The organism is Burkholderia sp. MR1-5-21, assembly GCF_053427715.1.
On record NZ_JBSAXD010000051.1, the window covers coordinates 1 to 44647 of the forward strand.

Genomic DNA, 44647 nt, shown 5'->3' on the forward strand with positions numbered 1-44647 from the left:
CCGCTTCGGCGGGGCTTTTTGTTTTTCCGGGATTCGATCAGCCGAACAGCCGCTGTGCGTGAATGCCGAGACCGGTCGCAACGCTCGCGAGGCGATCGCCGAACACCGGCTGCGCATCCGCGAACGCCGCCGCGAGCGCGCCCGACAGGAACGCGAGCCCGGTCGAGCCGCCCGTGAAATACAGCGCGCCGACGTCACGCGGCGCAATACCGGCAAGACGCACCGTCTCGCGCGCAGCATCGACGATGCGCGCGGTATCGTCGCGGCTCGCGTCGACCAGGCGGTCCGCGTCGAACGCGATCTGCAGGTCTTCCTCGACGTCGTTCAGGTCGATCATCGTCTCCCCGCCCGCCGCGACGCCGATCTTCGCCTCTTCCGCGCGCGCCATCAGTGCATGGCCGAGCCGCAGCTCGACCACCCGTACGAGCCGCTCGAACTGACGGACATCACGATACAGGTGCTTCATCAGCTTCAGCTCGCCGAGCCGCTTCGGCGTGTAGACCGTGTTGATCAGGTGCCAGGTCGCGAGATCGAAATAGGTCCGGTTCGGCAGCTCGCGCCCTTCGGGGTCGAGCGAACGGTAGCCGAACGCGGGCAGGATCGCCGACAGCTCGACGCGCCGGTCGTAATCCGTGCCGGCGACGTGCACGCCGTGGTGCGCCAGCACGTCGTCCTTGCGCTCGAGGCGCGTCATGCGGTCGGGGCCGACCCGCACCAGCGAGAAGTCGGACGTGCCGCCGCCAATGTCGGCGACGAGCACGAGCCGCTCCGCGCGCTGGCGCGACTCGTAGTCGAACGCGGCGGCGATCGGTTCGTACTGGAACTGCACGTCGGCGAAGCCGACCGCATGCGCGGCGGCTTCGAGCTGGTTCTGCGCGAGCTGGTCGGCGCGCGGATCGTCGTCGACGAAGAACACCGGGCGGCCGAGCACCGCGCGGCCGATCGGCGCGCCCGCGCAGGCTTCCGCCTTGCGCTTCAGGTGCGTGAGGAAGCGCGCGATGATGTCCGTGTACGCGATCGCGGAGCCGTCGCCGAGATCGGTCGTGGTTTCCGCGAGCGGCGAACCGAGGATGCTCTTCATCGAGCGCATCAGGCGGCCGTCGTAGCCGTCGATGTACGACGCGAGCGCCGTGCGGCCGTATTCGACCGTTTCCTCGTCGTTGTTGAAGAAGATGGCGGTCGGCAGCGTCAGGTGATCGCCCTCGACGGGCGCAAGCCGCATGCCGTCGCCGCCGTTGTCGGGCAGCGCCACAGCGGAATTGGACGTGCCGAAGTCGATCGCGCAGTAAGTCATGGGAAGGGGCCGCCGCATGGCCGGCGCGAAAACGGAAAGGACGGGCTTTTTAACATGAAGCCCGCGGGATCACAACCGGCGGCCGGCGATCCGCGCCGGAGAAGCGAGAGCGGCGATACCGGCTTGCGTCGCCCGCGGGTGCCTGTCAGTCGGCAGGCATCAGGCGGAGGTTACCACGGCATCCCGACGTCGGCCGGCCAGCTTCCCCGTCGCTGCAAAACAGGTTTCGATCGCGATACGGGCGGCCGGACCCGCCAGCCAGCGGACCCCGCCCGGGGCCGCTTCGTCCGGCCGGGCCGGTGCAACCCGGCCGCTGCCATCAGGCTGCCGACGCGAAACTCTTCTTCCATGCCCCCGCATACACGATCTCGCCCAGCGAATGACGCGTACGCGGCGCCTTCTCGCGGTCGCGCAGCACCGGATCGAGCTTGTCGGCGTCACCGTAATGGCCGAGTGCGATCATCGCCGGAATCGCGACATCCGCGGGGATCGCGAACGCGTTGCGGAATGCGTTCGCGTCGAAGCCGCTCATCTGGTGCGCGGCGAGCCCGAGCGCATGCGCCTGCAGCACCAGCGCCATCGCCGCGGCGCCCGCGTCGTACAGCGCGGTCGGCGCCGGTTCGCCCTTCGACGTGAGCGTGTGCGCCGTCACTGCGATCAGGACCTGGGCCGGCGCGTTCCAGCCCTGGTTGAACGGCACCAGCGTCGCGAACGCCCGCTTGAACGCCGCTTCGTCCTGCGTGCGGTCGAACACGATGAAGCGCCACGGCTGCGCGTTGTACGCGGACGGCGCCCAGCGCGCCGCCTCCAGCACCGCATGCAGATCGCCGGCGCTGACCGGCGCGTTCGAATAGGCGCGCGGGCTCCAGCGGCCCGCGATCAGTTCGTGAATCGAAACAGTGGTGGGAGCAGGTTTGACGGACATGCGGTTCCTCGCTGACATCGATGAAGGGGCGCGAACGCCGGGCGAACCGCAAGCATAACCGCTTGCGCGCGTGCGTGCCCGGCTGTCCCGATCAATGCCAATCGCCGCGCCTGCGATAACCGGGCCGCGCGCCGCGGCGGGCCCGGGCATTCCGCGCCCGAACGCGTCAGACCGCCTGCGCAGCCGTACGCGACGCGCCCCGGTTGATGCGCAGCACGATCAGCGCGCCGACGATGCACAGCCCGCCGGAGATCATCGACGCGATCGTGTAGGTGCCGAGGCTTGCGCGCAGCATGCCCGCGCCGAGCGCCGCGAACGCCGCGCCGAGCTGGTGGCCGGCGACGATCCAGCCGAACACGACCGGCGCGGCCGCCTTGCCGAACACGTCGGTCGCCAGCCGCACGGTCGGCGGCACGGTCGCGATCCAGTCGAGCCCGTAGAACATCGCGAACAGCGGCAGCCCGAAGAAGTCGATGCCGAACGCATGCGGCAGGTAGATCAGCGACAGCCCGCGCAGCCCGTAGTACCAGAACAGCAGCACGCGATTGTCGTAGCGGTCGGACAGCCAGCCCGACAGCGTCGTGCCGAACAGGTCGAACACGCCCATCGCGGCAAGCAGCGACGCGCCCTGCACTTCGGTCATCCCGTAATCGCTGCACATCGCGATCAGGTGCGTGCCGACGTAGCCGTTGGTGCTCGCGCCGCAGATGAAGAAGCTGAAGAACAGCAGCCAGAAGTCGCGCGAGCGGCTCGCGGTCAGCAGCGTGCGGAACGCGACTGCAAGCGGGTTTTCCTTCGTCGCGTCGGGTGCGCCCGGCGCATCGGCCGGCTCGCCGTAAGGCCGCAGCGCGACGTCGGCCGGCCGCTCCGGCAGCAGGAACGCGACGAGCGGAATCACGATCGCCGCCGCCACCGCGACGACCAGCACGACCGGCCGCCAGCCGTGGTGCTGCGCGATCGCCGCGAGCATCGGCAGGAACACGAGCTGGCCGGTCGCGGTGCTTGCGGTCAGGATGCCCATCACGAGCCCGCGCCGCGCGTGGAACCAGCGCGTGACGAAGGTCGCCGACAGCGTCAGCGCGACGACGCCCGTCGAGCAGCCAACCATCAGGCCCCAGATCAGCACCATCTGCCAGCTCTGGGTCATCATCGACGACAGCGCGACGCCCGCGCTCATCGTCACGAGCGCGGTCAGGATCGTCGGCCGCAGCCCGAAGCGCTGCATCGCCGCGGCTGCAAACGGGCCGGTCAGCCCGTACAGCGCGATGTTCACCGAAATCGCGAGCGAGATCGCCGCGCGGCTCCAGCCGAGCTCCCGCTCGAGCGGCACCATCAGCACGCTCGGCGTCGCGCGCGTGCCGGCCGCCGCCAGCAGGATCAGGAATACCACCGCCGCCGCGAGCCATCCGTAATGGAACCGCCCGCCAATTCGTCTTGCTGCCCAGTTCATGTCTGCGTTCTCTGTCGAGGGCCGCCTCCGCCGCACACTGCGTGCGCCGGCCCGGGCACACGCATGGCTTTCCGTATCCTGGTTCCGATCGCATTGTTACCGATCGGTCACAACTGTGTTGCGATCGTAGTGACCAGTCGGTAACATGTCAAGCAATTCATTACGTAGTCGAGGGGCATCATGTCGGGCATCGAGGCCGCCAAACCGGAATCGCGGCGCACGCGCCGGCCGATCGCAGGGGCCACCGCGCACGAGCATCTGCTGCGCGCCGCCGAAGAGCTGTTCTACAAGGAAGGGGTGCGTGCGGTCGGCGTCGAAGCCGTCGTGGAGCTCGCGGGCGTCAACAAGATGAGCCTGTATCGCCAGTTCTCGTCGAAGGACGACCTGATCCTCGCTTACCTCGACCGGATGGACGCGTGCTTCTTCGAGCGCTTCGACACGAGCGTCGCGAAGCATCCCGGCCAGCCGAAGGCGCAGCTGATCCAGTATTTCGTCGACCTCGCCGAGCGCGCGTCGCACAAGGATTACCGCGGCTGCCCGTTCGTGAACGTCGCGGCGGAGTTTCCGGACGCGTCGCATCCGGCGCGCGAGCGCGTCGCGCAGAACAAGGAACGGCTGATGGCGCGGCTCGTCGAGCTGTGCGAAAGCGCCGGCGCGCGGCAGCCGAAGCTGCTCGCCGATTCGCTCGCGCTCGTGATCGAAGGGATCTACGCGGCGAGCCAGACGTACCGACACGGCGAAACGCCGATCGGCACCGCGCCCGCGCTGGTCACGCAGTTGATCGAAGCGGCGTGCGCATGATGTGCGGCGCACCGTCCCCGGGACAGTGCGCCGTCCCCGCTACAATGCGGCTCCCCGCCCACAGCACATCGCCATGACCGACACCCGCCCCGCCTCGCACGACGACATTCTGGCCGCCACCCGGCACTGGCTCGCGCGCGCGGTGATCGGGCTCAATCTGTGCCCGTTCGCGAAAGGCGTGTATGTGAAGGACCAGGTGCGCTACGCGATCAGCGAAGCGACGACGCTCGACGACGCGCTCGCCGATCTCGAAACCGAACTCCGCCGGCTCGAAGCCGCCGACCCGCAGCAGATCGACACGACGCTCGTGATCTATCCGCATGCGTTCGCGGATTTCCTCGATTACAACGACGCGCTGTTCTTCGCGGACCGGCTCGTGACCCAGCTGAAGCTCGGCGGCGTGCTGCAGATCGCGAGTTTCCATCCGCACTACCAGTTCGACGGCAGCGCGCCGGACGACATCGAGAACTACACGAACCGCGCGCCGTACCCGATGCTGCACCTGCTGCGCGAGGACAGCATCGCGCGCGCGGTCGACGCGTTTCCGGACGCGTCCGCGATCTACGAGAAGAACCAGGAGACGCTGCGCCGCCTCGGCCACGATGGCTGGCGCGACTGGATGAGCCGCCCCGGCGACGACGTCTGAGCGTCGATCGCGCCGGCCGCATGCGCCGGCTCGGCCCGCGCGCGACATCGCCGATGACCGCGACGCCGCTGCGCCGCATCAGCGCGCCGCAAGCCGTGCCCGCGCAGCGCGCGGGCAGCGTGAGAATCAGTCGGCAGCCGGCGCCGTTTCCTCGCCGGCGGGCTGCTCGCCCTGCGGCACGAAGAAGCGCTCGCGCAGTTCCGCGAGGCCGAACATGTCGAGAATCTCGTTCAGCCGCTCGCTCGGCCGCCGGCGCGGCAGGTTCTTGTATTGCGCGATGATCAGCTCGTTCTTCATCGAGTGCTCCCAGCCGACCAGCTCGGTCACGCTGACCTGGTAGCCGTGCGCTTCAAGCTGCAGGCAGCGCAGCACGTTGGTGATCTGGCTGCCGAATTCGCGCGTGTGCAGCGGATGCCGCCATACCTCGGTCAGCGCGTTCGCGAGCGACTTGCCCTTGTTCTTGCGCAGCACGCCCGCGATTTCCGCCTGGCAGCACGGCACGAGCACGATGTGCCGCGCCTTTTTCGCGAGCGCGAAGCGGATCGCATCGTCGGTCGCCGTATCGCACGCGTGCAGCGCGGTGACGACGTCGATCGTATCGGGCAGCGCCGGCGACGTGATCGAATCGGCGACCGACAGGTTCAGGAACGACATCCCGCCGAACCCGAGCCGCGCGGCGAGATCGGTCGAACGCGTGACGAGCTCCTCGCGCGTCTCGATCCCGTAGATGTGCGACGCGAACGTCGGCGTGCCGTGGCCCGGCTGCTGCTTGAAGAACAGGTCGTACAGGATGAAGCCGAGATACGACTTGCCGGCGCCGTGATCGACGAGCGTCACGCAGCCGTTGTCGGCCTGCACGCTCGCGAGCAGCGGCTCGATGAACTGGAACAGGTGGTAGACCTGCTTCAGCTTGCGGCGGCTGTCCTGGTTCAGCTTGCCGTCGCGGGTCAGGATGTGCAGTTCCTTCAGCAGCTCGACGGACTGCTCCGGACGGATTTCGTGGGTTTTGTTCGACATCGTGAAACGGCGCCGGGCCGCGGTCGATACGCGCGGCCCGGCGACGGGAAATCGTGAGGAATGGCGTCAGTTTACCGAAAACGGCAGCGAAAACACGCGCTCAGCTCCGCGCACCGAGCCGCCACAGCGATGTCACCTCGGCGCGGCGCGCGGCGTGCAGCGGATCGTCGGCGTCGGCCGCCTTCGGATGGGCCGGACGGATGTCGTCGCGGCCGAGCACGACGAGGCCCGCTTCGTCGATCCACTTCAGCAGCGTGTCGCGCGGCCGCAGGCCCAGATGCTCGGCAAAATCGGACAGGATCAGCCAGCCTTCGCCGCCCGGCTCCAGATGCGCGGCGAGCCCCGCAAGGAAGCCGCGCAGCATGCGGCTGTCCGGATCGTAGACCGCGTACTCGATCGGCGCGCTCGGCCGTGCCGGCACCCACGGCGGGTTGCAGACGACGAGCGGCGCGCGGCCGGCCGGAAACAGGTCGGCGTCGACAACATCGACCTGCGCCGCGTAGCCGAGCCGTTCGACGTTGTCGCGCGCGCACGCGAGCGCGCGCGGATCCTGGTCGGTCGCGATGACGCGCTTGACGCCGCGCGACGCGAGCACCGCGGCCAGCACGCCGGTGCCGGTGCCGACGTCGAACGCGAGCGTGTCGGCCGGCAGCTTCGCGCGCGCGACGAGCTCGACATACTCGCCGCGCACCGGCGAAAACACGCCGTAGTACGGATGAATCGCCGCACCGCCAAGCGCCGGGATCGGCACGCCCTTCTTGCGCCACTCGTGCGCGCCGACGAGCCCGAGCAGCTCGCGCAGCGACACGACCGACGGCGCGCCGCCGGCGCCGTACGCTTCCTCGCACGCGGCGCGCACGTCCGGCGCACGGCGAAGCGGAATCGTGTAGTCGGCGTCGAGCGGGATCAGCAGCATCCCGAGCGTGCGTGCGCGCTGCGATTGCGCGAGACGATGCAGGTTGAACGCGTCGACGCCGGCCGCGGCCAACGCCCTCTTCGGCTTGCGGTCGACGCGGCGCGCCATCGCCTGCACGAGCTGGCGCGCATTCTGGAAGTCGCCCTGCCAGACGAGCGCGGTGCCCTCGCACGCGAGGCGATACGCGGCGTCGGCGTTGATGCGGTCGTCGGCCGGCACCGCGCGCTTCGGCGGCGCCACGCCGGCTTCGGAACGCCAGCGCACGGCATGATCGGCGCCGGCGGCGTCGGTCCAGTGGAAAACGGGGAAATCGGTCACGCGAACTCGGTGGGGTAACGGTTGGCTTCAGGGCGCGGCCGGAGCGTGCCGCGCAAACGACACCTTATACCCTGCTTTGCCGCGCACGGCAAAGCGCGGCGCGCTCACTGGCCCGCGCCCGGCATCGCCGGCAGGCGCAGCGTGCCCGCATCGGTGAAGTGGGCGGCGCCGAACGTGCCGCCGGCAAGCCGGCCGCGCAGCGCATACGGCAGCTCGCCCGCCGACGCGGCGCCGGCGAGGTTCCATACCTGCCGCGCCGCCGCGAACGCGGATACGGACACCGGCACCTCGAGCACCGCCTCGCCGAAGCGCGGCACGACGCCCGTGCGATCGCTGACGCCGCTCGCGAACGGCTGGCCGTTCACCTCGAGCGTCACCGCGATGCCGTCGTACTCGATCGGCGTGTCGTTCGGGTTCTGCACGCGCAGCTTCAGGTTGAAGCGCATCTCGAGCCCCTGCCCGACGAGCGGCTCGAGCCCCGCGACGGTCACGCGCACCTGCTCGCGCATGAGGCCCGCGCACCCGCCAAGCGCGAGCACGGCGGCAATCAGCAGCAGCATCGCGCGCAGCGGCGCGACCCGGAACAGGGCTCGTGGCATGGACGGCCTCCTCGCGGCGAAGGGTTGGAAAACGCGGGTTGGCAAGCGGATCGGCAATCGGTCGTTGCGGCATTGTACCGGGCACGCGCGGCCACGCCGCATTTCGTAGTCCACGCCCGGCCGGCAGATCGTTAATACATTAAAACTACGAAACCGGAAACTAAACAGAAACGCGAATCGACAACCACGACGATTCAATGGAACGCGACAATTTCAATAGACGCATTTTCCAAATTTTTCGTTTCCTTTACTTAAAACCATCAAGTATATTGACCCATCCTTCGAACAGGCCGACAAAGCTTCAAACTGCATGACGGCGATTTTACGGATAGCTGCACGCGATCCGGCCGCCCTGCCGCGAGGCCTGGCCTGCTCGACAGGTCGTCGGTTCGATGGGGTTGCGCGCCCGCCCGGGCGCGCCGCCGTGTGTCGTGCGCGCGAAATCCATTCACACCGATCCGCGCACGGTCAATTTGAACCGGCAAGTTAACCGACAATCGAGAATACAAAGGGGGCAGCAAACCATGAGTACCTTCACGTAGTCAGCCGGCCGTCTTTTCGAATAATCCGTCATTGGCATTTCGCATCGCTGTTGATTAACGGCGAGGGGAATGCTTTTGCCGGAGATTTTCGCAGCACTGAACGACTCTTCAAACAATCGAGGTTTCAGTATGTGGATGAACATTCGCAAGATGCGTTATCTGCCGCTCGTCTCCACGCTCGCGCTCGCCGCGTGCGGCGGCGATGACGGCGGCGCCGGCTCCGCTTCGGCGCTCAGCGCGGCCGGCGCGCCGGGCTCCGCGTCGTCGCCCGCCGCAACGACCCCGCCGACCGCTTCCACCGTCGACAAGAGCGTGCCGCCCGTCGAGCTGCCCGACACCGTCGTGCCTGTCAACTACCGGCTGTGGTTCCGTCCGAACGACGCGCTGAACGCGTTCGACGGCCGCGCCGACGTCGAGATCAAGGTGCTCAAGCCGGTCACGTCGATCGTGATCGCCGGCCACCGGATCAAGTTCACGAACGGCCGCCTCACGCTGCAGCCCGGCAACGTGCAGCTGATCGCGACGCCGCAGGACAAGGGTGACTTCTACCAGCTGCGCCCCGTGAGCGGCACGATCGCGCCGGGCACCTACTCGCTGCACATGGAGTGGACGGGCATCATCAACTTCAAGTCGTACGACGATCCGGTCAAGAGGACGGGCGGCAGCTGCGGCGACGATCCGTATCCGGGCTGCTCGGCGGCCGAGGGGATCTTCCGCGTCGACTTGAAGAGCACCGACGGCAGGACCAGCGGCGCAATCCTCACGCAGGGCGAAACCAACCTGTCGCGCCAGTGGTTCCCGGGCTGGGACGAGCCGGCGTTCCGCCCAACCTATGAAGTGACGGCCGAAGTGCCGCAGAACTGGCGCGTCGTGTCGAACGCGGCCGAGAAGCCGTCGACGAACGTCGGCGGCGGCTACAAGCTCGTGTCGTTCGAGAAGACTCCGCCGATGTCGTCGTACCTGCTGTTCTTCGGCGGCGGCCAGTTCGATACGTACGAGGACGACTTCACGAGCCCGCTGCCGGGCGGCAAGGGCGGGCTGCACCTGCGTGTGTTCACGCCGCCGGGCATGCGCGACTGGGCGAAGCCGGCAATGGACCGCACCAAGCAGGCGCTCGACTTCTACTACCGCTACACGGGCATTGCGCTGCCGCTGACGAAGTTCGATACGGTCGCCGCGAACGATGCGTTCAAGGAGCAGAAGGACCTGAACTTCGGCGGGATGGAAAACTGGGGCTCGATTCTCGAGTTCGCCGACGACATCCTGCCGCAGCCGGGCCAGCCGATGTCGCGCTACGGCAACGAGGTGCTCACGCATGAAGTCGCGCACCAGTGGTTCGGCGATCTCGTGACCGCCGACTGGTGGGACAACGTGTGGCTCAACGAATCGTTCGCGACGTTCTTCGAGACGAAGACGACGATCCAGTTCTTCCCCGACCAGTTCAGCTGGCTCGACCAGGTGAAGAACAAGTATCGCGTGATCAGCCGCGACATCGGCCCGAACGCGTTCCCGGTCGCGCCGAACTTCAACGGCTGGGCGTCGAACGACTTCGTGCTGAGCGCGAGCGCGTTCACGTACGACAAGGGCGGCCACGTGCTGAAGACGCTCGAGAACTACCTTGGCGAGCAGACGCTCCGCAAGGGCCTGCAGCAGTACCTGACCGACTACTCGTTCGGCAACGGCACGCCGAAGCGCCTGTGGGACGCACTGTCGAAGGCGAGCGGCCAGTCGGTCGGCGCGATCGGCGACAGCTACGTGCGGCAGACCGGCGTACCGCTGATCTCGCTCGACGCGCAGTGCGACCTGACGAAGAACCAGAACGTGATCACGCTGAAGCAGCAGCCGTTCCCGAACAAGAACGCGTATCCGGGCACGCAGTGGACGGTGCCGATTACGCTCGCGTACGGGCAGGGGCTCGCGAATCGCACGACGGTCGCGCTGAAGGACACGCAGACGCAGGTGCGGATCGATGGCTGCTCGGCGGTGGTCGCGGACCCGAGCGGTCTCGACTACTACGTCGTGAACTACAGCGATGCGGCATGGAGCGGGCTGCTCACGCAGGTCAACCGCTCGAGCGACCCGGTGCTGCTCGCGAACCTGCAGAGCGAGGCCGCGCTGCTCGTCGCGAACAACCTCGCGCCGGCATCGCGCTCGACGTCGATCGGCTCGGTCGCTTCGCCTGCCGCGACGATGCTGCGCCAGACGCCGACCTTCGACGGCATCACGACGCTGAAGGAACGTCCGTCGCTGCGCTACCAGGGCGCGTTCAAGCCGCGCCAGGTGCTCACGCGCTGACGCAGGCCGGCAAGGGCCGCCGCATCAACGCATGACACGTTGCGCGGCGGCCGTTCCGGCATGCGAACGGGCCGCCTCCTGGCGGCTCGTTCCTGCCGTGTGACGACTCCGTGACGCAGCCTCAACGTTTCGGCACGGCTGCCGATATCCCACGGGCGGGCGCCGGGATCGAGGCGCCCGTTGACCGCACGCGCCGGCCGCGCGCCTCGCGGGATACTCGCCCCGAACGGAATCGTCAGATGAAAAGGAAGTTGGCGTATTGTTTTGTCGTACTAATGAGTGTGGCGGCGCAGTCAGCACCCGCCGATGAAATCTACGGCAGCGTGGCGACGGAGGGGATCGGACTCGGATACGGCCATGCCGTCGCGCGCTACGCGAACCTGCGCGCGGAATTCGACGGATTCGCGCTTCCGCATTCGTTCAACGCGGGCGACCTGCACTATGACGCCCACCTGGACCTCTATCATGGCGGGCTCTACGCCGACCTGTTCCCGGCGCCGTCCGTGGTGCCGCTCCATCTCACGGCGGGCCTCGTCATCGGCGGCGACAACATCGACGCAACCGCGACGAGCATGTCCGGCACCTACCGGATCAACGGCGTAACGGTTCCGACCGGCGGCGAGACCATCCACGCGAAGGCGAAGTTTCCGGCCGTGCGCCCGTACTTCGGGCTTGGCTTCGGCCACAACCCGAGCCATCGCGGGCTGTCGGCGTTCATCGATGCGGGTGTCATCTTCGGCAAGCCGCACGTCGATTTCGACGTCCCGCCCGACATCGCCGCCGCGGCGGGGCAGTCGAACGTCGACGCGGAAGATGCCAACCTGCGGGACAAAGCCGATCGGCTTCGTTTCTATCCGATCGTCAAGGTCGGCGCGACCTACCGCTTCTGACCGCAGCGTGCGGCGCATCGCGCCCAGCACGACACGGCTCGCGGTCAGACGCTGCAAAAGAAAGGATGACGTATGCCCGATGACAGTAACGCTTTCGCGACGCTGTCACGTGGCGGTTTCCCGGCGCCGGAAAACAACGCGCCGCCCGATGGGCGGCGCTGACAGAAGACAGGACGACAGCTTACTGGCGGCTCTGCGACGCCTCGGCCGTCGGGCACGCGGGATCCTTGCCCCAGTGGCCCTCGCACACGCGCCACCGGCACAGCTGGTCCTCGAAGAAGCCGCGTGTGCCGCAGTCCTTCACGCGCGCGGCGAGCGTCGCGCCCGCCGTCGCCGACGTCTTGGTCGGCACGGCCTGCACGCCGGACGCAGTCTTCTTGTCGGCCGGCTTCGTGCGCGCGACGAGCGCCGCGAGCAGATCCGCATCCGGATCGTCCTTCGACGATTTCACGCTGGCCGTGCGCACCGTCGCGTCATGATGTTTCTTCGCCTGCGCGACCTCGGTCTGCTGTTCCTTGCGATGCTTGCGCGCTTCGGCCTTGGTTTCCGCCTTGGTGTCGGCATTGCTGCGCGCGGCAGGCTTCGCGTTCTTCACGGTATCGGCCTTCGCCACCTTGGCTGCGGCAGCGGCCGGCGCCGCGCCCGACGCGTCTTCTGCGCCGTTCGCGAGCGCGCGCGACAGGCGGCTGTCGTCGGCCGCAGGCGCGGACGATGCGGACGCAACGGATTTCGCTGCCGAATCGTCGTTGACGATCGTGGCCGGCTGCGGCGCGCTCGCCGCATTGTTCTGAGCGACCTGCACCGCGCTTGCGCTCACGGGCGCGGCCTTCGCCGCCGCCTGCGCTGTCGCTGCGGCGACGCTCGCCGTGCTTTCGCCCGACTGCTGCTGCCAGCGCCATGCACCCCAGCCGCCCAGCGCGACCACCAGTGCAACCACTGCCGCACCGGCGGCTACGATCGGCGCCTTCGGCGAGCGGGGTGCCGGCTCGACCTGCTGCGGCGTGACACGGCCTTCCAGGTTCGCGAGAATACGCGAATGCTGGGGCCCGCCTGCCTGTTTCTCATCGGACAGCAGGCTGGGCGGTGTTTTGGATTTTGAATTGTCCGGCGCACTCATTCAGCGTCTCATTGAATCCTGGTTTAATTCGCCGCGATAATATAGCCCGGCCTCTCGGAGCAGGCCTGATTCTAAGAGCAAGCATTGCAAAACACAATCAATTCCAATTTCCGGGGATTTCGTTGATTGCCGTCGCACTCGTCGCCTATTTCGCCCTCGCCGTCGCGGTTGCGGCACTGTTGCTTTTACCGGGTGTCCGGGCGACCGTTTTTGAATCCGTCGCCCACTTTCATGGCCGTCTGACACGCCGTGCGAACGATCGCGCGGTACGCACCCGCAGTCAGATTGTTAAATCGGCAACCGCTACCCGGGGTGCTTTAAACGATGTGCAAAATTTACTGATTCGGCGGCGCTTGCTGATTATGGTGTCGACGGGTATTCTTGCGACGCCGCCATTGGTCGCCATTGCGTTACGCGGCCGGCAACTATTTCAATACGACGACACTGCGCGCGTGCCCGACGAGAAGATCGCCGCCCTGCTGCAGGGCGAGCAACTCGTGCCGCCGCCGCCGTTGCCGCCTGAAGTCTTTGCCACCAAGGAAGTCGAGCAGGTGCGGCCGGCGCTGAAGGACGCGAGCCGCGACTGGAATCTGCTGGATCCGGATTTCCGCACGCGCTTGCTGCTGGTCTACAAGATCATGCACGAGCAATACGGCTACGAAATGGCGTTGCTGGAAGGTTACCGGAGCCCGGAACGGCAAAACCGGCTGGCGCAAATGGGCGGCAACGTGACCAATGCGGCGGCGTTCCAGAGCTATCACCAATACGGGCTGGCGGCCGACAACGCATTCCTGCGCGACGGCAAGCTGGTCATTTCCGAGAAAGATCCGTGGGCGATGCGCGGCTACCAGTTATACGGACAGGTCGCCGAACAGGTCGGCCTGACCTGGGGAGGCCGATGGAAAATGATGGATCTCGGACACGTGGAATACCATAAACCCGGTTTTAAACTGGGACGCGGCAGCTAGCCAGGCTAGCCGGACAGGAAATAATGAGGGCGGCATGGGGCTATTTAATCTCCCGGCAGGAAACGATATGGGCGGCGCAATCGATCTCGCATTCCGGTGCGCGATTAACTCGGGCCGCCGGTTCCGTTTTAAATCTCACAGCGTCCTTTCGTTAATGCGCGCGCCCTCTCCGATGCCGCGGGCGCATTGATGCCGACGCCTTTCACCCCGTTTGACAGCATGGCGACACATCGCGGCGCCACCCTTGCCGCTCGGCGCGCCTGCGTCGCCTCATCGAATCGCACCGGAACCTGAACGTCCTATGCAACGCATTCTCAACGTGCTGACTCACCCGCGTACGCTCTCGATCGTCGGGATCGCCGCGCTCGCGGCGATCCTCTTCATCGTCGCCGATACGCTGCAGCTGCCGCTGCTGTGGCCGGCGATCGCCTTCGCGGCGATTCTCGTGCTGTGGCTCGGCGTCGCGCTGTGGCGGCGCTGGCGCGTGAAGCGCGCGAACCGCCAGCTCGGCGCGATCCTCGAGGAGCAGGCGGAAACCGGCAAGATCGCCGCGCCGGCCGCCGCCGCGCTCGCGCCGGCCGACAAGTCGGCCGACCTCGACGTGCTGCGCACGCGCCTGTCGGACGCGGTGAAGACGATCAAGACGTCGAAGATCGGCCAGGTGTCGGGCGGCTCCGCGCTGTACGAGCTGCCGTGGTACATCGTGATCGGCAACCCCGCTGCGGGCAAGAGCAGCGCGGTGATCAATTCCGGCCTGCAATTCCCGTTCGCGGACAAGAACAGCGCGGTGATCCACGGCATCGGCGGCACCCGCAACTGCGACTGGTTCTTCACGACCGAAGGCATCCTGCTCGACACTGCGGGCCGCTACTCGGTCCATGAGGAAGACCGCAGCGAGTGGCTCGGCTTCCTCGGGCTGCTGAAGCGCTACCGCCCGAAGGCGCCGATCAACGGCATCATCGTCACCGCGAGCATCGCCGAACTCACCGGCAACCGCCCCGAATTCGCGATCAACCTCGCGAAGAACCTGCGCCAGCGCGTGCAGGAGCTGACCGAGAAGCTCGAAGTGTTCGCGCCCGTCTACGTGATGTTCACGAAGGCCGACCTGATCACCGGCTTCACCGAATTCTTCAGCAGCAGCGACAAGCACGAATACGACCGCGTGTGGGGCGCCACCCTGCCCTACGAACCCGACGAGAAGCGCGACGTGGTCGCGCTGTTCGACGAGCGCTTCGAGGAACTGTACGAAGGCCTGAAGGAGATCAGCGTCGCGCAGCTGTCGCTGTCGCGCGGCAACCAGCTGTCGCCGGGGCAGTTGAGCTTCCCGCTCGAATTCTCGACGATCAAGCCGGCGCTGCGCGCATTCCTCGCGACGCTGTTCGAGAACAACCCGTTCCAGTACAAGCCGATCTTCCGCGGCTTCTATTTCACGAGCGCGCTGCAGGAAGGCGAGACCAACAGCGCGGCCGCGCAGCGCATCGCGCACCGCTTCGGCCTCGACGCGACCGCGCTGCCGAAGCCGCACAGCGCGTTCTCGAAGAACGGCTTCTTCCTGCGCGACCTGTTCTCGAAGGTGATCTTCGCGGACCGCCAGACGGTGCGCCAGTTCGCGAGCCCGACCAAGACGCGGCTGCGCTACGCGACCTTCTTCGGCTTCGTCGCGGCGCTCGCGCTCGCGCTCGGCGGCTGGACCTGGTCGACGATCGGCAACCAGCAGCTCGTCGCGAACGTGCAGGCCGACCTCGACAACGTCACGCGCCTCGAGCAGGGCCGCAACGACCTGCAGTCGCGCCTGCAGGCGATGGACATCCTCGAGGACCGGATCGAGCAGCTCGAGCAGTTCCGCCGCGACAAGCCGCTGTCGGTGTCGCTCGGCCTCTACCAGGGCGACCGCCTCGAGCAGCACCTGCTGACCGAGTACTACTACGGCGTGCGCCAGATCCTGCTGAACCCGGTGTCGCAGAACCTCGCGTCGTTCCTGAAGGACGTGAACGCGCATCCGGACCAGCTCGCGCCGCTGAACCGCGCGGTGGATGCCGGCGCCACGCAGGCAAGCCCGGTGCCGGTGTCGACGAATCCGGCCGGGGCCGCCCAGCAGGCCCAGACCGCCGCCGCCGCGCCGCAGGGCGGCCTCTACAGCGACGCGTCGCCGACCAACGTCGAGGACGCGTACAACGCGCTGAAGACCTACCTGATGCTGTCCGACAAGCGCCACGTCGAGCAGGCACACCTGACCGACCAGCTCGCACGCTTCTGGCGCGGCTGGCTCGAGACGAATCGCGGCAACATGCCGCGCGACGAGATGATCAAGAGCGCCGAGCGCATGATCTCGTTCTACCTGTCGCGCGTGAACGACAACGACTGGCCGATGATCGACGCGAACCTCGCGCTCGTCGACCAGACCCGCGAGAACCTGCGCCACGTCGTGCGCGGGATGCCGGCCCGCCAGCGCGTGTATGAGGAAATCAAGGCGCGCGCATCGACCCGCTTCGCGCCGATGACCATCGCGCGCATCGTCGGCGACGGCAACCAGGGGCTGATCGCCGGCAGCTACGCGATTCCGGGCACGTTCACGCGCGATGCGTGGTTCCAGTACGTGCAGCCGGCGATCCGCGACGCGGCGACGAAGGAACTGCAGGCGAAGGACTGGGTGCTGAACACGTCGTCGCAGGACGACCTGACGCTCGAGGGCAGCCCCGAGCAGATCCAGAAGGCGCTCGTCGGCATGTACAAGACCGAATACGCGCAGCACTGGCAGAAGTTCATGCAGGGCATCGCGGTGCAGGGCTTCAGCAGCTTCGGGCAGGCGGTCGACGGGATGAATCGTCTCGGCGATCCGCAGGATTCGCCGATCCGCAAGGTCCTCGAAACCGCGTACGACCAGACGTCCTGGGACAACCCGTCGCTCGCGAACGCGACGATCAAGAAGGCGCAGACGGGCGTCGTGAACTGGTTCAAGCAGCTGTTCTCGCGCTCGCAGGCGGGCCAGGTCGCAGCGGCCAACATCGACATCAACGGCAACCCGGCGGATGTCCCGATGGGTCCGGTCGGCCAGGAGTTCATCGGCCTCGGTCGGATCGTCGCGACACACGACGGCACGTCGCTGCTGAAGGGCTACATGGATTCGCTGTCGAAGGTCCGCACGCGCTTCAACGTGATCAAGAACCAGGGCGACCCGGGGCCGGGCGCGCGCCAGCTGATGCAGCAGACGCTCGACGGCAACGGCTCGGAACTCGCCGATTCGCTGAAGTTCGTCGACGAGCAGATGCTGACGGGCCTGACCGATTCGCAACGCAAGTCGCTGCGCCCGCTGCTCGTGCGGCCGCTGATGCAGGCGTTCTCGGTCGTGATCCAGCCGGCCAGCGCCGAGGTCAACAAGGTGTGGAACGCGCAGGTCTACCAGCCGTTCCAGAGTTCGCTCGCGGCCAAGTATCCGTTCGCGCCGGGCGCGAAGGTCGAGGCCGGCGCGAGCGAGATCGCGCAGGTGTTCGGTCCGGACGGCTCGATCGCGAAGTTTGTCGGCACGACGCTCGGGCCGCTCGCGGTGCGCCGCGGCGACACGCTCGCGGCCCGCACCTGGGGCGACATGGGCATCGGGCTCACGCCGGACTTCACGAACGGCTTCGCGCGCTGGGTCGCCCCGCTGGCGGGCGGCGCCGCGGGCGGTGGCGCCGCCGCGTCGTCCGAGCCGCAGACCGTGTTCCAGATCCTGCCGCAGCCGAGCACGGGCACGACGGAATACACGATCGCGATCGACGGCCAGCAGCTGCGCTACCGCAACACGCCGCCGCAGTGGACCAACTTCGTGTGGCCGAACCCGCAGGGCTCGCCGGGCGCGACGCTGTCCGCAACGACGTTCGACGGCCGCACGGTGCAGCTCGTGAACGAGCCGGGCCGCTACGGTCTCGAGAAGCTGATCAACTCGGCGCAGCGCAAGCGCCGTCCGGACGGCACCTTCGACCTCACGTGGACGCAAGGCAGCGTGAACGTGTCGGTGACGATGCGCATCATCAGCACGTCGCAGCCGACGAGCGGCGGCGGCGACCAGCCGCAGCAGCAGAGCCTGCGCGGCCTCACGCTGCCGTCGTCGGTCGCCGACGCGAGCGCGGGCGCGGCGCAGAACGCCGCGGCCGTGCCGGGCGCAGGCGCATCGGGCGCCGCGGCGGCTGTCGCGGCCGCCACCGCATCGAACGCACAGGGGGCGCAATGACGCAAACCGTTCAGGCGCAAATCGCCTACTTCGGCAAGATTCCGTCGCGCGGCGACTTCGTGAAGAGCGCGCACAACCCGCAGCTGCTGCAGACGCTCGACCACTGGGTCGCGCAGGCGCTCGAGCTGCTCGCCGAGGATCCGCGCTGGAAGATCGTCTACGAGGACGCGAAGCCGATGCACTTCGCGTTCCTCGGCTCGCGCAGCAAGCTCGCGATCGCCGGGCACATGGTCGCGAGCCACGACGTGTCGATGCGCCGCTTCCCGTTCCTCGGCGCGACCGCGCTCGAAGTCGAGCGGCCGATCGCGTTCCTCGCGCGTAGTCCGCTCGCGTTCGCGCGGCTGTGGACGCGCGTCGCGCAGCAGATGCCGGCGCTGCTCGGCAAGAACGAGCCGCCCGGCGCGCTGCAGGCGCTCGGCGACACGCAGGTGCCGATCGACATCGGCGGCGGCCCCGGCAATCCGCACGACGGCACGTTCAACGATTTCGTCGAGCACCAGTCGCTGTACGGGCTCGAGCAGATGCTGCTCGCGAGCGGCCACCCGGTGCGGCTGCGCGGCGCGATGCTCGCGCTCGGCTCGCTGCTGCGCCCGGTGATGCAGAGCGGCTCGTCGCACATCGAGCGCGGCCTCACGCTGCCGCTGCCCGTCGATCCGTTCTACCGCAGCCTCGTCGCCGCGTTCTGGCTCGAGCTGATCGCGCCGTTCGTCGCGCAGGCCGACTTCGAGCTCGCGATCTTCATCGGCACGATCGCCGAGCGCGAACGGCTCATCATCGGCTTCAACGGCGCGTCGGCGAAAACGCTGCTGAGCGTCGTCGACCCGCAGACCTATGCCGCCCACAACATCGACATCGACGATCCGGAGTGGATCGACGGACATGCACATCACGATCATGGGATCAGCAAGCTCGTCAGCTACCTCGACCAACCGCAACTGTCGCTGCGCGTCGCGATCGACGCGTTTCGCGAAGCGTTCATCGGAGGCTGACGGAATGGGCAACACGATTCACGCGCGCCGCGCGCTCGCCGCCGCCCTCCTCGCCGCGGGCTTGCTCGCAAGCGGTGCAGGTTTCGCACAAAACAGCGGCGCGACCGTCACGCCGGTCGGCAACGGCAACGTGCAGACGACCGCGCTGCCGGCCACCGCCGCGCCGGCGACGCTGAGCTCCGGCACGGCTGCGCATGCGGGCACCGTCACGCCGCCGCCCGCGAACGCGACGCCCGGCCAGGTCGTCGTCGGCGGCAAGGTGCCCGACGAGGCGACCAAGGCCGCGGTGCTGCAGAAGCTGCGCGACACGTACGGCGCGACCAACGTCGTCGACCAGATCGAAGTCGGCGACGTCGCGACGCCGCCGAACTGGAGCGCGAACGTGCAGAAGCTGATCGGCCCGCAGCTGAAGCAGATCAGCAAGGGGCAGCTGAAGATCGACGGCACGCAGATCGAGATGAAGGGCGAGGTGCACAACGAGGCGCAGCGCCAGCAGCTCGCAAGCGACATGGCGAACACGCTGAACCCGACCTACACGATCCGCAACGGGCTGCGCGTGTCCGCGTCCGAGCAGGGGCTGCTCGATCAGACGCTCGCGAACCGCACGATCGAGTTCGAGACCGGCAGCGCGACGCTCACGCCGCAGGGCAAGCTGATTCTCGACCAGATGGGCGCGGTGCTGACGAAGATGCCGAACCGCACGGTCGACATCATCGGCCATACCGACAACTCGGGGAACCGCACGTCGAACGTCGCGCTGAGCCAGGCGCGCGCGGATGCGGTGAAGGGCTATCTGATCACGAAGGGGCTGCCGTCGCAGCAGATGACGACGACGGGCGTCGGGCCGGATCAGCCGATCGCGCCGAACGATACGGCGGATGGAAGGGCGCGGAATCGAAGGATCGAGTTCCGGGTGGGGCAGTAACGGACGGAACGGCCGCGCTCGTCGCGAGGGTGGCCGGCGGACAGCGGGCGGCGGCAGCGATGCGCCGCCCGTTTTCAGTTAACTTTCAGTTGACGTTCAGTTAGCGGCCGGGCGCACGGCCGTCGCCGCTGCGACGGGTGCGTGCGCGTTCAGGCAGGGAACGCCGTCAGTCCGTGGGCACCCCGCCACCCTTGTATTCTCGTGCCCACTCCTGACTCTGCTTGACCGCCTGGTCGACGCGCGCGGCGACGCGTTCGTCTTTCTTGCGCTGCTTGTCTTCCTTCGCGGAATTCGTCGAGCCGAACTCGTCCTTGTCGCGCGTTCGGAAGTACAACGAGGGCGCGAGCACGTGGTCTTGCCAGCTCGTCAGCAACGTATCGTGGACAAGCATGTCGAACAGCGCCATGACGTCCGGCGGCAGCGGATGTTTGCCTTCGATCCCTTCCTTCCAGGCCGTGATGAGCGCCATCTGGGCTTCGGGCAGCATGGCCGCCTCGACCGCGTCCGCGCTCGCCTTGTTGTTGGAATCCCCGATATCGGGCATGTTCCGGAGTCGCTCCGCGGATTGCCTCAAGCCGTCCTGGTAAGACGCGCGGCGCAGCATTTTCTCCGACTCCTTGTGAAGACGCTCCCACACGGTCGTATAGTCCTTCGGCGCTTCCGCGAGCACCTTTTCGTAGCGCTTCTGCGCCGCATCGCTGGCCGCCTTCATCCCCCGCAGCGTTGCCTGGTCGGCCTGGCTGCGGCTGGCCAGCATGCTCATGTTGATGCCCTGCCGCTGCAGTTCCCAGTCGAGCTGCGATTTCGTCGTCTTGCGCTGCAGGTCGGCGTCGGCCATGTTGCGCTTCCAGTCGGCGACCGGATCGGACATCGTGCGACGGAATTCGGGATCCTGGTAGCGGACTGCGATCCAGCGCATGAAGACTTTCGAATGCTCGACGAAATCGACGCCGGGTTTGCGGGGGACGAGGGCGTTGTATGCATCGACGAGCTTTCTGATGCGGTATTGCTTGCCATCGGAGGTGATGGGTTTGGCGATCGTGAATTTCCAGAAGGTGTCCGGTTTCTTGTCCCGCAGGTCTTCCATCGTGTCCATGACGGCACCTGCCTTCAAGGCTTCCAGCAGCATGTCTCGCAGCGGGATTCGCATCAATTCCGCATTGAAGCCAAGTGAACCGTTGGGTGCGCCGCCCACGACATCGCAACTGGTACCGGGATAAAGAAACTGCTCGCCACGGGTTTTCTCGAGACTATCGAGACGCTGATAGAAGCGCATCTCATGCGCCGCAGCGAAATGGACGCAGCGCTGCACGCTTGCCGGTATGGCGAGCGGGCGATCCTTGTAACTGGTTTTCAACATCCCCAGATAAGGCACCATTCCAATCAGCTCGCCCGCCTCTTCCGACATGATCGAGGAAACGGCATCGAGCAGGCCGACAAACTTGATCTGGATCGAAACGCCGTCAATAGCGAGATCCGTGTCGTCCCTGCGCTTGTATTTCTCCGCCAGATCGTTGATGAACGCACGTGCGAGCACGCAGCCCCGGTCCGCTCCAAACACCGATACTTCGATAAGGCGAACCTTCGGCATCTGCTTCTTGACGGCCTTGTACGCGGCTTCGAACTGATCCTTGGCTGCGATCAACCGGGTGTCGACGCCGGTTCCGAACGCTTCGGCCATGACGGAATTGTCGCGCACGATCGGCACGTTCTCCATCGCCAAGCCGACGAAAAGGCCGCGTGCAACCGCCCATGCCGCCTTTATCGGGGTTCCTTTGATGTTGGTCTTCGCGTCGTTCTTGGCGTTGCGCCACAGCAGCCTGCCGGTAGCCCTGGTCCGTTCCCAGATTCGTTCCGACGATGCGTTCAGCACGTTCGTGATGCGCCGCGCCTGAGCGGGAATGTGTTCAATGTCCTTCCGGAAATCCTCGAACGCCTTCTCGATCGGCCGGAGCGAAAAATCCCCCTCCATGAACTGCTTCCCCACCTCCTTGGCACGCTTGCCAAGGTCGGCCTGTTTGATCGGCGTATTGACACGCACGAATGACTCGCCAACTGCCTTTGCCCCACTTGCGGCCTTCTTGCCTGCCAACTTGAGCGCGGCTACGCCTGCATTGATCCAGGCGTTGGACTTGGCCGACTCGTTGAGAGGCGTGCCCAACCCCGAATAATAGAAGCGGTACCAGAACTGATTGACTGGCCGATGCCTGTCGTCGTTGTCTCGGTGGGCCTCCCACAAACGGCAGATATTCGAGTATTGAGAACTCGACTTGTCGTCGATATCACGATTTCTGCCGAACGCATCGAAGAAGAAGCCCATGCGGATTGTCGCACCGCACGGCAAGCAATCGCCCTTCGGATACATGCTCGCATCCTGGCAAACAAGCTGCATGTACACGGACATCGGTGTTGCGTCATCCGGATCGAGCTTGATTCTCTCACCCATGTTGCTTCTCCTCTACGCGCGGCGGCGGCAATAAGCCTTCCGGAACCGCCGGCACGGTTACCGGCTTGAACTTGCCGCTCGCCAATTCGGACAGTACGTTCTTCGGCAACGATTGCATCGACTTCGCAAACGCGCCGGGCTTTCCGGCCGCTGCACGCAAGATGCGCTGCACCTCTGGATGAGCATCGAATCGACTGTTAACGAGCAGGCTGAAGTACGCGTACTGCTCCAGATCATTCCGGTCGGTCAGGTGGTATTTCAGCCAGGCGGTCGCGACAGCACGCGCGATGCGCCGATGCGACTGCCCATCCGTCTCATCGAATTTCTTGTCCAGTTGTTCCTGATAATGAGTCGCCATCCATCGAGAAACGTCGACGATTGGAATGCGTGAATCGTCCAGAAGCTCGCCGGGAAACTGAAACTCGACATGACGATCCGGATAAAAATGAACTTCGAGAATACGGCTGCCGACCTTCTCGGGGATGGTCGATGGCGGCATCACGACCTTTGTCTCGACCTGCTGCGTATGCGAGTCGTCCATCGTCCACTGATCTGCGTCGTAGTACTTCCATTTGACCGTGAATTCGGAGCCCTTGAGCTTGTAGCAGCACGTAACGCTTCCACCACCCGCGCCGGGCGGATCGTCACCACCACCGCTCGCCTTGTTGCCGTACGCATCGATGATCGTGAAACCGTTCATGTTGTACGGCAGATAATTCCGGCCCATGACCGAAATTCCGCTGTACGTCGGTTCCGACTTGCCACACGCCGTCACTGCCGCGAGCAATAGGCAGGTCGCAAGAACACGACCTGTCAGACGCGAAAATTCCGTTCCTCTATGCATCGATGTTTCCCATCTGAGTGACGTCTCGCACGCCATACCTTGGCGAACAGGCGTCTGTTTCCAGTGCATGCACAGCGACCGAAACTGGGTTTCGGACATCCGGCATCTCCATCATCGCGCGCGTTTGCCGCGCCATCGCACACGTTGCGTTGACCGCCTACGCACGCGTTTCGAATTCCGTCTGTCGCGCAATGCCGATTGCCACCTCCCCTTCATCCGGATCGAACCTGCGCGGCTCAGCCATGTCGCGCCTCCTCCAAGCGTGGTGGCGGCAACAAGCCATCCGGAATCACCGGGACGGCCACTGGCTCGAAGCGATCGTTCGTCAACGCGGACAGTACGCTCTTCGGCAGCGATTGCATCGACTTCGCAAACGCCCCCGGCTTGTTGGCATCCGCCTGCAAGATGCGCTGAATCTCCGGATGCGCATCGAACCGGTTGTTGACGAGCAGGTTGTAGTACGCGTACTGCTTCAGGTCGTCGAGATCGGTGAGGCGGTATTTCAGCCAAGCTGCAGCGACAACGCGAGCGATGCGGCGAAACTGCTGGTCGTCTCGCTCGTCGTATCGCTTATCCATCTGCGCCTGAAACTGATCCATCCATTTCGCAACGTCGACAATCTGCAAGCGTGCATCGTCAAGCAGTCCACCAGGGAACTGGAAATCGACGTGTCGGTCCGGGTAGAAGTGCACCTCCAGAATCCGGGTACCCACATCCTCGGGAATCTGCGATGGCGGCATTGACACCTTCGTCTCGGCGCTGAACATCTGTTCGTCGCCCTTGTGCCACTGGTCGGCGTCGTAGTACTTCCACCTGACCGTGAAATCGGTGCCCTTGAGCTTGTAGCAACATGTCACACTGCCGCCCCCGGCTCCCGGGGGATCATCGCCGCCGCCACTTGCCTTGTTACCGTATGCATCGGTGATGGTGAAACCGTCCATGTTATACGGCAGATAATTCCGACCTATGATCGAAATTCCACTGTATGTCGGTTCTGATTTACCACACGCCGTCACTGCCGCGAGCAATAGGCAGGTCGCAAGAACACGCCCTGTCAGACGCAACTCAGCCATGTCTCGCCTCCTCCACGCGCGGTGGCGGCAACAAGCCATCCGAAATCACCGGGACGGCCACTGACTCGAAGCTATCGTTCGTCAACGCGGACAGTACGCTCTTCGGCAGAGACTGCATCGACTTTGCGAACACACCTGGCTTTCCAGCAGCCGCCTGCAAGATGCGCTGAATCTCGGGATGTGCATCGAACCGGTTGTTGACGAGCAGGTTGTAGTAGGCGTACTGCTTCAGATCGTTGAGATCGGTGAGGCGGTATTTCAACCATGCTGCGGCAACGACACGCGCGACTCGACGAAACTGCTGGTCCTCGCGCTCGTCGTACCGCTTGTTCAGTTGCTCCTGATAGTGGCTCGACATCCAACGCGATACATCGATCATCGGAATGCGCGACTCATCCATCAGCGTGCCGGGAAACTGGAACTCGACGTGACGGTCGGGATAAAAGTGAATCTCAAGAATTCGATCGCCTATCTTCTCCGGCACCTGCGATGGCGGCATCGCAACCTTTGCCTCGGCGTGAAGCGTCACCTCGTTGCCTTTGTGCCACTGGTCGACGTCGACGTAGTTCCATTTGACCGTAAATTCGGTGCCTTTGAGCTTGTAGCAGCAGGTCACCCCACCTCCGCCACCCGGCAAGCTATTCCCGCCGCCCGCCTTGTTTCCGTAAGCGTCGGTGATCGTAAATCCGTCCAGGTTATATGGCAGATAGTTGTGAGTGTTTACTGAAATCCCGCTATACACCGGCTCCGATTTGCCGCACGCGCTCAAGGTCACCACGAGCAGGCATACCGCCAACGCGGACCTATGCCACGCCACGGCGCGTCTCCAGCAATTCGCGCTCATGCGCATCGCGAATCGCATCCCACGTCGCGTCGTCGATCGTCAGCAGCGCGTCGTCAAGGCTCGTCTCCCCGCGCGCCACCGCCGCGAGACATGCCTGCACCGCCGGATGCTCGTCGAACCGCGGTGCAACCTGAACCCCCATCAAGACATAGCACGTCAGCCCCGCTTCGTCGGCGATCCCGTGTCCCGCCGCGCGATCGAGTTGCTCGACGACCCGCTCATGGAGCTCCGCATCGGACAGGTGATCGACCGACGCCGCCATCGTCTCCCGGAACTTCAGTACGAGCTTGTCCGGATACCCGAGCTCGATCAACTGCGCATGCTGCTGCTCGCTCAGGCCCGGCGCATCGTTCGCCGGCACGGCGCCCTCGATCGCCGGCGTGTCGTTGCGCCACACATCCTCTTCAAGCCGCCGATTGCGATATCGGATCTCGCCGAATGGCGCAACGAACTGCTGCGCCTGCGCCTCGCTCCACACCTGCCGAAGCCGCCCGAATACGTGATTGTCGAAAAAGAACAGGTAATACGCGCGACCGTTCGGCAGCGCGTACTTCACATGCCGGCGCAGATGCGCATCGAGCGCATCGAACGACCACGCCGACCACAGCCACGTCACCGCGTGCAGATCGACCGCGTCCAGCCACAACTGGCGCAGCAGCCGATGCTGGTCGGCGCCCTCGTCGTCGAGCGCCTGGCGGTCGAACGCGATCAGGTACGGCGCAATATCCGTGAAGGCATCGAGACCGGTATCCGTCCAGAGCGACGCGTAGCGCAGGCCGCGCACCGTCGCAAGCTGCGTATCCAGCTCCTGATAGCCGCGCGTATCGACGAGCACATGGAGCCGCGTCGGCCGCCCCTCATCGGTCCCGCGCGCCTGCGACGCCTTCAGTGTCTCCAGGAATGCCGGCCATTCCGGCTCGCGAGGATTCGGCGCGTCGTCGACGACCTCGTTCACGTTATCTGCGTCGCTCACGTCGTCCCTGTTGCCGATGCCGTTCATGTCGCTCATCAATCCGCCTCGACCATCGACTCACGCCCGCTATGCGCATTCAGCACGCATTGCTTGCACGTGCCGCCCGGCATCGCGGGCAGCGGATACGGCATGCTCGTCGGACCGCTGAACTGGTGCTGGGCACCCTTGATATCGATCTTCCCCGGCGCGTGAATCTCGATATTGCCGCCCTTGATCCGGATATACGCGCCGCCCGACGTCAGCAGGATTTCCTGTTTCGCCGCGACCTCGACGTTCTCCGTCGCCGACAACACCTTCACAGTCTTCTGTGCGGTGAGCTCGATATTGTCCGAATGTGCCTGTACCTCCACCTTGCCCTTCGCAGCAAAGAGCTTCATCCCCGCGTTCTGCACGAACAGGCTGAGCTTGTCCTTCACGCTCGCGACCAGCGACTTGCCGCTGGCGATATGCGTGCTCTGGCCGCTGACGAGATTGACGTGCCGGTCCGCCGCCACATGCATGCTCTGCTGCGTCGACAGCGCCACCCCCGCCGGGCTGCCGAACAGCATCACCGGCTCCTTGAACGCATTCGCGCTGCCGCTGCCGCCGCCCGCAGTCCTGCCCCCCGACGACGCCCCCTGCACGCTGTTCTGCGTCGCATCGGTGAACGTCTTCAGCGCGTCGTGACCGTCGCCGAGGCTTTCCGCCTGATGCATCTGGCTCGCCTGCGACATCGCATCGATCAGGCTCTCCGCATTGACGAGCTGCTGCTGCGTGTCGCGGACGTCGAGCGGCTGACTGTTCGGCTGCTTCGGATGCGTCGTGACATAAATCCCCTGCCCGGCCCGCACCGCGCCGTATGCATCCGTGCGCAGGTCGAAGCCCGAGCCGAGATACGCGCCACGCGTATTGCCGTTCTGCTCGATCAGATAGCCGAGATGGAGCAGCGAATTCGCGCTGCTGCTGAACAGTCGCGCGCGATTCTGGCCCGTCGCGTCGTCGAGCACCATTTCGTTGTAGCCGGCGCCTGCATACTCCTTCGACCGGTAGCCCGACAGGATCCCGTCGCTATGCCATTGCGGCTTGACCGCGCCGTTGTACACGCGATGCAACGCGATCGGCCTGTCGCAGTCCCCGCCGATGTAGCCGACGAGCACTTCCTCGCCGACTCTCGGCACGTGCACGCTCCCGTAGCCGCCGCCGGTATCCGACTGCGCGACGCGCACCCAGCACGACGCGCGTTCGTCGCCCTGGTTCTGCCGGTCCCAGACGAACATGACCTTGATCCGGTTCAGTTCGTCCGTATAGACCTCTTCGCCGCCCGGACCGACAACGACGGCCGTCTCGAGCTGCATCACCGGCTTCTCGTGTTCGAACGGACTCCGATACGGCACGGTCACGCGCTGCGCTTCGACTTCGACGAGATAGAAGCCCGCCGAACCGTCGTCATGCGCAACGTTGAACGCGGCCTCGCCCGAGCGGCCCGCCTTGGCCTGCGCCAGCCGGTCCTGCAGACTGTGCGGGAAATTCGCTTCCTGAGCCCCGAGCGGCAGGTTGTTCTCGATATACCGCGAGACCTTGATGGCCGCAAATTCCCGATCGTGGTCCGGGTCGCGGTCGTGCTGCGGATGGTCGGCCAGCACGAAGCGCCGTCCGGCATCGATACCCCGAACACCGCCCACGCCGAAGAATCGCTTCGCGCGCGACTCCCATTCTTCGAGGCGAATCTGCGACAGGTGCTCGCCGCGATCCTGATTCAGATACGTGTACGCACCGGTGTATTCGTAAACTTCGGCCTGCTCCGGCAAATTCCCTTGATCGGACTTCGTCGGCAACGTCGTGCCTTTCGGATTCAGCGGTGCGGATGGCGCCTTGTAGTCGAACGTGCGCGTCGTGTGCAGCGTGCTCTGCAACGTCCGCGAACCGGCCCACTGCGTGAAGGCGTCGGGTTCGCTACCCGTTCCCGCCCGGTAGAACCCGACGGCGTTCGGCGACATTTGATCGACCGTGTAGATGTCGTCGGTGATGACGAGCGTATGCGCGCTGCCGTCGTCGCTGTATCGCCAGAAGCCGAACAGCCCTTCATCCTCCATCAGGCGATGCACGAAATTCCAGTCGGTTTCGCTCTGGCGGCAGTACGAGCGCGACGGCAGCGATTTCGACAACGCGAACTGGTAGCGCCCTTGTGCCTGCGGATGCGCATCGAACACGTCGGCGAGGATGGCGTCGACGCTCTTGTCCTGCCAGTACCGCATGTCGCTGCGGAACTTGAGGAAGTGCATCCACGACGCGAAGCTCAGCTGATAGCTCGACAGACTGCCGTCCGCGCCCAGCCTGCGAGCCATATGGATGTAGCCGTTGATCGGCAGATACGACTTGTTCGCCTGCTGAATCCACAGCGTGATCGACTGCGCGATCAGCGTCTTCAGTTCGATGTCGCCCGCGGTGGAGACCATGTCGAGCGTGACGCTGAAGTCTCGCCCCAGTTCGGAGCAGGTCACGGCGCGGCGCGGCACGAGCGCATTGCCCGGCAACGACGGAATGTCCGTCTTCAGCAAGCGGTCCTGCTGGATCAGACCGCCACGAATTGCCTGAACCAAATCGGTCATGTTCATACGTCACCTACCTGCTTGTTCATCGCGTGTCCATTGCGGCTCGTGCGCACACGGAAACAGTTCAACACGCACAACGCCACGCCGCGCCACACCACGGTGCAGCAACCAGCCCTGCTACGTGACTTTCAAAAACCTCGGAGCGACATCTGCGCTCACTCCGGCTTCACGCCGAGCAATTCCCGCAGATGCGACAGCGACCCGTCGTCCTTCACGACGCTCTCGAGCCACTTGTGCAGCGGCATGTCGGCCCACTCGGCCGCCTTGTCCGCGAGATACGCGACCGGGCTGTGCGGCTCGGTCTGCCGGAAATAGCGCGCGACCGAGCGAAGCTGATCGACCGCCTGCGCGCGGTTCTGGATGCCGCCGATGATCGGCGTCACCGGACGAATGGGCTGCGGCTGCACGTGGGTCTCCTCCGTCGGAAGCGGGGTACTGAAGCTCGGCTCGATGCGATCCGGCTGCGCGGGCGGCGTCGCTTGCGACTGTTCCTGTTGCACCGGCGTACCCGTATAGCCCTGCTCGCGCGCGAAACGCTCGGCGAGCCGGTACACGGTCTCGAACGCGTCGCGCGCCTGGCGGAAGCTCGGCGCCGCGTCGCCCGCGCGCGCGTCGAGCGCCTCCTCGAATGCGTCGAGCGCGAACTCGAACGCCTTCAGGTTCGCGAGCAGCGTCGTGTAGAACGCGAGCGGCGTCACGCGCCGCGACGCGTCGATCTGCTCGACCGACGTCTTGCCGCGCGCGATGTCGTCCGCATGCTCCGGATCGCGCTTCACCGCCTGCGCGACGTGCTGCGCGACCTCCCAGTCGAGCGTGGTGAACGCGCTCGACGCGCCGTCCGTCATCGGCACCGCGCGCAGCAGCTCGGCGGTGCGGCCGGCGAGCCACGCGACGTTGCCGAGCCGGTATTCGGCATCGTCGCCTTCCGGCAGCGGATGCACGGTGTCCCAGTACTCGCGGCACAGCCCCTCGAGCAGCGCATAGCCGTCGGTGAGGCCGGTGATGCCGTCCTCGAGCGCGAGCGCCTCGGTCAGCCACACGGCGAGCCGCAGGTCCTTCGTCTGCGTGCGCAGCAAGCTGGTCGAGCGTTCGGCGACGAAGCTCCAGTCGGCTTCCTTGATCTCGGTCACCCATTCGCCCTGGTCGAGCGACGGATCGTCGTAGCGCCGTGCCTCCTGGATCGCATCGAAATCGTGCGAGAACAGCAGGTCGTCGCCGCACGGCGACGCGTCGCTGATCGGCGTCAGCAACTCGGGGAGATTGATCGGCATGGTTCAGTGAATCCGTTGATGCATGGGGTTGCGCGCAGTGCTCGTTCGGCCGCTCGTTCGGAAGCTCATTCGACCGCTCATTCGACCGTATAGACGAACTCGCCCGCGTCGTCCGCGCGCACCGCGATGCGCGTGATCGCGGCGCCGTCGGCGATCCGGCCGAGCACGTGGCCCGCGATCTCCGGCAGCAGCGTGCCGTTCAGGATGTGGTCGACATTGCGGGCGCCCGAATCGACCTCGGTGCAGCGCGCGAGCACCGCATCGACGAGCGACTCGTCCCATTCGAACACCGCCTTGTGGTTCGCGTCGATCCGGCGGCGGATGCGGTCGAGCTTCAGCTCGATGATCTCGGCGAGCACGTCGTCGGAGATCGGGTAGTACGGGACGACCTTCATCCGGCCGAGGAACGCGGGCTTGAACGCCTTGTACAACTGCGGACGCAGCGCGTCGGCGAGCGCGTCCGGATCGGGCAGCGCTTCGGCCGGCTTGTTCAGGCACGCCTGCATCACCGCCGGCGAGCCGACGTTCGACGTCAGGATGATCAGCGTGTTGCGGAAGTCGATCTCGCGCCCTTCGGCGTCGTCCATCATCCCCTTGTCGAACACCTGGAAGAACATCTCGAGCACGTCCGGGTGCGCCTTCTCGACCTCGTCCAGCAGCACGACCGAATACGGATTGCGGCGCACGGCCTCGGTCAGCACGCCGCCCTCGCCGTAGCCGACGTAGCCCGGCGGCGAGCCCTTCAGGCCCGACACGCTGTGCGCCTCCTGGTACTCGCTCATGTTGATCGTGATCATCTTGCGTTCGCCGCCGTACAGGATGTCCGCGAGCGCCAGCGCGGTCTCGGTCTTGCCGACGCCCGACGGCCCGACGAACATGAACACGCCGCGCGGCTTGTTCGGATCCTCGAGGCTCGCCGACGCGGTGCGCACGCGCTGCGCGATCGCGTCCAGCGCGTGGTCCTGGCCGATCACGCGCGCCGCGAGCAGCGGCTGCAGGTTCAGCACCGTGCCGATCTCGTCCTTCACCATCCGGCCGAGCGGAATGCCCGTCCACGCGGCGACGATCTCGGCGACCACGTGGCCGTCGACCTGCAGCGGCACCATCGGCTCGCCGCCCTGCAGCGCGTGCAGCGCCGCGACGCGTTCGGCGAGCCTGTCGCGGGTTGCCTGCACGTCGACCGGCTCGCCGCCGTCGGACGGGCCGCGCGCACGGTCGAGCGCCGCGCGCAGTTCGGTGATCTCCGCGACGATCGCACGCTCCGCGTCGTAGCGGCCTTCGTCCGTCGTGAGCTGCGCGAGCGCCGCCTCGCGCCCGCCGCGCAGCTCGCCGAGCCGCTCGTCGTGCGCGGCGCCGCTCGCCGCCTCGCGCTCGAGCGACGCGATTTCCGCATCGATCCGCTCGATGCGCTTCTTCGTGTCGTCGATCGCGGCGGGCGTCGCGCTCTGCGCAAGCGCGACCTTCGCGCACGCGGTGTCGAGCACGCTGATCGCCTTGTCCGGCAGCTGGCGGCCGCTGATGTAACGGTGCGACAGGCGCACGGCCTCGGTGATCGCGCCGTCGAGGATCCGCACGTTGAAGTGCTTCTCCATCAGCCCCGCCATCCCGCGCAGCATCGCGGCCGCGAGCGGTTCGCTCGGCTCCTCGACCTTCACGACCTGGAAGCGCCGCGCGAGCGCCGCGTCCTTCTCGAAATACTTCTTGTACTCGCTCCACGTCGTCGCGGCGATCGTGCGCAGCTCGCCGCGCGCGAGCGCCGGCTTCAGCAGGTTCGCCGCGTCGTTCTGGCCGGCCTGGCCGCCCGCGCCGATGATCGTGTGCGCCTCGTCGATGAACAGGATGATCGGGTGCGCGCTCTTCTTCACCTCGTCGATCACGCTCTTCAGCCGGTTCTCGAACTCGCCCTTCACGCTCGCGCCGGCCTGCAGCAGCCCCATGTCGAGCACGTGCAGCGCGACGCCGCGCAACGGCGGCGGCACGTCGTCGGCCGCGATGCGCAGCGCGAGCCCCTCGACGACGGCGGTTTTGCCGACGCCGGCCTCGCCCGTCATGATCGGGTTGTTCTGGCGGCGGCGCATCAGGATGTCGATCGCCTGGCGGATCTCCGCCTCGCGGCCGATCACCGGATCGATCTTGCCGTCGCGCGCACGCTGCGTGAGGTTCGTCGTGTACGTGTCGAGCGCGGGCGTCTTCGACGGCCCGGCCGCGGGCGCGCCGTCTGCTGCCCCGGCCGCCGGCGTGTCGCCGCCGTCTTCCGCATCGGCCTGGCGCGGCTCCGCTTCGCTCGATCCGGCGGTGATCTCGTCGAACTTGTGCTTCAGGTCCGTCACGCGCACGTCGGTGAACTGCGCGGACATCCGCTGCGCGAATTGCGCGAGATCCGGCGCGGTCAGCAGCGCGAGCAGCAGATGCCCCGAGCGAATCCGGCCGAGCTGCGAATCGAGCGACGCGATCAGCCACGCCTGCTCGAACAGCGCGATCAGGTGCACGGAGAACACCGGCGTGCGCGTGTTGCCCGTCTTGAGCCGCGTCAGCTCGTGCTCGAGGTCCGCGCGCAGCGCGTGCGGATCGATGCGGCTCGCGCGCAGCGCAAGCGGCAGGTCCCCGGCCGGTTCGTCGAGCAGCGCGAGGAACAGGTGCTCCAGATCGACCTCGTAGTGGCCGCGGGCGAGGCACGCGCTCGCCGCGCGTTCGGTCGCCTGCCGGCACAGCGGGTTCAGTTTCAGGATCAGGGTCTTGAGGGGCGTGCTCATGGAGTCGGTCTCAGGTTCGATTGCGTCGCGTGTTGTTGTTCGGAATCAGTGAATCACGTGCAGTTCGTAGCGCGCGTCCGCGCGGTCGTGCGGCGCGTCGCGGGTGCAGAGGAACGCGTCCCAGCCGAGCCGCGCGCCGGCGCCGAGCACACTCGCGCCGACTTCGTTGCGCTTCAGCACGAGCGACACCTCGTACTCGAGCGTGACGCCGGCAAGCAGCGTCAGCATCCGCTCGAGCGCGACCGCCTGCGCGCCGCCGGGCAGGAACGCCTCGTAGTCGCGCTTCGACAGCGGGCCGACCACGATCCGCGCGCGCATGTCGCGCTGCCACACGCGCTCGCCGACGAGCGCGGTCGCGCCGAGCACCGCGTTGACTTCGCCGAGCACGCTCACCTGGTCGGCCGGCACGTCGTACCACTTGCCGACGAACTGGTCGATCTTCACCGGCACGCGGAAATAGTCGGACAGCGTGCGCTGCAGGTAGGCAGCCGACATCGGCCGGTGGCGCGCGGCCAGCGCGTAGCCGGCCACCGCCTCGTCGACCACACCGCCCGCGCCCGCCTGCAGGCTGTCGCGCACCTCGTCGCTCGTCACGCCCGCAATCGACAGCAACAGCGGCAGGTAGCGCTCGTCGCGGTCGAGCTCGTAATGGAACGGCAGCCGGTATTTCTTCCATGCCGCGTAGAACAGCGCGGTCGCGCGGTTCGAGAACACGTCGAAGAACGCGCGCGCCGCGTGGTCGCGCTTCAGGTGCTCGCGCGCGACGATCTGCTCGGTGTAGTGCAGCGGCAGCGCGCCCTGTCCGCCGAGCAGCCCGAAGAACGCGGGCGTCAGCTCGACGCGGCCGAGTTCGCCGGCCGCGAGCGCGTCGTTGCGCGCACCGTCCGTGTCGAGCGGCGCGCCGTTCTCGCCGAACGGCCGCAGGCGCTCGATCTCGCTCGCCGGAAAGCTGAGCGACAGCGTGTTGCGAAACGCGATGCGCTGCGCGACGATGTCGCCCTGCCGCCATGCGCCGGGCGCGTCGGTCGCCTGCCGCGCGAACAGCCCTTCGAGCACGCGCACCGCCTGGAAGAACTCGAAGCGGTGCGGCTCGTCGAGCAGCGCGTCGACTACGCCAGGATCGATTCGCCGGTCCGGGGCTTGCATCGGATGATCTCCTCGCCGGTGCGCTTCGACACGACGACCAGTTGAACAAAGCTGTTGAGGTGGACGTAGAGCCCGAAGAAGCTGTCGAGCACGCGCACGAACGACGCGAGGCTCGAGCCGACGAAATGCTCCTCGTCGATCGTCAGGCGGATCTCGATGCCGCGCACGAAGGTCGCGAACGGCTTGCCGGGCAGCCACTGCACGGCGCCGCGCTGCTCGATGCCCGCGAGCCCGTCGATCTGCCGCGTCGATACCGCGGTGCGCCGCAGGTCGTACAGCGTCAGCATTTCCTTCAGCGGCGCGAGCCCGTGGTCGACGAGCGACACGTGGTTGAGCGCCAGATGCGACACGAGCCGCCAGTGCGCGGCGCGGCCGCGCTCGAAGCGCACGCTCGGCGTCGGCCGGCGCAGCATCCCGATGCCGCTCGTCTGCGCGCCGCCTTCCTGGAACAGGTCGCCGCCTTCGAGCCCGAATGCGAGCATCGCCGGCAGGTCGCGGTTCGTGCAGGTCAGGTCGAGGCTCAGCGTGTCGGTCTGCGGCGACGTCGGCTCGAAGTCGATGTCGACGATCGAGATCTCGGTCTCGTAGCCGGGGCTCTTCTGCGCGACCCAGTCGTTGCGGCGCGCGAACCAGTAGTGGCCGATCCGCGCGGATTCGCCGTGGTGCAGCGAATAGAACGGCCGGAACTCGATCACCGATTCCTCGTGCGCCTGCTGCCTGACGAGCTTCACCGAATCGATCGAGTACACCTCGTACGCGAACGCGCGCCGCGCCTCGGCGATCACCGGGTACGACACCGCGCGGTGCGTGATGCGGATCGGCTCGCCGTGCTGGCGGAACAGGTTCACGATCGGCGTGCAGAACAGGCGAAAGTGGTTCGCGGTCAGCAGCTCGAGCAGCCGCGCGACGTGCGAATCGCCACGCACGTCCTGCAGCACGAGGTGCAGCGTCGCGCGCTGGCAGCGGCCCGACGCGCGCGCGATCGTGGCGAGGTCGAAATCGACGAAATCGAACTTGTCGGGAAACGCGAAATATTCGGTGAGCAGCCGGTACGCGGGATGCGATTTCGCCGGGTAGTCGATCAGCGCGTCGGCCTCGTCGAAGCCGGCCTGCGCGATCGGCAGCTTGCGCAGCGGCGTCCAGCGGCCGTTGCGCTCGGGCTCGACATACGCGCCGAGCACGTTGACGAACAGGCAATCGGTCAGCGCGGCGACGAACGACTGCTCGCCGTGCAGGTGCGCGCGCAGCGCCGGCAGCTTCAGCGCGCCGAGATCGAGCTGCGCGGCAAGCGATTCGAACGTGATCGAGATCACGCCCGTCGCGTTCGGCGGCAGCACCGTCGCGCTCGGCGCGAGCGCGACCGGCATGTAGCGCGCCTCCGAGATGCGGATCGGCGCGAGCGTCACGTCATACGCGGTGCGGAACCGGCACTGCACGCCGCGGATCGGGCGGCTCTTCAGCTCCGTGCCGCGCGCGACGACGACGGGCTCGGTCTGCTGGCCCGGCGCGCCGGGCGAGAACTGCGCGATCGAGCACGACGGGAACGGCCGCAGGTAGTGCGGATACAGCACTTCCAGCAGCGCTTCGGTGAATTCGGGGTAGTCGTCGTCGAGCTTCTTGTTGATGCGCGCGCCGAGCAGCGCGAACGACTCGATCATGCGCTCGACGTGCGGATCCTCGCAGTGCTCGCCGGACAGCGCGAGCCGCGCCGCGATCTTCGGATAACGTTCGGCGAAATCCCGCGAATAGCGCCGCAAAAACGATAATTCGCGCTCGTAATACGGCAGCAATTCTTCCATCGATGACCCCGAACCTCTTCCTTCCGTTGCCGGATGACGTCCCGCCGGGCGGCCCGGCCCGCGAGACGGCGTGACTGACTTACTGCGGTTTCGCGCCGCGCGCGCGCGTGACCGAATACTGCAGCGTCGACGGCTGCAGCATCGCGTCGAAATTGACCGGCTCCTCGGCCGGATGCACGACGAGCAGCGCCTGGATCGCGAAATAGAGCGCGTTGGTCGACTGCTCGTTGAGCTCGAACGTCACCTGCACCTGCTGCAGCCGCGGCTCATGGCGCGCGATCGCCTGCTGGATCGACTTGCAGATGAAGGTGCGATCGTAATGGCTCGCGAGGCTCAGGCCCGCGAAATCGTTCAGCCCGTAGGTGAGCACCGACTTCTGGCATTCCGGCAGCGCCGCCAGCTCGTGATCGGTGTGTGCGATACGGGTGTTGAGGATCGCCTCGACGTCGCGGGCGACCGTGTTCTTCAGCTCGTCCAGCGACAATTGCCGCATCGCCGCGGAAGCCGGCAAGTGCGGTTCTTCGTCGAACAGCTTGTCGAGAAAGCTCGGTTCGAATCGTTTCATCAGGCGGCAAACTTGAAGCGAAAACGGCAACGGGACGACACGCACCCCGTTGCCGCAGCCGACCTTAGACCGCGTAGGTCTTGTCGTTCTTCGTCAGGCTCCAGGCGCCTTGCGTGTTGCCGCCCTGGTTGCCGCCGATCTTCTGCTGGGTCTGCTTCCACTGCACGGCAGCGTACTTCAGCGAGAAGGTCTCGACCGGCAGGCCTTCCTTCTGCACGCTCGGCGTCACGCTCGAGATGATCACGTACTTGAGCTTGACTTCGAGGTACTTGACGCGCTGGCCTTCGCCGTCCGAACGCATGAAGTCGATCGTGACTTCATCGAACGTCGTGCCGCCCGACGCGTGCTGGTACAGCAGCGGGCTGGACGAATCGATTTCCTTCGTGAACACCATGTCGCCGTGCTCGCAACGCTCGGCGGTCAGGCCGCCCGACGTCGATGCCGTCGCCGAACGCGGCTGAATGATGGAGTGATCCCAGGATTTCACTTCGATCCAGCTCGAGTGGTCCTTGTCCGCGGATTCGCCCTTGATGGCGGGATTACCGAACTTCAGATAAAGGTCTAGCATGGCCCTTCGACTCCCCAAAGAGGTGGTTTTAACGTCCTACCCAGGCGGCCCGCCCGGGCGAGATTTGCTCGCTTATGAATTTGCCGGTTTGGGCAGATCAGCGACAAGTCGCAGAGAAATCGAGAGTTCGTCGAGCTGGAAGTGCGGACGCAGGAACGCGACCGAACGATACGAGCCCGGCTTCCCCGGAATCTCTGACACTTGTACGGAGGCCTCGCGCAGCGGGAATTGCGCCTTCTGTTCCTGCGTCGCGTTGTCGTCGAGCAGAACATATTGCGAAATCCACCGGTTGAGGAACGTCTCGACGTTCTGGGCCGATGCGAAGCTGCCGATCTTGTCCCGCATCATCGCCTTCAGGTAGTGCGCGACGCGCGACACCGAGAAGATGTACTGCAGCTGGGCGGACAGGACGGCGTTCGCATTCGCGCTGTCGGTGCTGTATTTCTTGGGTTTCTGCACCGATTGCGCGGCAAAGAACGCGGCGTAGTCGGAATTCTTGCAATGCACGAGCGGGATGAAGCCGAGATCGCTCAGCTCCTTCTCGCGGCGGTCGGTAATCGCGATTTCGGTCGGGCACTTCAGCGCGATCTCGCCGTCGTCGGTCTTGAACGTGTGGGTCGGCAAGTCCTCGACGAGGCCGCCGCCTTCGACGCCGCGGATCGCCGCGCACCAGCCGAAGTCGTCGAACGCGGCCGTCAGGCGCGCAGCGAACGCCCACGACGCGTTGCACCACAGGTACTTGTCGTGGTCGGTGCCGTCGACGTCCTCGACGAAGTTGAAGGTCTCCGCGATCTGGCCGTCCTTCGGATTGAACGGCAGGCGGCCGAGGAAGCGCGGCAGCGTGAGGCCGACGTAGCGCGAATCCTCGGAATCGCGGAACGACTTCCACTTCGTGTATTCGACCGTGTCGAACACCTTGCCGAGGTCGCGCGGCTTGCCGAGGTCGGCGAACGACTCGAGGCCGAGCAGCTCCGGCGAGCCCGACGCGATGAACGGCGCGTGCGCGGCCGCCGCGACGTGCGACATCTGCTCGATGAAGTACATGTCTTCCGGCTGGCGGGAGATCTCGTAATCGCCGATCAGCGTGCCGAACGGCGCACCGCCGAACGTGCCGAACTCTTCTTCGTAGACCTTCTTGAACAGCGCGCTCTGGTCGAACTCGGTCGCGCTCTTGAAGTCGCGCACGAGGTCGCGCTTCGGCGCATGCAGCGCCTTGATCTTGATCGTCTGACCCGTATTGCTTTCCTTGACCAAGTAGTCGAGGCCGCGCCACGTGCTTTCGAGGCGCTGGAACTCCGGCGCGTGCATCACGGCGGAGAGCTGCGTGGAGATCAGGCGGTCGAGCTCCGCGACGCGCGCGTCGATCGTCGCCGACAGGTTGTCGGACACGATCACCGTGCCGTCGAGCACCTGGTGCACGAGTTCGCCGATCAGGTCCTTCGCGCGCGCATGCTCGGAATCGGATTTCGCGACCTTGCTCTTCTCGACGATCTCGTCGAGCAGCGATGTCCCGGCGGCGTATTCCGCGCCGTTTGTTTCGGCCGCAGCCGTTTGCTGGTTCATCTCAACACCCCGTCGTCATTCGCCGTCTTTGCCGCCGTCATTGCCACCTTCGGTGCCCTTCGCGAGCGCCTGCAGCTGCTGCGTGTTCTTCAGCACTTCGGACAGCAGATCCTCGAGCTTGTCGTTGCCGGCAAGCTTGTTGCGCAGGTCGGCGAGCTTCGAGCGCGCCTCGAGCAGGCGGCGCAGCGGCTCGACCTGCTGGACCACGTCGTCCGGACTGAAATCCGACAGCGAGCGGAACTTCAGGTCGACCGCGAACTTGCCGCCGCCCTCGCTCAGGCGGTTTTCCACCTGGAACGCGGCGCGCGGCTCGATCGCCTTCATCACGTCGTCGAAGTTGTCGCGGTCGATATTGACGAACTTGCGGTCGCGCAGCTTCGGCTGCTCGACTTCCGACTGGCCCGCCAGATCGCCGACGACCCCGACGACGAACGGCAGTTCCTTCACCTCGATTGCGTCGCCTTTCTCGACCTCGTAGGTCAGCTGGACGCGCGGCGGCCGTATTTTCTGCAAGCGCTTCTGGATGCTTTCGTTCTTGGCCATCGACGGCTCCCGGTTAGATGTGGTTACCCGGTCCGGTCAGCGCAGCGCGCTGAACGGATCGGCCCCGCCCTTCTGCGCCGCGCCGGTCGACGCGTTCGCGGGCGGCGCGACATTGGCGCTTTCCGCGGCCGGCGTCGCGACGCTCTTCTTCGCGTGCACGGGGGTGCGGTACTTCTTCTTCGGCGGCGCCTTCACGGTCTGATCCGGCGGGAACAGCGCGTTTTCGCCGAGCGTGTCGCGCAGCTGCTTCGCGAGCGCCTGCGCGTCCGACTTCGCGTCGCCCGCGAGCGACGCATCCTGGCGCAGCTCGCCGAGCGACTGCGTCGCGATCCGCAGGCCGGCGACAGCCAGCACGCTCTTCGCCTGGCGGTCGGTCTGATCGCGCTGCAGCGCTTCCTGCGCGGCGACGATCGCCTGGCCGTAGTGGTTCTGCTGGAACTGGATCTGTGCGATGCGAGACCACGGCTCTTCACGCGTCGGGTCCGACTTCGCGAGTTGCTGGTACAGGCCGAGTGCGCGGTCCTGGTCGCCTGCCTTCGCAACTGCGTCGGCGTCGGCGAGCGACTTGTTGAACACATCCGCCGTCGGCGGCGTGGGCTGGCTCGCGCAACCGGCGATCACGCCGCAGGCCACTACTACCCCGGAAAGTCTTGCGAAGAGACGGTCTTTCATCGTTATATCACCAGCGCGTGAGATTTAAATCGTTGAGAATCTGGTTCTTTTGCTTTGCGAGATGCGCGCGGGTATAGTACCGATCAATTTTTCATAATTCAATCGTCGCGTGCAGACTAATTCCTTTTAAATCCGCACGCTACCCCCTCGAATGACCTCTCGGCGAGGTTTCGCGGCGGGTCGGATATCGGCCGGAATGTGCAAGTTTTACTCATGGCGCAACGCTTCGCGCGAGCAGCGGAAAAATTTGCCGAGATGCAGCAGCGACGCATGTTTGCTTAATAGTTGAACAGCGAGCTGAACGGCGGAAAGCCCGCCATTGCCGCCGGACGCGGAAATAGCTGGTAGTTTTGACAGGGAATAAAAGGCGGCAAGCCGGAAACACGATGAAATTCTCAATGATTCGCTATGCGCTGCCGCTCGTCGCTTGCGCGCTCCTGGCCGGCTGTGCGGCCGCCCCGCTGATCGGCTCGGCCGCCAGCGCCGTGATGCAGGCCGCCGGGGTCGGCAAGCCCGAGGTGCCCGACGCGCAGAAGCCGCCGCGCAACATCGGCATCACGCTCGCCGCCGCGCCGAACCTGAACGCCGCGAACGACAACAAGCCGCTCGCGCTCGTCGTGCGGCTCTACGCGCTGAAGGACCCGACGTCGTTCCAGCAGGCGCCATTCGACAGCTTCACCGACCCGAACAAGGAAAAGGCCGCACTGGGCGCCGATCTGCTGAACGTGCGTGAAATCACGCTGATTCCGGGCCAGCGCTATACCGCGACTGAAAAGGTGTCGCGCGAAGCGCAGGCATTCGGCATCGTCGCGCTGTTCCGCGATCCGGCGCTGCAACGCTGGAAACTGACATTCGATCCGGCGAAGTCGGAGAAATCCGGCATAATCATCGGCCTGCATAATTGCGCGATGACGGTCACCGACGGCACCGTCATCGCGCCGCAACAAGGTGCGCCCTCACAACCGCTCAATTTGCTTTCGTCTGTCAGCTGCGGTTAAACATGACGCATGAATGTCAATTAACAAGAGTTAACAATTGGCGATTTAATTCGGGCGCGACCAGATCGATTATTTCGCATCACGACATTAACCGGGTTTGACATGAGTTATTCGGCCAAGGTGCTATGGGGTGAAGGGCTGTTCCTCCGGCCTCAACACTTCCAGCGACAGGATGCGTACCATGAGGCGCGCCTGTTCGAGTCCATCCAGGCGATCCAGCCGTACAACTGGGGCGTGCGCTCGGCGCGCTTCGACCGCGACGCGCTCGGCAGCAACGTGCTGCGCCTCTCCGAGCTGTCGCTCGTGTTCCCGGACGGCGCGCTGTATGCGGCGCCGCAGGCGGACGACCTGCCGCCGCCCGTCGCGCTCGACACGCTGCCCGAGGGCATCAACGAGTTCGTGTTCTACCTCGCGCTGCACCCGCTGCGCGAGAACGGCACGAACTACAGCGACGATCCGGCCGCCGGCTTCATGACGCGCTTCGTCAGCGAACAGTCGAGCGTCTCCGACAACTTCACCGACGCGGCCGAAGCCGACGTCACGTTCCTGAAGACACAGGTGAAGCTGATCGCGCACAGCGAGCCGCGCGACCAGTTGCTGTCGGTGCCGCTCGTGCGCGTGCGCCGCACCGCGACATCGGGTTTCGAGATCGACGACAGCTTCGTGCCGCCGTGCCTCGCGATCGACGCGTCGCCGATCCTGCACCAGCGGCTGCGCCAGCTGATCGACGCGCTGCAGGCGAAGGTCAACGCGCTGTACGGCTTTCACCGCGAGCCGTCGAAGAACATCATCGAGTTCCGCTCGGGCGACATCGCGTCGTTCTGGCTGCTGCACACCGCGAACGCCGCGTTCGCGACGCTCGCGCACCTGCACCAGCACGCGGCGCTGCATCCGGAGCGGCTGTTCCAGGAACTGCTGCGCCTCGCCGGCCAGCTGATGACGTTCTCGAAGGGCTACACGCTCGCCGACCTGCCCGTGTACCGCCACGACGACCCGGGCCCCGGCTTCGCGCGCCTCGACCTGATCCTGCGCGAACTGCTCGACACCGTGATCTCGACGCGCTACTTCGCGATCACGCTCGACGAGGTGCGTCCGTCGTTCCACCTCGGCCGGCTCGATTCCGGCAAGATCGACGAGAAGACGGCGTTCTACCTCGCGGTGTCCGCGGACATGCCGAGCGTCGAGCTCGTCGACGCCGTGCCCGCGCGCTTCAAGGTCGGCGCGCCCGACGACGTCGACAAGCTCGTGCTGTCGGCGATGCCGGGCGTGCGGCTCACGTACACGCCGCAGGTGCCGCCCGCGATTCCGGTGCGCCCGGGCGCGTGCTACTTCGCGCTCGATTCGCGCGGCGCGCTGTACGAACGCATGCTGCAGGCCCAGTCCGCGATGATCTACGCGCCGACTGGCATCAATGACCTGAAATTCGAACTGATCGCGGTGACGTCATGAGCTACGCGCCTTCCCTGTTCGGCGACAATGCGCCGCCTCCCGTGCATTCCCCAGCGTCGACGGATGCCGCGTTCCAGGCGCGCTCGCTGCTCGACCTGCTGTACGACGGCTTCTTCATGCTGTTCCTGCTGAAGAACGGCCGCGAGCCGGAGGGCGCGAACGAATTCGGCACGCGCATCCAGGAATTCCTCACCGATTTCGAGCGCGGCGCGAAGAAGCTGAACATCGCCGCCGAGGACGTGTACGGCGCGAAGTTCGCGTTCTGCGCGGCCGTCGACGAGATGGTGCTGTCGTCGCAGTACAAGATCCGCCCGGACTGGGAGCGCCGGCCGCTGCAGCTCGTGCTGTTCGGCGAGCAGCTCGCGGGCGAGAAGTTCTTCCAGTATCTCGAGGAATGCCGTGCGCAGGGCGCGGCGCGGCTGCAGTCGCTCGAGGTGTTCCACATGTGCCTGCTGCTCGGGTTCCAGGGCAAGTATCTGCTCGAAGGGCCGGAGAAGCTTGCTTACCTGACCGCGCGGCTCGGGGACGAGATCGCGCACATGAAGGGCAAGCGCGCGCCGTTCGCGCCGAACTGGCCGCTGCCGGACCAGATCGCGCACCGGTTGAAGCGCGAAGTGCCGGTGTGGGCGATCGGCGCGGTGTTCGGGCTCGTCGCGCTGCTCGCGTACCTCGGGCTCAATACGTACCTGAAGGACAAGACGCTGCAGACGCTCGCGCCGTATTCGCAGATCATCAAGGTCGGGCCGGAGTCGGCGAATTTGACGATTTCGTTGCCGTGAGGGGCTGATGTTGTGCGTTCGTGGCTTTGCGCTGGAAAGGACCGCTTGGCGGTCCTTTCTTGTCTTTGGCGACAGAACGTTCTGCGGTTGGAGTCAGAGCAGGATGAAAGCGTCGTTCTCGACATAGAAAACGAATGCGTCGAGCAACTGCGCAAGACTCGGATCGTCGACCTGGTCGTGCGCGTTGATCACGATGTCCTCGATCGTGGCGCTGTCGAGCGTGATGCGCCAGCCGGGCTGTTGGGCGATGTCGGGGACGATGTGCTCGTCCGGGTCTTTCGTGTCGGGCGCGAATGCGCCTTCGGTTTCCAGCGTCCACGGCATCGGTGGCAGGTAGAGCCACCCGGAATAGTCGCCGGGGGTTTCGAGGAGGTGTTTCAGGCTGACGATGGGGCTGGCTCCGGTCGCCGAATCAGTCGAGGTAGACATCTTTTGCATATTCATGAGTAAAGGTGTCCGCCGAGGCGGATCGCGCCGAGCCAGGACGTTTTGTCCAGCGGGCGACGACGGATGCTTGCGCGTTCTCCGCAAGGCGGCCCGCAGGTCGGCAGACGGGACGCAGAACCGTCGCGCTTGGCACGGCACCGGATCGTCAAAGGCCGTGATTATGCCAATGAACGGCGGAGTCCGACATACGACGGCCAAGCACAATCGTGCACTTCGCAGTTTCGTTGCATTCGCCCGGCAGAGTCACGGTATCAGGATGTCGTACAGATACAGCCTCGGTCCGGCACTTCCATCCGGCCGAGCACGCATGATTGCGTATGCGTCGGAACGCGAGCCAGATGCGTAAAGCGGGATTTCGATCCGCAAAGTGCCCAGCTCCCGATCGCCGAATACGAACACGTCGCCGCCAAGCAATGCGCGTTCCGGAATCGCACTCATTGGCTCGCGTCCGAGACAAGCATGCAACGCGGTTTCGAATTCCGCGGCAGAACCCGGTGATGCGAAACCGCTCGTCACCAGTCCGTCGAAGCAGCCTTGTATCATTTCGTCGTAGATGTGCTTCACCAACGGCAGATACGCCGGATAGTCCGCGAGCGTTCGTTCCATTCCGGCTCCTGCATTCGAAATCCGTTGCGGCCGTCGGCCATTGCCCGGTCACCGGGTGAGGTGAATGCCCAGGATCTCCCCGCTTTCCGGCGAGATCACGTAGTTGATCGATTTTCCCAGCTTGCTGACGTTGCCGAGCCCGCGCTGGCCGGGCAGAACCCTCGCCGCAAACATCACGCCGATGACGTCCTTGCCGTCTGCGCTCTCGTCGTTCGACGCCTTTGTCGTATAGATGCAGAACTCGAAATTCCTCAGGTCCTGCCCGTCTCGTTCGAAATCCGCGAAAGCGGCTTTCAGCCCGAGTGTCGTCGCGGTATTGAGTGTGATCTGGTCGGGTTCGATTTGTCCACAAACACTGTTTCGGTCACGTTACGCATGGTGAATGTTGACCTTTCCCCTCTGAAGTATCCCACTGTAAAGTTAGTGGCAAAGCCGCAGAAGAAACCTTGTCATGAAAAAGTCGCTGTTCACCGAGGAACAGATCAACGGGTGTTGAAGGAAGCCGAAGCGGGCATGAAGGTCGCGGACGTATGCCGGAAGCACGGCATATCGGATGGGACGTTCTATAACTGGCGAAGCCGCCCCAACGGATCGACCCGTGACCAAGGCAGCGCCCGCAGAGCAGCACCCAGTCGCATAGAAACCATCATCCAGGATGCAGCCAGCCTCGCTAACAACAAGGGCCACTCACTGAACTGCACCCCAAAGGTTGGATACCAATCCAACCTTTGGGGTGTTTCACCCGCGCCGGAATACTCTCGGGCTATCATTTTGTCGCCAACGTAGATGCCCTACGAGCCGATGTACTTGTACTT

General features: G+C 65.6%; 36 protein-coding genes and 1 pseudogene. 12 read left to right on the forward strand and 25 right to left on the reverse strand.

The window, feature by feature from the left end; genetic code table 11:
* Positions 1-37: 37 nt before the first annotated feature.
* The 3 genes from ACV229_RS38320 to ACV229_RS38330 all read right to left on the reverse strand — a co-directional run bounded on the left by ACV229_RS38320 (position 38) and on the right by ACV229_RS38330 (position 3669).
* Entirely contained in the window at positions 38-1294 is a 1257-nt protein-coding gene (locus tag ACV229_RS38320; RefSeq protein WP_448088251.1) for an Hsp70 family protein, read from the reverse strand.
* Between the two features lie 319 nt (positions 1295-1613).
* Positions 1614-2219 (reverse strand): nitroreductase family protein, encoded by a 606-nt coding sequence (locus ACV229_RS38325; protein ID WP_448088252.1) that lies wholly within the window; start codon positions 2217-2219, stop codon positions 1614-1616.
* Between the two features lie 166 nt (positions 2220-2385).
* Positions 2386-3669, reverse strand: coding sequence for an MFS transporter (locus ACV229_RS38330; protein ID WP_448088253.1), 1284 nt, complete (start codon positions 3667-3669; stop codon positions 2386-2388).
* 180 nt (positions 3670-3849) lie between these two features.
* On the opposite strand from ACV229_RS38330, the gene ACV229_RS38335 reads away from it, so the two are divergent.
* On the forward strand, positions 3850-4470 hold the full coding sequence (locus tag ACV229_RS38335; protein ID WP_448088254.1) for a TetR/AcrR family transcriptional regulator: 621 nt from the start codon (positions 3850-3852) through the stop codon (positions 4468-4470).
* A 73-nt stretch (positions 4471-4543) separates the two neighbouring features.
* Positions 4544-5116, forward strand: a complete 573-nt coding sequence (locus ACV229_RS38340) for a DUF1415 domain-containing protein (RefSeq protein WP_448088255.1) — start codon at positions 4544-4546, stop codon at positions 5114-5116.
* A gap of 126 nt (positions 5117-5242) precedes the next feature.
* On the opposite strand, the gene ACV229_RS38345 is transcribed toward ACV229_RS38340, so the two are convergent.
* From ACV229_RS38345 to ACV229_RS38355, 3 genes are all read right to left on the reverse strand, one after another.
* Positions 5243-6133, reverse strand: coding sequence for a class I SAM-dependent methyltransferase (locus tag ACV229_RS38345; RefSeq protein WP_448088256.1), 891 nt, complete (start codon positions 6131-6133; stop codon positions 5243-5245).
* A 100-nt stretch (positions 6134-6233) separates the two neighbouring features.
* A complete protein-coding gene (locus ACV229_RS38350; protein ID WP_448088257.1) occupies positions 6234-7367 on the reverse strand; it encodes a methyltransferase in 1134 nt (377 codons plus the stop codon).
* A gap of 104 nt (positions 7368-7471) precedes the next feature.
* Complete coding sequence (locus ACV229_RS38355; protein ID WP_448088258.1) at positions 7472-7966, reverse strand: LEA type 2 family protein; 495 nt, start codon at positions 7964-7966, stop codon at positions 7472-7474.
* Positions 7967-8637: 671 nt separating this feature from the next.
* Between ACV229_RS38355 and ACV229_RS38360 the strand changes: the two genes are divergently transcribed.
* Together ACV229_RS38360 and ACV229_RS38365 are read left to right on the forward strand one after the other, a co-directional pair.
* Entirely contained in the window at positions 8638-10803 is a 2166-nt protein-coding gene (locus ACV229_RS38360) for a M1 family metallopeptidase (protein ID WP_448088259.1), read from the forward strand.
* Between the two features lie 239 nt (positions 10804-11042).
* On the forward strand, positions 11043-11693 hold the full coding sequence (locus tag ACV229_RS38365; protein WP_448088260.1) for a hypothetical protein: 651 nt from the start codon (positions 11043-11045) through the stop codon (positions 11691-11693).
* Between the two features lie 181 nt (positions 11694-11874).
* Here the strand turns inward: ACV229_RS38365 and ACV229_RS38370 are convergent, their stop codons facing one another.
* Complete coding sequence (locus ACV229_RS38370) at positions 11875-12810, reverse strand: phage tail protein (RefSeq protein WP_448088261.1); 936 nt, start codon at positions 12808-12810, stop codon at positions 11875-11877.
* Between the two features lie 122 nt (positions 12811-12932).
* Here ACV229_RS38370 and ACV229_RS38375 point away from each other — a divergent pair, with 122 nt between their 5' ends.
* The 4 genes from ACV229_RS38375 (at position 12933) to ACV229_RS38390 (ending at position 19902) form a co-directional block, all read left to right on the forward strand.
* Positions 12933-13778 (forward strand): M15 family metallopeptidase, encoded by an 846-nt coding sequence (locus tag ACV229_RS38375; RefSeq protein ID WP_448088262.1) that lies wholly within the window; start codon positions 12933-12935, stop codon positions 13776-13778.
* 301 nt (positions 13779-14079) lie between these two features.
* Positions 14080-17988 carry a type VI secretion system membrane subunit TssM gene (tssM, locus tag ACV229_RS38380; protein WP_448088263.1) on the forward strand — a complete coding sequence of 1303 codons (3909 nt, stop codon included), beginning with the start codon at positions 14080-14082 and terminating at the stop codon, positions 17986-17988.
* Entirely contained in the window at positions 17985-18977 is a 993-nt protein-coding gene (gene tagF, locus ACV229_RS38385; protein WP_448088264.1) for a type VI secretion system-associated protein TagF, read from the forward strand. Before tssM ends, tagF begins: the two co-directional genes overlap by 4 nt.
* Positions 18978-18981: 4 nt before the next feature.
* Positions 18982-19902, forward strand: coding sequence for an OmpA family protein (locus ACV229_RS38390; protein ID WP_448088265.1), 921 nt, complete (start codon positions 18982-18984; stop codon positions 19900-19902).
* A 166-nt stretch (positions 19903-20068) separates the two neighbouring features.
* On the opposite strand, the gene ACV229_RS38395 is transcribed toward ACV229_RS38390, so the two are convergent.
* From ACV229_RS38395 to ACV229_RS38465, 15 genes are all read right to left on the reverse strand, one after another.
* Positions 20069-22348, reverse strand: a complete 2280-nt coding sequence (locus ACV229_RS38395; RefSeq protein WP_448088266.1) for a hypothetical protein — start codon at positions 22346-22348, stop codon at positions 20069-20071.
* Entirely contained in the window at positions 22341-23192 is an 852-nt protein-coding gene (locus tag ACV229_RS38400) for a DUF3304 domain-containing protein (protein WP_448088285.1), read from the reverse strand. The genes ACV229_RS38395 and ACV229_RS38400 overlap by 8 nt, the downstream gene beginning before the upstream one ends.
* A 236-nt stretch (positions 23193-23428) precedes the next feature.
* Positions 23429-24265 carry a DUF3304 domain-containing protein gene (locus ACV229_RS38405; RefSeq protein WP_448088267.1) on the reverse strand — a complete coding sequence of 279 codons (837 nt, stop codon included), beginning with the start codon at positions 24263-24265 and terminating at the stop codon, positions 23429-23431.
* Complete coding sequence (locus tag ACV229_RS38410) at positions 24258-25109, reverse strand: DUF3304 domain-containing protein (RefSeq protein ID WP_448088268.1); 852 nt, start codon at positions 25107-25109, stop codon at positions 24258-24260. The genes ACV229_RS38405 and ACV229_RS38410 overlap by 8 nt, the downstream gene beginning before the upstream one ends.
* A complete protein-coding gene (locus ACV229_RS38415) occupies positions 25069-26118 on the reverse strand; it encodes a DUF4123 domain-containing protein (protein WP_448088269.1) in 1050 nt (349 codons plus the stop codon). Before ACV229_RS38415 ends, ACV229_RS38410 begins: the two co-directional genes overlap by 41 nt.
* Positions 26118-28676 (reverse strand): type VI secretion system Vgr family protein, encoded by a 2559-nt coding sequence (locus ACV229_RS38420; RefSeq protein WP_448088270.1) that lies wholly within the window; start codon positions 28674-28676, stop codon positions 26118-26120. Before ACV229_RS38420 ends, ACV229_RS38415 begins: the two co-directional genes overlap by 1 nt.
* Before the next feature lie 152 nt (positions 28677-28828).
* Positions 28829-29944, reverse strand: a complete 1116-nt coding sequence (gene tssA / locus ACV229_RS38425; RefSeq protein WP_448088271.1) for a type VI secretion system protein TssA — start codon at positions 29942-29944, stop codon at positions 28829-28831.
* 77 nt (positions 29945-30021) lie between these two features.
* Positions 30022-32697, reverse strand: coding sequence for a type VI secretion system ATPase TssH (gene tssH, locus ACV229_RS38430; protein ID WP_448088272.1), 2676 nt, complete (start codon positions 32695-32697; stop codon positions 30022-30024).
* 45 nt (positions 32698-32742) lie between these two features.
* The gene (tssG, locus tag ACV229_RS38435) at positions 32743-33843 is read right to left on the reverse strand and encodes a type VI secretion system baseplate subunit TssG (protein WP_448088273.1); all 1101 of its coding nucleotides are present in this window, start codon (positions 33841-33843) and stop codon (positions 32743-32745) included.
* On the reverse strand, positions 33807-35642 hold the full coding sequence (tssF, locus tag ACV229_RS38440) for a type VI secretion system baseplate subunit TssF (RefSeq protein ID WP_448088274.1): 1836 nt from the start codon (positions 35640-35642) through the stop codon (positions 33807-33809). The genes tssG and tssF overlap by 37 nt, the downstream gene beginning before the upstream one ends.
* A 79-nt stretch (positions 35643-35721) precedes the next feature.
* Positions 35722-36207: a type VI secretion system baseplate subunit TssE gene (gene tssE / locus ACV229_RS38445; protein WP_448088275.1), complete on the reverse strand. Its 486-nt coding sequence runs from the start codon at positions 36205-36207 to the stop codon at positions 35722-35724.
* A 64-nt stretch (positions 36208-36271) separates the two neighbouring features.
* Positions 36272-36775 carry an Hcp family type VI secretion system effector gene (locus ACV229_RS38450; RefSeq protein ID WP_448088276.1) on the reverse strand — a complete coding sequence of 168 codons (504 nt, stop codon included), beginning with the start codon at positions 36773-36775 and terminating at the stop codon, positions 36272-36274.
* A gap of 72 nt (positions 36776-36847) precedes the next feature.
* Positions 36848-38338, reverse strand: a complete 1491-nt coding sequence (gene tssC / locus ACV229_RS38455) for a type VI secretion system contractile sheath large subunit (RefSeq protein ID WP_448088277.1) — start codon at positions 38336-38338, stop codon at positions 36848-36850.
* Positions 38339-38353: 15 nt separating this feature from the next.
* Positions 38354-38881 (reverse strand): type VI secretion system contractile sheath small subunit, encoded by a 528-nt coding sequence (tssB, locus tag ACV229_RS38460; protein WP_448088278.1) that lies wholly within the window; start codon positions 38879-38881, stop codon positions 38354-38356.
* Positions 38882-38917: 36 nt separating this feature from the next.
* Positions 38918-39553 (reverse strand): tetratricopeptide repeat protein, encoded by a 636-nt coding sequence (locus tag ACV229_RS38465; RefSeq protein ID WP_448088279.1) that lies wholly within the window; start codon positions 39551-39553, stop codon positions 38918-38920.
* A gap of 398 nt (positions 39554-39951) precedes the next feature.
* Between ACV229_RS38465 and tssJ the strand changes: the two genes are divergently transcribed.
* The 3 genes from tssJ to icmH all read left to right on the forward strand — a co-directional run bounded on the left by tssJ (position 39952) and on the right by icmH (position 42779).
* Positions 39952-40551 (forward strand): type VI secretion system lipoprotein TssJ, encoded by a 600-nt coding sequence (gene tssJ, locus ACV229_RS38470; protein ID WP_448088286.1) that lies wholly within the window; start codon positions 39952-39954, stop codon positions 40549-40551.
* A gap of 102 nt (positions 40552-40653) precedes the next feature.
* On the forward strand, positions 40654-42000 hold the full coding sequence (gene tssK / locus ACV229_RS38475; protein ID WP_448088280.1) for a type VI secretion system baseplate subunit TssK: 1347 nt from the start codon (positions 40654-40656) through the stop codon (positions 41998-42000).
* Positions 41997-42779 (forward strand): type IVB secretion system protein IcmH/DotU, encoded by a 783-nt coding sequence (gene icmH, locus ACV229_RS38480; RefSeq protein ID WP_448088281.1) that lies wholly within the window; start codon positions 41997-41999, stop codon positions 42777-42779. The genes tssK and icmH overlap by 4 nt, the downstream gene beginning before the upstream one ends.
* A gap of 93 nt (positions 42780-42872) precedes the next feature.
* Here icmH and ACV229_RS38485 read toward each other — a convergent pair whose 3' ends face one another.
* From ACV229_RS38485 to ACV229_RS38495, 3 genes are all read right to left on the reverse strand, one after another.
* Positions 42873-43208, reverse strand: a complete 336-nt coding sequence (locus tag ACV229_RS38485) for a DUF7716 domain-containing protein (RefSeq protein WP_448088282.1) — start codon at positions 43206-43208, stop codon at positions 42873-42875.
* A 261-nt stretch (positions 43209-43469) separates the two neighbouring features.
* Entirely contained in the window at positions 43470-43832 is a 363-nt protein-coding gene (locus tag ACV229_RS38490) for a hypothetical protein (RefSeq protein WP_448088283.1), read from the reverse strand.
* Between the two features lie 48 nt (positions 43833-43880).
* Positions 43881-44009 carry a hypothetical protein gene (locus ACV229_RS38495; protein ID WP_448088284.1) on the reverse strand — a complete coding sequence of 43 codons (129 nt, stop codon included), beginning with the start codon at positions 44007-44009 and terminating at the stop codon, positions 43881-43883.
* 274 nt (positions 44010-44283) lie between these two features.
* Here ACV229_RS38495 and ACV229_RS38500 point away from each other — a divergent pair.
* Positions 44284-44423 (forward strand): annotated as a pseudogene (locus tag ACV229_RS38500) (transposase); the annotation flags it as partial.
* Positions 44424-44647: the final 224 nt, after the last annotated feature.

What these genes read in the sequence shown, in the direction of transcription:
- ACV229_RS38320 (WP_448088251.1), bottom strand. Translation starts at nt 1,294, where the DNA reads ATGACTTACTGCGCGATCGACTTCGGCACGTCCAATTCCGCTGTGGCG.
- ACV229_RS38325 (WP_448088252.1), bottom strand. Translation starts at nt 2,219, where the DNA reads ATGTCCGTCAAACCTGCTCCCACCACTGTTTCGATTCACGAACTGATC.
- ACV229_RS38330 (WP_448088253.1), bottom strand. Translation starts at nt 3,669, where the DNA reads ATGAACTGGGCAGCAAGACGAATTGGCGGGCGGTTCCATTACGGATGG.
- ACV229_RS38335 (WP_448088254.1), top strand. Translation starts at nt 3,850, where the DNA reads ATGTCGGGCATCGAGGCCGCCAAACCGGAATCGCGGCGCACGCGCCGG.
- ACV229_RS38340 (WP_448088255.1), top strand. Translation starts at nt 4,544, where the DNA reads ATGACCGACACCCGCCCCGCCTCGCACGACGACATTCTGGCCGCCACC.
- ACV229_RS38345 (WP_448088256.1), bottom strand. Translation starts at nt 6,133, where the DNA reads ATGTCGAACAAAACCCACGAAATCCGTCCGGAGCAGTCCGTCGAGCTG.
- ACV229_RS38355 (WP_448088258.1), bottom strand. Translation starts at nt 7,966, where the DNA reads ATGCCACGAGCCCTGTTCCGGGTCGCGCCGCTGCGCGCGATGCTGCTG.
- ACV229_RS38360 (WP_448088259.1), top strand. Translation starts at nt 8,638, where the DNA reads ATGTGGATGAACATTCGCAAGATGCGTTATCTGCCGCTCGTCTCCACG.
- ACV229_RS38365 (WP_448088260.1), top strand. Translation starts at nt 11,043, where the DNA reads ATGAAAAGGAAGTTGGCGTATTGTTTTGTCGTACTAATGAGTGTGGCG.
- ACV229_RS38370 (WP_448088261.1), bottom strand. Translation starts at nt 12,810, where the DNA reads ATGAGTGCGCCGGACAATTCAAAATCCAAAACACCGCCCAGCCTGCTG.
- tssM (WP_448088263.1), top strand. Translation starts at nt 14,080, where the DNA reads ATGCAACGCATTCTCAACGTGCTGACTCACCCGCGTACGCTCTCGATC.
- tagF (WP_448088264.1), top strand. Translation starts at nt 17,985, where the DNA reads ATGACGCAAACCGTTCAGGCGCAAATCGCCTACTTCGGCAAGATTCCG.
- ACV229_RS38390 (WP_448088265.1), top strand. Translation starts at nt 18,982, where the DNA reads ATGGGCAACACGATTCACGCGCGCCGCGCGCTCGCCGCCGCCCTCCTC.
- ACV229_RS38395 (WP_448088266.1), bottom strand. Translation starts at nt 22,348, where the DNA reads ATGGGTGAGAGAATCAAGCTCGATCCGGATGACGCAACACCGATGTCC.
- ACV229_RS38400 (WP_448088285.1), bottom strand. Translation starts at nt 23,192, where the DNA reads ATGCATAGAGGAACGGAATTTTCGCGTCTGACAGGTCGTGTTCTTGCG.
- ACV229_RS38405 (WP_448088267.1), bottom strand. Translation starts at nt 24,265, where the DNA reads ATGGCTGAGTTGCGTCTGACAGGGCGTGTTCTTGCGACCTGCCTATTG.
- ACV229_RS38410 (WP_448088268.1), bottom strand. Translation starts at nt 25,109, where the DNA reads ATGAGCGCGAATTGCTGGAGACGCGCCGTGGCGTGGCATAGGTCCGCG.
- ACV229_RS38415 (WP_448088269.1), bottom strand. Translation starts at nt 26,118, where the DNA reads ATGAGCGACATGAACGGCATCGGCAACAGGGACGACGTGAGCGACGCA.
- ACV229_RS38420 (WP_448088270.1), bottom strand. Translation starts at nt 28,676, where the DNA reads ATGAACATGACCGATTTGGTTCAGGCAATTCGTGGCGGTCTGATCCAG.
- tssA (WP_448088271.1), bottom strand. Translation starts at nt 29,944, where the DNA reads ATGCCGATCAATCTCCCCGAGTTGCTGACGCCGATCAGCGACGCGTCG.
- tssH (WP_448088272.1), bottom strand. Translation starts at nt 32,697, where the DNA reads ATGAGCACGCCCCTCAAGACCCTGATCCTGAAACTGAACCCGCTGTGC.
- tssG (WP_448088273.1), bottom strand. Translation starts at nt 33,843, where the DNA reads ATGCAAGCCCCGGACCGGCGAATCGATCCTGGCGTAGTCGACGCGCTG.
- tssF (WP_448088274.1), bottom strand. Translation starts at nt 35,642, where the DNA reads ATGGAAGAATTGCTGCCGTATTACGAGCGCGAATTATCGTTTTTGCGG.
- tssE (WP_448088275.1), bottom strand. Translation starts at nt 36,207, where the DNA reads ATGAAACGATTCGAACCGAGCTTTCTCGACAAGCTGTTCGACGAAGAA.
- ACV229_RS38450 (WP_448088276.1), bottom strand. Translation starts at nt 36,775, where the DNA reads ATGCTAGACCTTTATCTGAAGTTCGGTAATCCCGCCATCAAGGGCGAA.
- tssC (WP_448088277.1), bottom strand. Translation starts at nt 38,338, where the DNA reads ATGAACCAGCAAACGGCTGCGGCCGAAACAAACGGCGCGGAATACGCC.
- tssB (WP_448088278.1), bottom strand. Translation starts at nt 38,881, where the DNA reads ATGGCCAAGAACGAAAGCATCCAGAAGCGCTTGCAGAAAATACGGCCG.
- ACV229_RS38465 (WP_448088279.1), bottom strand. Translation starts at nt 39,553, where the DNA reads ATGAAAGACCGTCTCTTCGCAAGACTTTCCGGGGTAGTAGTGGCCTGC.
- tssJ (WP_448088286.1), top strand. Translation starts at nt 39,952, where the DNA reads ATGATTCGCTATGCGCTGCCGCTCGTCGCTTGCGCGCTCCTGGCCGGC.
- tssK (WP_448088280.1), top strand. Translation starts at nt 40,654, where the DNA reads ATGAGTTATTCGGCCAAGGTGCTATGGGGTGAAGGGCTGTTCCTCCGG.
- icmH (WP_448088281.1), top strand. Translation starts at nt 41,997, where the DNA reads ATGAGCTACGCGCCTTCCCTGTTCGGCGACAATGCGCCGCCTCCCGTG.
- ACV229_RS38485 (WP_448088282.1), bottom strand. Translation starts at nt 43,208, where the DNA reads ATGTCTACCTCGACTGATTCGGCGACCGGAGCCAGCCCCATCGTCAGC.
- ACV229_RS38490 (WP_448088283.1), bottom strand. Translation starts at nt 43,832, where the DNA reads ATGGAACGAACGCTCGCGGACTATCCGGCGTATCTGCCGTTGGTGAAG.